Below are 57,671 nucleotides of genomic sequence, written 5' to 3' on the forward strand. Positions count from 1 at the left end.
GCGGCAAGCCCATGAGCCGTATGGGTGCCTGGAAGATTGTGCAGCAACATACCCTGCACCTGACAAAGCAGGTTTCGCCCCATACCTTCCGCCATAGTTTCGCCACCCACTGCCTGGAAGCAGGCATGGACCTTCGCGTACTGCAGGAACTGCTTGGCCACGCCGACATCAGCACCACCCAGATCTACACCCACGTAGACAAGGAATTTATCAAGCAGGAACACCGCCAATTCCATCCTCGAGAACTAGGCGGAAAGAAATAATTTTACTATTTTTACGCCGTTCAAATTTAAACAAAGGACTCAATAATGAGCAAGAATTACAAGATTGCAGTTCTCCCGGGCGACGGTATCGGTCCGGAAGTGATGAAGGAAGCTGTCCGCGTTCTGGACGTTGTTTCCAAGAAGTTCGGTTTCGACGTGAACGCAGAATGGGCCAACGTTGGTGGCGCTGCTTACGACGAAAGCGGTTCTCCGCTGCCGGAATCCACCCTCAAGCTGGGTGAAGCTTCTGACTGTATTCTTTTCGGTTCTGTGGGCGGCCCCAAGTGGGAACACCTGCCTCCTAACCTGCAGCCGGAACGTGGTGCTCTACTCCCCCTCCGTAAGCACTTCAAGCTTTTCTGCAACCTCCGCCCGGCTCGCGTCTATAAGGAACTTGCTGGCGCTTGCCCGCTCCGTTCTGACATCGTCGGTGACGGCTTCAACATCCTTACCGTTCGTGAACTGACTGGTGACGTTTACTTCGGTCAGCCCAAGGGCCGCGAAGGCGTTCCTGGCTCCAAGGAAGAAATCGGTTTCGACACCATGAAGTACAGCCGCTACGAAGTGGAACGTATCGCTCGCTTCGCTTTCGACGCAGCAATGCTCCGCAACAAGAAGGTTGCTTCCATCGATAAGGCTAACGTTCTGACCACTTCCGTTCTGTGGCGCGAAGTTGTGAACGAAGTCATCAAGGACTATCCGGAACTGACTCTCGAACACCTCTACGTTGACAACGCTGCTATGCAGCTCCTGAAGCGCCCCCGCGACTTCGACGTGATGCTCTGCCCGAACCTGTTCGGCGACATCCTGACCGACGAATGCGCAATGCTCACCGGTTCCATGGGTCTCCTCCCCTCCGCTTCTATCGCTGAAGGTTCCTTCGGTCTGTACGAACCGGCAGGTGGTTCCGCTCCGGACATCGCTGGCAAGGGCATCGCTAACCCGCTGGCCCAGATCCTCTCCACCGCTTTGATGCTGCGCTACACCTTCAAGGAAGAAGAAGCTGCACGCGCTATCGAAGCTGCTTGCGAAAAGGTGATTTCTCAGGGCTACCGCACTGGCGATATCTACCAGGAAGGCTGCACCAAGGTCGGTACCACCGGCATGGGCGACGCTATTATTGCTGCTTTGAAGTAATGCTGGATCCTCGATCAAGTCGAGGATGACAACGGCACTTTGTTGTGCATGACAATGCAAGAAAAAGACCAGTCCTCAAAAGGGCTGGTCTTTTTTTCACCAAACAAATTCTGAATTAATATGCGGCGACTACGCTTGTGTAGTTGGCGATTCTTTTCTGCAGCCAGCTCTTGAGACTTGCAATGTCCGTAGTGTAGCTGCGCTTGGGCTGCCAGCGGGCGGCATCATTGTCCAGAGCATTTTTGCAAAGAGCCACATAGCCATCCAGTTCGCCAGTAGCGTAATTGTAGAGGACGTCCTTCAGTTCGTTCCAGCGGGCCTTATAGGCGGCAAGAAATTCTTCGTTTGCAAAGAGGTTGGTGAAGAAACCGCTTTCGCTGTAGCCGTCCCAAGAGGAAGCTGAACCACCAGGGAAACCTCCGCCAGCACCACCGAAGTTGTTCATTCCGCCGCGGCCACCCGCACTTCCACCAGAATTCCCGCTAGTGGTATTGCAGGTTCCCCAGTCGTTCATATTGGCGGCGACGCAGTTGTAAGGGCTCTTGCTGGGATTGCCACTGCTGAGAATCCAGGAATCCTCGCTGAAATACTGGAACGTATCTTCGTTCCAGCTGTAGCCGAAACCGCCGTCGTAATCCCAGATGGGACCGAAAGCATACTTGCCATCGGCACTTTCCTTGTACAGATAAGTACTGCGGGGTGCTTCAATTTCCACGTTGCGGGTCACTTCCTGAATAATCAGGTAATCGATGAAGGTTGCCACATCCATGAGGGACGAGAAGGTCGCGAAGTCGCTATCGGCAATAGCCTGTTCCACCTTGGCGAAGTCCGCCTGGATGGATTGCAAATCGTCGGACGTCACGTTCTTCGGGTACTTCACCGCCATAGGCAACTTATAGACGCTGCTCCAGAAATTGTTATTGTCCCAGGTATTCAATTCCGGACCGTCATCCTTGTCCATATTGAACAGCACGCCGGTGGTCTTGTCAATGTTGACGCGGTTTGCAGCCTGTTCGATCGGTTCTGTCAGCTGGTAAATCCCCTTGTAGTCGCCGTTCACTTCAACTTCTACAAAACGGTTGGCATTGACAAACTTGAAATTGCCCATGTTGCGGGCCATGTCGAAAACCACTGCGTTCATGAACTTGCTTTGATCGCGGTAATTGGCCAGCAGAACCCAGTCCTTATTTGCAGCCAAGCCCAGCACTTCCGTCTTTTCGCTGAACTTAATTCGATAGGGCTTCTTGGGATACCAAAGGCGAGTGGAATTTCCGCGGTAGCGCACCTTCCCCGCCGAGGCCGGCACATCATTATACAGGCCGTTGCCCGCAATTTCGATGACAGCCTCACTATAAATAGATTCTCCATTTGCATCCGTATCGTTCAGGGCCGCGCTATCGGGAACCGTAATGCGGATGTATGGAATGCCGTTGTTGGGCATGGGATCGGTGGACGGCGCGACCACTGTTTCCGAGGAACTTGACACAACCAGAAAGCCCGAGGAACTTGACGTGGTCAGGAGCACAGAAGAACTAGATTCTACATGAAATGAGGGACTTGATTCCGCAAGAGAAGATGAGCTTGTGATATGAAATTCCGCTGATGAACTCATCTCATTTTGCAAGATGGAACTGCTGGAATGAAGAATTGTTTCAGCCCTATTGTTTTCAGAATCACTTGATGCAACAATTTCGGAACTTTCGGAATATCCAGGTGTAACAGGAGACTCCATTGGGGAAGTCGTCCCATCATCACCACAAGCAACCAGTCCTCCGCACACGGCAACAGCGGCCACCAAACGCAAAAACATCCTAGTCATATTACACCTCAACGGGTAATATAGACCAATGGAATTTGCGGGAAAAGGGGCGCGAAAAAAGTTCCGTGTTAAGGGTGTGTAAAAAAGAAAATAATAATCGTGAAAAAAGCGAGGTGGGAAATTACTTCCCGTTATTTTTCAAGATTTCTTCAATGTCCTCGCGGGTCAGGCAGGTGCGCTGCACCAATTCTTCCGCAATAGTCAGCAAGGTTTTCTGGCAGGCCATAAGGATATTGTAGCACTGTTCCACCACGTTCACTTCGGACATCTGGAAGTAATAGCAGGCAGCCTGAAAACTCTGGTAGTCCGCATCGCTCTTGTACAGTTCCGCAGGCAGCTCACGCATTAACGTGTCCAGATCGCAGGCGAAATTTTTGCGGATGAGAAACTCGGAAATATGGCCCGCAATCGCGATATGGGCAGAGCCATCCAGCTCACTTCCCGTAATGCGGGTAATGCCCGAACGTTCCTTGGAGTTTGTCATCTTCACATATTCCAGAGGACGCTTAAACAAGAACGCAACTAGGGCATGGCCAGCTTCGTGGCGGCATAGACGAGTGTATTCTTCAGCACCGAAGAATTCCACCAAAGAATCACGAGTTAATTGTTCAGACATTTTTCACCAATCATTCGAACAAGAAATGCCGCGAAACGCGGCACCTCTAACTTAATCAGATCTAGGCTTTACTTCTTCTTTTTGGACTTAGCCTTAGACTTCTTGGATGACTTTTTTGCCTTGGACTTCTTAGCAGCCTTTTTCTTGGAGGCCTTCTTAGCGGCAGGCTTCTTTTCCGGAGCAGGAGCTACGGTAGGCTCGGGTTCCGGTTCAGGTTCTGCTACAGTTTCTTCGGCAGGAGTTTCTTCCGCAACGGATTCCTCTGCAGCATCTTCAGCAGGAGATGCGTCTTCGGATGCGGGTTCTTCGGAAGCTACTTCAGACTCTTCAGAAGCCTGTTCATCAGAGCCTGCATAAGGTTCTTCAGATACAGGAGTCTGTTCACCTGCGGATTCTTCCGTCACGGATTCTTCTGCCGGCTGATCTGCAGCAGGTTCACCATAGTAATCGGAATAAGACGGTTCTTCAGTAGGCAAAGATTCCGTTGCACTTTCGTCAGAAGAATATCCGTAGGAATTTTCTTCGGCAGCAGGTTCTGCAACCGGTTCTGCGGCAACATCGTCCTTTACAGCAGAAGCAGCGTTCGATTCGTCATCGCTCTTGAACAGATCAAAATGAACCGTAATAGAACCGCCAAACTTCATGGAATTGAAGCGATAGTCAGCATCACTTTTCTTAAAGTTCTTTTCCATGGTCAAGTAAGACCAGTTGAGTTCAACACCCATATGGTAAGGCAGTTGCACGCCAACGTTTGCACTTGCATAAAAATTCAAGGGTTTGTTCCACCAAGTCATGAACTTAGAAGCAGGAATCGGGTAACCGAATCGGGCTTCAAAGTAAGGACGAGCATCCCATCTTTCGGGGCCGATTACGCCAACGGAAGCAAACAGGGGTACTGCGGGCATCACAACGTTATTGTCGCCATCCTTCTGCACACTAACAAAGCCAAGACCGCCACCCACCATGAGGGGACCAGCAGGGAATACCAGGAACTCGCCACCCAAGCTATAGGCAATGTCGGAATGAAGGTCGTAATTAGATTCAACACCATTAACAGTCTGCTTCACCTTAACATCGCCAGGTGCATATCCAGAAACAAAACCCTGAATTTGAGCAGCGGAAGCTAATGTTGCAAATGCGCCCAGAGCGAGGGCGAGCGTAGTAGAAACTCTTTTCATGTCAAAACCCTTTTTGATGGCACAAATATAGCTTTGTATAGTGCCCATCACTAGTAAAATTTGACAAACATAGTGGAAGCCGATGGAGCACAAGGGTCAGTGAGTGACAAAGACGCATAAAAAGAACATCCGCCCCTGCGGTGAGGCAGGAAGCGGATGTTTTTGAATGCTAGATCCTTCGACTACGTGCTACGCACTTCGCTCAGGATGACAATCGGGTGGGGTTAGCCTACGAAAATACGGCCGTTGCGGAACAGCTGCATCCACGGACCGTCTTCGCCCCATTCAGCCGGATGCCAGGAGTACTGGCAAGTACGGAACACGCGTTCCGGATGCGGCATCATGACGAGAGCGCGACCGTCTTCAGAGCAGAGGCCGTTGATTGCAAACGGAGAACCGTTGGGGTTCAGCGGGTAGCGTTCGGTGTATTCGTGCTTGCCGTCCACGTAGCGGAGAGCCACGAGGCCAGTCTTCAAGCAGGCTTCTGCAGCTTCGCGGGAAGCGAATTCTGCGCGGCCTTCACCGTGAGCCACAGCGATCGGCAGAACAGAGCCAGCCATACCCTTCAGGAGCACAGCCGGAGTATCTTCAACCTTCAGAGAGCAGTAACGAGCCTCGAAGCGTTCAGAGAGGTTCTGAACGAAGCGGGGCCAGTGCTTTGCGCCCGGAATCAAGTCCTTCAGGTTAGAAACCATCTGGCAGCCATTGCAGACGCCCAGAGTGAAGGTGTCCTTACGGTTGAAGTAGGCTTCGAATTCTGCGCGAGCCTTGGGGTTGAACAAGATGCTCTTTGCCCAGCCTTCGCCAGCGCCAAGAACGTCACCGTAGCTAAAGCCACCGCAAGCCACCAGACCGTTGAAGTCCTTCAGGCTTACGCGACCGCTCAAGATATCGGTCATATGGACGTCGATGGATTCGAAACCGGCCTTAGCAAATGCGGCAGCCATTTCCAGTTCGCCGTTAACGCCCTGTTCACGGAGGATTGCCATCTTCGGGCGGCTGGAGTAATCCTTGATGATCTTTGCGCTTGCAGCCAGGTCAAAGGTGACCTTGGGGGTGATACCCGGATCATCCTGTTCCAGCTTGAGGGTGTATTCGCTTTCAGCGCAAGCCGGATTGTCGCGGAGGGCGGCGATGCGGCGAGTGGTATCGGACCAGATGGCGCGAAGGTCAGAGAGGCCTTCGGCGTAGTCACCAATCACGATGTTGTAAGTGTTGTTCAGCTTACCGATTTCAGAAACGGTATCAGCCAGGCCAGCAGCAGCGAAGGCAGCCTTAACAGCAGCAACGTCTGCGTTTGCAACCTGAATCACAGCGCCCAGTTCTTCGTTGAAGAGAGCGTCGATGACATTGCCCTGGAGAGCGTTCACATCCAAAGTAACACCAACGTGACCTGCGAAAGCCATTTCGGTAACGGTGGTATAGAGACCGCCATCAGACTTATCGTGGTAAGCCATGATCTTGCCATCGGCATTGAGCTTCTGGATGGTTTCGAAGAAGGCGCGGAGTTCCTTAGCGGAATCAACGTCCGGAGCCTTGTCGCCAAGCATATTGTAAACCTGAGCGGCAATGGATGCACCCATACGGTTCTTACCGCGAGCCAGGTCAACCAACATCAAGGTAGTATCGTTGTTCTGGATGAGCTGCGGGGTCATGGTCTTGCGAACGTCGGCGCAGGGAGAGAAGGCGCTGATGACCAGAGAAATCGGAGCAGTAACGCGGTGGCTACCCTTTTCGTCGGCCCAAACAGTGCTCATGGACATGGAGTCCTTACCCACCGGAATGGTAATGCCAAGTTCCGGGCAGAGTTCCATACCGATAGCCTTTACAGCTTCGTACAGGTCAGCACCGTCACCTTCGTAGTTAGGAGTTGCCATCCAGTTAGCGGACAGGTTTACGCGGCCCATATCCGGAACGTAAGCGGCAGCCATGTTGGTGAGAGATTCAGCAACAGTCATGCGAGCTGCGGCAGCCGGAGAAATCAAGGCGATGGGAGCGCGTTCGCCCATGGACATCACTTCACCTTCGTAGGTGTCGAGAGTTGCAGAGGTAACAGCGCAGTCAGCTACAGGAACCTGCCAGGGGCCAACCATCTGGTCGCGGCAGATCATACCGGTCACGGAACGGTCACCGATGGAGATCAAGAAGGTCTTGTCTGCAACAGTGGGGTTAGCGAGAACGCGGTGTGCGATATCCTTGATGGAAGCGTCAGCAGGAACAACCTGAGAAGTGAGCGGGCGCTTCTGGCTGGTTTCGTTACGGATCATGCGAGGCGGCTTGCCCAGCAGAACTTCCAGCGGCATATCGATGGGAGTAGAACCGAAGTGCTTATCAGTCAGAGTCAAATGCTTTTCGGGAATAGCTTCGCCAACCACTGCGTACGGGCAACGTTCACGCTTACAGATTGCGTCGAAGATGTCCAGCTTGTTGCCAGCCACAGCGATCACATAGCGTTCCTGGGATTCGTTACTCCAGATTTCGAACGGGCTCATACCCGGTTCGTCGTTGGGAACGTTACGGAGTTCGAACTTACCGCCCAGACCGCCATCGTTCACCAGTTCCGGGAAGGCATTGGAAAGTCCACCTGCACCCACGTCGTGGATGAAGGTAATGGGGTTTTCTTCATCCATTGCCCAGCAACGGTCGATCACTTCCTGGCAACGACGTTCCATTTCGGGGTTTTCACGCTGCACAGAAGCAAAGTCCAGAGATTCATTACCAGCACCGTTAGCCACAGAGCTTGCTGCACCGCCACCAAGGCCGATAAGCATAGCAGGACCGCCAAGCACAACCAGGTGGTCACCCGGATCAATGTGGCCCTTTTCGATGTGGTCGTGCTTGATGTTGCCGAGACCACCAGCCAGCATAATGGGCTTGTGGTAACCGCGAACTTCGTTGCCCTTTTCTGCAGAAACTTCCTGTTCGAAAGTACGGAAGTAACCGAGGATATTGGGACGGCCGTATTCGTTGTTAAAGGCAGCACCGCCAAGAGGACCTTCGATCATGATGTCCAGAGCGGAAGCAATACGGCTGGGGCTGCCGAAATCCTTTTCCCAGGGCTGAACGGCGCCAGGGAGTTTCAGGTTAGAAACGCTAAAGCCAGTGAGGCCTGCCTTAGGCTTGGAGCCCTTACCAGTAGCACCTTCGTCACGGATTTCACCACCACTACCGGTTGCAGCACCGGGGAACGGAGAAATTGCTGTGGGGTGGTTATGGGTTTCCACCTTCATCAAGATGTCCACTTCTTCGTTGTGGAAGTCATACTTGTTGGTGCGGGGGTCAGCGTAGAAACGACCGGCAGTTGCACCCTTCATCACGGCAGCGTTATCCTTATAGGCGCTGAAGATGTTGGTGTTGTGCAGAGCGTAGGTGTTCTTGATCATCTGGAACAGGGACTTGTCCTGCTTGACACCGTCGATGGTCCATTCAGCACCGAATACCTTGTGGCGGCAATGTTCGGAGTTGGCCTGAGCGAACATGTACAGTTCCACGTCGGTGGGATTGCGCTTGAGAGCGGTAAAGTTGTTGACCAGGTAGTCGATTTCGTCGGCGGAGAGAGCAAGACCCATGGACTTGTCTGCCTTGACGAGAGCTTCGCGGCCTTCGGTAAGGACCGGAATAATGTTCAGGGGGCGCGGTTCTTCCTTGCTGAAGAGGACGCCCAGAGCGGCGGTGTCTGCGAACACGGCCTGAGTCATGCGGTCGTGGATCTTGGCTTCGATAACCTTGCGGGCATCGGCAGAAGCAGCGCCTTCAAACTTTACGTAGTAGGCAATGGCGCGTTCGATACGCTTGATAGCGGGCAGGCCGCAGATGTGAGCGATATCGGTAGCCTTGGAGCTCCAGGGGCTGATGGTACCCGGACGGGGGCAAACCACGAACAGTTCACCTTCCAGAGCCTTGGCTTCGCGCATGGGGCCGTAGTGGAGCACCTTTTCCAGAGTTTCCTTTTCGGAAGCGCTGAGGTCGGCGGACAGATCCACCACATGGAGGAATTCAGCGTAAACGCTTGCGACGTTCAGGTTTTCTTTCTTGAAGTCAGCCAGAAGTTTCTGGAGACGGAAGTCCGACAGAGCCGGAGTACCACGAAGAATGAGCATTTTTACCTCTTGCCGGGGGTTAGCCGGCGCCTTGTGTTATTTAAAATTTTACGAGGTAAAGATAGCTTTTGACAATCACTCTTTAAAGTTCAAAAATGCCGAAAAAAGCTTAAAAACAGCTAGATTCCTCGACTTCGCTCGGAATGACAGCTGTGGGCGCACACCCTAAAAACAACAAAAAAATCCCGACCGAGAGGCCGAGATTTTTCGAGAAATTTGTAACTCGTTGAGAGTCAAAGAGTTAGGATTTCAAAGCGAATTACTTCTTCTTACCCTTCTTGCCCTTCTTAGCCTTAGCAGCCTTCTTGGGAGCGGGAGCAGGAGCTTCTTCAACAGCTTCTTCGCCTTCTTCTTCATCTTCGTCCAGTTCTTCATCAGCAGCTGCTGCAGAAGGATTGCCCTGGAGAGCGGAGATGTTCAAGCCAGCGTAACCAGCGAGAGTCTTCAAGTTGGTCTTCTTGTCTTCAGAAACGCTCTTGAAGGAGGCTTCGATGAAGTAACTGGGAGCCAGTTCGAAACGATGAACCAGAGTCTTGAAGTTGTCGGAACCCTTCACGGAAGGAGCAACGGCACGTTCAATAGCCTTGATGTCGCTGGAAGTCTTGACGCCCTTTTCGGCAATGCCGCAAGCCACAGCCCAAACCTGCTTGGAAAGCATGATGTTGGTGCCGACATATTCCAGAGTGCTGGAACCATACTTCTGGTAGGCAGTGCTGCTCTTACCATAAGCTTCATTTGCCTGGGAGGCATAGCCATTCTTCTGGACAAGGATCATCACCAGGAGGAGTGCGGCTACGCAAGTAAATACGATGGAAAATACTTTAACGTTCATTGTGCAATCTCCTACTCAAAGTGGAAGGGGGCCGGTTCACCCACCTTAAAGGTTTCGGTCATGTTGATCTTCTTGAGAGCTTCGTAGTCCACGGACTTGAGCTTCTTGCCATCAAAGTTGAAGGTCACCACGCAACCCTTACCGCAAGCCACTTCCTTCACGCTTGCTTCATCCTTCACCAGGAAGGTTTCAGCAAGACCACGTTCACCGTATTCAGCCAAAGCCTTGTTGATGATGGTTTCGGAGTTATACATGTTCAGGAGAGCGTTTCTATAGATGTAAGTCAGCTGAGTCAGACGAGCGTCCTTGTTTTCTTCTACAGCCTTCACATTTGCCTGGAAGGATGCCAGGGACTTGTCGCTGTTCAGAGTGGCATAGACCAGGTTCCAAGCCATGTTGTACTGGTCCACGGACTTCCACAAATCAAAACGAACTTCATCCACGGAGGACTTGTAAGCAGTCATCTGGGTGTCATAGGAAGACTTAGCCTGTTCCTCGTAAGAGCTCTTCATGCACATCATCAAGATGAACAGACCGATAATCAGAACGATATCGACAATGAGCAGAATCTTAAACTTCTTCATGTTAGCGGGAGCCTTTGCTGCAGTTTCGGCTGCATCGGTCTCCGTTGCCACGGTTTCAAGTTCTTCGTTATTCATAGGTTTCCTTTTTTAAAGATTTCTGCATAGAATATAATTCCTTACAACAAAACTGCAAGTTAAGATTTGAAAAAATTGGGTAAATTAATGTTTTTAGGGACTAGGGGCTAGGGGTTAGGGGCTAGTACTGCGGAATACTTCGTCTTTTTCTATATTGTGGCGCATGAGTGAAAACGCAAGTAAACAAAAACTTCCTTCCCAGATTATCTTCGAGAACTTGAAAGAACTCCTGCGAGCAAAAAACACAGCCCACGAGTCCATGTTCAAGTTTCACTGGAAGAAAATGTGGCCTTTCTGCCTAATCTGGCCCCAGGTAGATTTTGAACGAATTGTTCGACTCATGAGCGAACTGCGCAAGAACGTCATTAACCAGAAGAACCTCCTGGCACAGGCCAAGGGCAAGTCCAAGGATTTCGAGAAGACCTTCCTCAACGCAGTTCCTGCCTATCTTGACGCGCTGGACGTTTCCTGCAAATTCCTGGGTGAAGCCGCCCAATGGAAGCAGGACATGCTCTTGAAGCGTATCCATAAGGACGTGAAGTTTAAGCGAGATGTTGCCGAATGGAGCCGCATCCTGAAGGATTACGAAACCGCCCAAGGGAACCTGACTCGAGCAGGCGCATTTGTCCAGATGGGCTGGCAAGAATTTGTCAATGCAGGAGGCTTCGTAGCAGATCAAGCCGCCACTTAAGGCGCTGCACGAAACCACGAGATTTGCCGCCCACCAGCTGGGTGGCATTTTTTTTATGAATGCGATATTGGATCAGAGGCTTCTGGATAGCAGCCACCTTAAAATGACGTTCCGCCATCAGTCCTAACCACTGGTCATGCATAGGTAAATTCTTCGGGAAGGGCAACGCCTTTTCCAGCAGTTCCCGACGAAACGCCATGCAGCAACCTGTATAAGTATTCTTGAGCCAGTTGCAGAACAGTCCCGACTTGTAAGGACGATCCTCCCACATGCGACTGACGGAACCACCCGACGTAGAAACGGTCAAGGGACGTCCTTCCCCATCCATGAAACTTGCATCATGAACCGCCAGGATTGCCATACCTGCGGGAGCTGTGGAGACATCACCGCCCAAGGCATCCAGCATGGACTGCACTTTTCCCGACATCCAAACGTCGTCTTGATCCGCCAGGAAAATCACATCGCCCTTGGCTTCCTGCAGGGCACGTTCAAAATTGTACGTAGGCCCAAGATGGCTGGACGCGGGCAGCAACCGGATGCGGGCATCCTGAAGGGAGGCTATCACCTCCAGAGTTCCGTCTGTGGAACCATCATCGGCAATGACCACTTCAGCATTCTGGGGCAGCTGGGAAAGGATACTCTCCAGCTGTAGCCTTACATAAGAGGCGCCATTGTAGGTTGCGACACAGACGGTAATCATGAGCTAGTGTTTTAAAAGGAAAGACGGAATAAAAAGCTTAGGAAAGCGTTTCAAAAATTCAGGAGAAGTACTGGCCAGTTTCGGCAGATGTTTCAGGGCGTTCCACTTCTGGCCATAAGCCAATGCAGAAAACCATCGAGCCTTCCAGACTTTAACAGCCCTACGATAAAGCTCGTGATCCTTGTACAGTTCAATAATATTCAAGATTTCCCCGTACATGCGGTCATGATTAGCGTGCATGTTACTCCCGTGATCCTCTCGATAATAACAGCACACAATATCCGGAGAAACCGGCTGGGGACCAAACTCATAAAGCACTCGCAAGTACAGCGGGTAATCCTCGAAGAAGAATCGGGTATCATAACCACCCAGCCCAAGAATCGTTTCCGTGCGGAACATTTCAGCACAGCCATGAAGAGCCTTCTTTCCCAGGAAAAATTCATCAAAGTGAATTTCAGGAACCGCTTCCAGAAACTGCGGGTCCATCTTCTGTCCCACCACGCCACTTTCGGACATGGGGATAACCTGCCCAAAGCAGGCCACAGCCTCCGGATGACTTTCCAGGAATCGCACCTGTCGAGCCAGGCGATCGGGCGGCATCACGTCGTCAGAAGAGAACGTGCAGTAGTATTTCCCACGGGCATAGGTCAGCAATTCATTGAGGGTGCCGATCAGTCCCTTGTTAGGACGGTGAATCAGTCTAAAGCCAAGTTCGTCGGACAGTCGCTTTAACAGCTGGGGCGATCCATCGGGACTGCCGTCATCCACCACGATCAACTCGAAGGAAACACCCTTCTGTTCCATAACGGAACGTACGGCGGCCTCCACATACTTCTCATGGTTGTAGCTTGCCAGCAGGACAGATACTAGGGGTTGTTCCACTTGAGCCTCCGAACCATGACAAACAAGACAACAAAATACAGCAGATTTTCCAGGGCGTAGCCTACCATGGGGCCGTTAAATTCAAACATGGGCAATCTCATGCAGACTACCGCAGAAGTTGCCAGGAACACTTCGGAAATAATCTCTACCGTCAAGAACTTCTTGGTTTCGCAACGGGCGATCAGGACCAGCGCAAGAGCAAAACCACCAGCCCTAAAGAAGTCTCCTACCAGCTGGTAGAACAGATGGTCGGCAGCTCCCATATAGGCCTTGGAGAACAAGACCTGCACCAGAATTCCCCTACCAAAATAAAGAGCACAGACTGCCACTAGGGAGATACCCATGACCCGCAACAGCAAGGGGTTAAACAGCCTAAAAAATTCCTGGCGAGTCTGTTTCGCGGACACCTTGGGTAGAATAATCACCGTCAGGATGGCTGACATCATCATGAATAAAAAGTCGGAAACTTTCCAGACGCTCTGCCAAATGCCAGCGGCGTCATTGCCAAAATTAGAAGCCACAGAAGTTCGAATGATGGTCAACACCACAGGGCTCAAGATCATGGGAACCAGTCCCATCAAGGCATAGGACAGCCAGGGGCCGCGAACATCAGCCGCCGTAGACCAGACTCGTTTAATGCTAAAGCCTGCCTGACTTGCAACGCGAATGGCAAAAAAGGCTGCCACCACCGACTGGGTCGCAATAATGGAAAGTACGGAAAGGCGCCCCGTATAGAGGAAAAACGCAACCCAAATCACCTGCCACATGGAGGCTATCATATTGATGAGAGCCCATTTCTTATTCTCTCCCAGACCGTTCATTACGGCGGCCGTGATGGTAATAATATTGGAGGACAGAATGCCAGGCAAGGCAAACAGGATGGCAGCTTGCACCAGGCGGGTATTCATTCCCGGAAACAGACTTTCCAGAGGCGCCATAAAGCAGAACAGTACCGCCGCAATGCAGGTAAACAAGGTTGCGAAGGTGGTCAGTCTAAAACCGCCATGCCAAATCCCCAGCAATTCCTTATCATTGTCCTTATTCTGGGCAGTCAAGCTGGTCCACCCGTTTTGCAGAGCCAAGCTGGATGTGGCCTGCCCGATAGAGAGCAAGTTCATAAACTGCCCCACGCAGGCAAAGGCCGCCGGCGGCAGGAAAATTGCCAGCAACTTATTGATGGCAAAAGCCCGCAGAGCGTTAAATGCGGTTACTGCACCAGAGCCAAGAAAACTCTTCGCAAACATTAACGAGCCTCAAAACTATTGACGGCATCGATGACCGCCTGGATTTCCACTTCCGTCATAAAGGGATGAAGTGGCAAGCTCAATTCTTCCCTGGCCAGCTTTTCCGCGATGGGATAGCCCACTACCCCATAGGCATCCACGAAAGCCTTCTGCAAATGAGGCGGGGTCGGATAATGAATCAAGGTTTCAATGCCATGATATGCCAAATGAAGCTGGAGGGCGTCGCGGCAGCTGGTCCCATCGGGATATCCACAGTGCACCGGGAAAATATGCCACACGCAATTGCAGTGGAATCTTAAATCGTCGTCAGTGGCAACCACCCCACACATGCAGTTGGGCCTCAAGTGTCCCGAAGGCAAAACAGTTGCTTCCAGAGGCAATTTTACCAGAGGATTCCTAATTTCAGAGAGGTAACGCCCCGCAATTTCGTTGCGTCTAGCGTTTTCTTCATCCAGTTCCGGAAGCTTTACAGAAAGAACGGCAGCCTGGATTTCATCTAAGCGAGAGTTTTCGCCCACACATTCATGAACGTACTTCTTTTCGGAGCCGTAATTAGCGATCTTTCGGACCATCTGGGCTAGCGGTTCATCGTTGGTGACTACAGCGCCAGCATCCCCAAGAGCCCCCAGGTTCTTGCCCGGATAAAAGCTAAAGCCTGCAGCATCGCCCAGATTACCGGCACGACGGGAATCGGATGAATTATTCCAATCCATGGTGGCGCCATGAGCCTGGGCAGCATCTTCCAGCAAAAGAATTTCACGATCTTCCGCAAAAGCCTTCAGTCGATCCATAGGGCAAAGGCGGCCATACAGATGTACCGCAAGAATCGCCTTGACGCGAATATTGCTATAGGTTGCGTTCAAGAAAGCCTGCTCCACAGAACCCAAGGTCAACACGCATGTATCAGCATCCGGTTCAGCAGGCACAGGCACAAGCCCCGCAGCCTTTACCGCAAGCCAGGTGGCAATAAAAGTATTGGACGGCACAATGACGCCATCGCCCGGTTCCAGGCGACCAAGCTCAATATAACCCTTCAAGATTAGGGAAAGTGCCTCCAGACCGTTCCCTACCCCAACGCAATATTTGGCACCGCAATACTCCGCAAAGTTTGCCTCAAATTTGCGGCATTCCTCGCCACGAATATACCAGCCGGATTCCACCACGCGGCTTGCAGCCTTCTGCAGACGACCGCTATAAGAATCCACCACACGCTTTAAGGGATAATAGGGAACTTGAATCATGTAGCCCAAAGTAGTAAATATCCCTTTTCAGGAAACCGCCAAATTCTTACAAAACCGACAAAACCGCTGTTTTGCTGGACGAATCTTTTTCTAACTTATGGACATGTACGAAATTTTGCCCTACACCAAGGAACTGGACCAGCGACTGGACCGTTTTGTAGACCAGGAATCCGTCAACGGAACCTTCCTGCAAAGCAGACGTTTCCTGAACTACCATCCCGAGGGAAGATTCGTAGAAAAAAGCTTTATCCTGCACAAGGGTGGCGTTATCGTGGCCTACTTCCCGGGCGCAGAAATTGATGGGGAATTTGTCTCCCATCCCGGATCCACCTTTGGCGGCCCCGTGATTGCCAAGACCTGCTATAACGCAAGCCAGCTCAAGGAAATTCTGACCCAGGCCGACCAGCATCTTGCATCCCAATTCAAGAGTGCCCGCCTGAAGGTTACCCCAGCCTTGTTCGCCGAAGAGAGTCCCGACTTGCTGGACTACATGCTGGAACATCTGGGCTACAGCCGCTATACGGAACTGAGCAGCAGAAACCCGCTGTGCAAGGACATGGACATTGTGGCGCAATGCAACCGTAACCAGCGTAGGCTCTGGAAAGAATTCAACAAGTTCGCCGAAACCGTCCCCCAGGGAAGCATCCAGTATCGCGACCTCACCAGCGAAGAAGACATCGCCACCTTCTATAAATTTCTGGTCATCTCCAAGGAAAAACACCATACCAAGCCCATCCACACCCTGGAAGACTTGATGGACTTGAAGCAGAGATTACCCGAGAACATCCGCTTTAAGGGACTGTTCTACAATGGCCGATACGTCTGCGGGATGTTGCAGTTCGTATTCCCCAAAACGAAGGTGATTCACGACCAGAACATCTCCCCCGATGAAAGCTTCGAGCAGTTCCACCACACCACGCCCATGAACATCATGGCATTGCAGGAAGCGGCACAGCAGGGCTACACCAGCTTCTCCTGGGGCATTTCAACAGAAGATCGAGGAAACATCCTCAACGAGGACCTGTTCCATTATAAGGAATCTTTTGGAGCCACGGGGACTGTAAACGCTAGCTATACCAAAAAATTCTAGCATCCACATCCAGCGGAAAATCTAAATCGAAGTCTATTTCACTTCCTTCAGGAAGTCTTCGTACTCATATATATAGTCGGACTCGTCATAGTGCTCGGAAGCCAAGACCATGCACACCGCACCGCTACTGAAATTTTCAATCTCACGCCAAGTCATGGTAGGGATATACAAGCCCTTGTAGGAACGATTCAGGGAGAACTTCTGTCGAGTTTTCCCGTTATCCAGCACCACGTCAAAACTGCCACTAGCGGCGATAATCAGCTGGCGGAGCTTACGATGGGCATGTCCCCCGCGGGTTGCACCACCCGGAACGTCATACAAGTAATACAGGCGTTTGATGTCAAAGGGGATCAACTGACCGCCTTCCACCACGCTCAGGTTACCGCGCTGGTCATGGGCAATAGGGATATCAATTAGCTGGGGTTCGTTCCAATTCATGACGTAAATATAGTGAAAACCCGTACTTCGGGGGGTAGTTCGCCCTATTTTCACTTGAAACCCACCGCGAGTTTTTCTATATATGGGTCACACTTAGCGTATGTCGTGTTAAGCTCTACCAGCATACGTGTTAACCAAAGAGCTTCCTTTTACGAGGTTAATATGTCCTCTTTCCGTGGACCTAAGGGCAAGGTTGCCCGTTCCCTGGACCTTGCTGTTTCTCAGAAGACTCAGAAGGCTCTCGACCGTCGTCATTTTGCACCTGGCCAGCATGGTCAGAACCGCAAGAAGTCCGCTTCTGTGTACAAGCAGCAGTTGGTCGAAAAGCAGCGTCTTCGCTTCACCTACAACATTTCCGAAGCACAGCTTTCTAAGGCTTATGCCGAAGCAAACCGTCGCGCCGGTTCTGCAGGTGACAACCTGATGATCTTGCTCGAAACCCGTCTGGACGCAGCAGTGCTCCGCATGGGCTTCGCTCGCACCATCTTCGCAGCACGTCAGTACGTTGCACACGGTCACTTCACCGTGAACGGCGTTCGTAGCTTCTCTCCCGCTCGTCAGCTCAAGGCCGGCGACGTGATCGCAGTTCGCGAACAGTCTAAGGAACACGTTCAGATCAAGGAAGCACTGGCCGCTGGCGCAGCTGTTCCCGAATATCTGACTGTTGATGCATCTAAGATGACCGGTTCTCTCGTGAAGCTCCCGCTCCGCGATCAGATCCCCGTTCAGCTGCAGGAACAGCTGGTTGTGGAATACTACTCTCGCTAACGCTAGAGTTGATCCAACGACAACTGGAACATTTGGAAACACTCGCAGAAATGCGGGTGTTTCTTTTTTTGCAAAATGGTCGATCGTGCCTAGAATGGCTTTTGGCAGTTACGTCTAGCAGGGCTTTTGGCAAAATCCTAGTGCAAAAGTTCTTTTTCTAAGCAACCTGCACTAGGGTTTTTGAACAAATTAATACAATTTACCATACCCAGCCCCACAAAGCTAGTGCAAAACATCGCCAGCCACCCTTTTCGCACTAGTCCAGCCACTAAATATTCCCCAAAACAGGCCTTACTACCACATACAAACTAAAAATCCTAGTGTAAAACATCGCTAATCACCCTTTTCGCACTAGCAAATCACTAAAACACCACTCCGCGACAGCCTGTGGCACCCTCGCGGCCCCCGCCGTTTCACATTTTTTACTTAAATAGAACCCGAGCGCCAAGCCCGAGTTTTTTTTTAAAATTTGGGTTATGAACAAACTTTGCGCACTGATACCTTTCGCTAGTCTGCTATTGTTGGTGGGATGTCCTTATGTAGATCACGGAACATCTTACGCACAGAACCGCCTTCCCACCTTGGCAGAAGCCAGCGGCTGCTACTACCACGAAGGGCAGGAAACATACGGCGATTATTCGACCGGAGTTTATGTTTGTTCAGAACTATGCATCGACACCCTCCATGCATACATCCACGAAATAAAGTATCGCCAAAGCGAACCAGAGCTTTCCGACAAATACGAGGACACCACCACCGTGTGGGATGTTCGGGAAAACCGTCCTGATACAGACGGAACCATAAAAGACGGTCATTTCTTATTCGAGACAAATGATGGGGAGTTCGGTCGCAAGGCGGTCGGAATCTATAACGGCGGCCCTGTTCGGGAAATTAAATTCGGTCTGGATATTTATTCTGCTGAAAAGGGAGAAAGCAAATGCGAATTCTAGTTCTTTGCCTTTTCCTTCTGGCTACCTACGCCAACGCATTCTTCGCGTTTGGCAATCTAGGCGACAACCGTTTACAGAGCGAGAATAACGTCTATCGTCCGGCAGGTATCGTGAACTGGTCCCTGGGCGTAGGCGTCTTTGACGAACCGCAAAACCTCATTGACTACAAGATGTCCTTCGGGCTCACCCGCATTGGATATTCCTTCGACGACGGAAACGAAAGCGTTTCGCTATACGTCATGGATTTCAATCTGGTTTCCTGGTCGGCCACCTACAAGAACGTTTATTTCGAGATCTATGGAGGCTTCTCCTATCTGCTATTCGCAAACAATTTCTCCGACTACATGCAGGAGAAAGTCGGTGACGAATTCATCGACCAGGAACGGGTTTACCCCAGATACGGATATCGTCTAGGTTACTACGTCATGGACAACCTGATGGTTTCGCTAACCGCCAACTATAACATCGTGTGGTGGCGTTACGGCCATGGCAGCTGGAATAGCAACAACAATGAAACCCTACTTATCGGCGGCATCGGCCTGTCGGTTCAGTACAATCTGTTTTAGACAAGAACTTTTTGATAAGACGTTTTTCCCACGGCCTCCCCTCAGATTCTGACGGAGGTCTTTTTGCTGTATAATACAATGCGTATAATAAACAACAAGTAAACTCCACTAAAAACCAAAAATTTCAATATTTTTATTCGTTTTCTGTGTTTTTGTATAACAAAACGCCTCACCAGCACATTCAAAACCTATATTGAAAGCAAGGGTTAAACAACAATGCTAAGGAGATTTGGTAACATGAAACACATCGTCAGTTACACAAATTTCCGCCAATACATGCTGGACTTTTACGAGGAAAAGAAGCGCACCTCCGCATTTTCCTGGAGGGAGTTCAACAAGCTGGCAGGGTTCACCTCCCCCAACTACCTGAAGTTGGTTTGCGACGGAAAAAGCAAGCTGAGCAAGACGAAGGTGTCGGCGGTGGCCCAGGCCATGAACTTGGCGGGTTACGAGGAAACTTATTTTGAATTGATGGTCTCTTTTGACAACGCAAAAGAGGAACGCAGGCAAAGGGAAATCCTGCTGGAAATGGACCGCATGGCGCGGGAACACAAGGCCCGCCTAGTTGACGGAGACGCCTTCGAGTTTTACCAGTCCTGGGAATATCCGGTGCTTCGGGAACTGGCGCCCATGATGCCTGGGGCAAATCCCAGCGAAATGGCGGCCGCCTGCAACGAAGATGTTTCCGCCGAGGACGTGAGCCGCATTTTAAAGTTCCTGGTGAAGCGAGGCTTCCTGAAGTCTGAAGGAGACAAGGTCTACACCCAGACCGAAAAGACGGTAATCGCCTCCAAGGAAGCGCTACCGCTGGCCATCCGTTCCATGCACAAGGAAATGGCAGGCTACGCCCAGAAGGCCGTGGACAAGTATCCTGCGGGAGAACGTCACTTTCTGGGGATTACCATGGGCGTCAACGAAGAGCTTTACGGTAAAGTGGTGGAAGAGCTGGAAAATTGCTGCCGACGCATCAACGCCCTTACTGCTAACAGCGAAAACCTGGATCAGGTCTATCGCATGAACATTCAATTTTTCCCATTTACAAAAAAGGTTTAGGAGGCAATCATGAAAAAGTCAATCATCGCAGCAGGGGCTTTGAGCCTGCTTACTCTCGTGGGCTGTTCCGAAAACGCCACTGCCGGCAACGAAATCGAGCCAAACGCAGTCGCCAACAACAGTTCCTCCAGCGGAACCACACCGGACGAAGGTTCCTCCAGTTCCAACAGCAACACGGAATACACCATCAACTTTGACGAAATCTATACGTTCTCTACGGATGTCACCGGTAAGGAAAAAGTGGGACTGGCATTGATTTCCACTTATAAGGAAGAAAATGCGGCATCCGCAAGTTGCACCGTAAAGAAGCAGGAATTGACCGGCATCGTAAAGATTCACGACGGTCTCATCACCCGAGCCTACTCCGGAAAGAACCTATGCGCGACAGATGTAGATGAATTCGTCTATATGTTCAAGAAGACCTGCGCCAACTCCTTAACAGATGCAAACAAGACTATCGATTCCCTCGTCACTGGAGACAACAGCTTTGACTTCGCCTGCGTTTCCGGTACAGACTACATGTCCATCGATGAAGCTCTGGGAATGTTCGAAAGCATCATGAGCGACAACTGCAAGCAACTGGAAATTCGCGCTACCCTGGACTCTTTGGACAGTGCTAGTGCCGCAAACACACCTGCAAAAATTGTCTTTACCGACGACAATCCCGATGAGATTATCACCATCAATACTGCGGAAAGGACATTGGCGAATTACACCCTGCAATACGCTAAGCCCGAGGAACTGTCCTTCGATTCCCACGTACTGGCATACAGCAGCAACTTGAGTACGGACTGCTTTAAGGCCATGGACAAATACGAGGAAAACGAGAATGGCATTACCCTCTACAACGCCCCCATCATGTCCATCGAAAAAGATGTACTCCCCACCTGCTTCCCGAAGACCGAGTCCGTGGCGGATTTTTCCAGAAGAAGCGGCTCCTGCAAGTACTATCTAGTAAGTAGCGATGACGGAGCCCAGCCCACAGGCCACGTGCTGAGCAAGGTTTCAAAGGATACCGTCGAAACCATCAGCATCGCTCCCGGCGGGACCTGTATGCAAAGCTTCGGATTCTTTACGGTCTACTTCCTTGTGGAAGACTGCGACGGCATCATTAGCGAAAACACAAACATCATCCGCCGCGGAGCAACAAGCAAGCGGTGGGCCTGCGAAGAAGGCAATTACAGTCCCTCCCTAGACGCAATTTCCTACGGAGAATGGTATAGCGAAAGCCTGCTAGAACACTAAAGCACGAACGCCCCGCGAAAGCGAGGCGTTTCTTTTTCATGCAGGGCATTTCTTTTAAAATAAGGCAATCTTGCAAAAATCTTACCAATCCATCATTAGCACTTGGAATAGACCAAACGTTACCTGAAGGCCTCATTTTTTACTATTTTACGGTGAAATTAACAATTAACTAAAGGTGGTTTCTATGGGCAAAGTTCTCGGAAGACTCGCTTTACTCTCTGCGATTATTTTTGCAATTTACCACATCTATATTTCCAGCAAGCTGGACAAGGAAAATTTTAACGGGTAGGTCACTATGGAAATGAATAAAGACATCGCAGACCTCCAGGCTGCCGAATTGAAGCGCCACAAGGATAAGAAGTATATCCTGTGCTACCACAACCTGACCGTGAAGAACTGCAAGAAGGCCGTGGTGGAAATCCGCAAGATTGCAGAAGCTGCAGGCTCCCCCATTTCTATCGCCGTGGTTCCCTCCGTCGGTGGTGTTCCTGAATCTGAAATCGAATACTTCCACGAAGAACTGGAAAAGTTCGTAAACGAAGGCTACGAAATCCTTCTCCATGGTGCCCGCCACCGCGCAGACCTGTTCATCAACAGAAACTTTGTTGGCCGTGCCGCCCTGTGGCTCTCTAACAATGGTGCCGAATTTGCAGGTCTTAACGAACGTTTCTCCCAGGCACTGCTGAACCGCAGTCTGGCTCTGTGGAACGCCAACGGTTCCGGCCAGCCTACCGGCTTTATCCCCCCGGTCTGGTTCGCCAACAAGCACCTGAAGGCCCAGGCTCTTGAAAAGTTCGACTATTACGAAGATCTGTGCCGTATTTACAAGAAGACCGACATCAGCTTCACTTCCCTGAAGTCCCGCGTGCTGACCTTCTCCGTAATTCCTCAGCCCCTGCTGAACATCGCCCAGAGTTTCGCATGCCTCACCATGCTCCTGCCCGGTGGCATTCCCCGTCTGGTCATCCACAACAGTGATTTCCAGACCATCGGTGAAAAGCGTCTGCTGAACATGGTTCGCTACGCAAGTTCTCTTCGTGAAAAAATTATGTATAGGGATCTCTAATAATGATTCTCAATAAGTTCCTCTCCCGAGTCGATTACAACTCCTACGAAGATCTCCACGAGAACTTCAAGATTACGATTCCTGACAATTTCAACTTTGCCTACGACGTTGTTGACGAATACGCCAAGAACGAGCCCAAACGTGAAGCCCTGGTTTGGTGTGACGACAGTGACGAAAGCCATATCTTTACCTTCAAGGATATTTCTGTTGCATCCCAGCGTACAGCAAACTTCCTGGTAGATAACGGCATCAAGAAGGGTGACCGCGTGATGCTCATTCTCCGTCGCCGTTATGAATTCTGGTTCTTTATCCTGGCATTGCATCGTATTGGCGCTATCGTCATTCCTGCAACCAACATGCTTTCCGCTCACGATCTGGAATACCGCTTTAACGCCGCCGACGTGAAGATGGTGGTTTCCTATGATGAACCGACCCTCCAGAAGGAAGTAGAAACAGCAAAGGCAAAGAGCCCCTCTGTAGAAAAACTGGTCACTGTAGGTTCCGCCCGTCAGAACTGGATCAGCTTCTACGACGAATACGAAATGATGCCTCGTGAATTCAAGCGTCCCACTGGCGACGCCGGTACCAAGAACGACGACATCATGCTGGTGTACTTTACCAGCGGCACTTCCAGCAACCCCAAGATGGTGGCACACACCTTTACCTACCCTCTGGGCCACATCAACACCGCACGTTTCTGGCAGCACGTCATCGATGGCGGTCGCCACCTGAGTATTGCAGAAACCGGTTGGGCCAAGGCCATGTGGGGCAAGATCTACGGTCAGTGGATTGCAGGTACCGCCGTATTCGTGTACGACATGAAGGTATTCATCCCCGGCAAGATGCTGGAAAAGATGGCCGAATTCAAGATTACCACCTTCTGCGCACCTCCCACCGCCTATCGCTATTTGCTCCAGCAGGATTTGAGCAAGTTTGACCTGTCCAGCCTCACCTACTGCGTCACTGCAGGTGAAGCCCTCAGTTCCGACATTTTCAACAAGTGGTTCGAGAAGACTGGCCACAAACTCCGCGAAGGTTACGGCCAGACGGAATCTACCCTCATTACTGGTAACTACGAATGGATGGAAGCTAAGCCCGGTTCCATGGGTAAGCCCTCCCCCGGTTACAACCTGGACATCATCAACGCTGACGGAACCTCCTGCGGCGTGGAAGAAGTGGGTGAAATCATTATCCGTATCGATGGTGGCAAGCCCTTTGGTCTGTTTGGCGGTTACTACCGCGATCCGGAACGTACCGAAAAGGTTTTCGAAGGTGGCGTCTACCATACAGGCGATACCGCCTGGAAGGATAAGGATGGCTACTACTGGTTTGTGGGCCGTACCGACGACCTGATCAAGACCTCCGGCTATCGCGTGAGCCCCTTCGAAGTGGAAGAAGTCCTCCATCAGCATCCCGCCGTTATGGAAGTGGCGGTGACTGGCGTGGAAGACGCTGCCCGCGGTCAGGCCGTGAAGGCAACCATCGTGCTCCACAAGGGTTACGAAGCCTCCAAGGAACTGGCTAAGGAAATTCAGCTGTTCACAAAGAAGGTAGCTGCCGCTTACAAGAGCCCCCGCTACATTGACTTCGTCACGGAACTTCCCAAGACCATCAGCGGCAAGATTCGTCGTGCCACCATTCGTGACAACGACAAGGCTCAGGCAGAATCTGCAGAGAAGCCCGCTGAAGCCACTGAAGAAAAGAATTCAACAGAAGAACAATCCTAATCCCTATCAAAGAATAGAGACAAAAGAATGACAAGAAGACGTATTGTAATTACCGGCATGGGTGCTGTGACACCCCTTGGCAAGAATGTTAAGGAACTGTGGGACGGCATCCAGCACGAAAAGTGCGGCATTGGCCCCATCACCCTGTTCGATGCAACCGACTGCCCGGTAAAGATTGCCGCCGAAGTGAAAGACTTCAAGCCCGAAGAACATGGCATCGATCCTAAGGAAGCCCGCCGTATGGCTCGTTTCACCCAGTTCCTGCTGGCAGCCTCCAAGGAAGCCGTTGCAGATGCTGGCCTCACGGAAGATGATCTTCACGCTGACACTACCGGCATTATCGCTGGTACCGGTTTCGGTGGTATGGACATTATCGACAACACCTTCAACCAGTACGTCGCTGGTGGCAAGCGTCGCGTCTCCCCGCTGGCCATGGCTGAACTGATTCCTAACGAAGGTGCAGCAAACGTTTCTATCGCACTGGGCATCACCGGTTGCGCATGGGCCATCGGTACCGCTTGCGCTTCTGGCACAGACGCTCTGGGCGTTGCTCTGGATGCAGTCCGTTCCGGCCGTCTGGACATCTGCCTTGCAGGTGGTTCCGAAAGCGGTATTACCGACTACTCCATCAAGGCTTTCGCAGGTATGCACGCCCTCACTGACAAGTTCAACGACGCTCCCGAAAAGGCAAGCCGTCCCTTCGATAAGGACCGTTCCGGCTTTATCATGGGTGAAGGCGGCGCAGTGATGATTCTTGAAGAATTGGAACATGCAAAGGCTCGTGGCGCCAAGATCTACGCAGAACTTGCTGGCTACGGTGCAGCAGCTGACGCCTACCACATCACCAGCCCCAAGCCCGATGGAAGCGGTTGTGCTATGGCTATGAAGCGTGCCATGAAGGATGCAGGCGTTGAACCTACCGACATTGACTACTACAATGCCCACGGTACTTCCACCCATCTGAACGATGTTACCGAAACTGCCATGCTGAAGATTGCATTGGGCGAACATGCCCGCAAGATTAAGGTTTCCAGCACCAAGAGCATGACCGGTCACTGCGTAGGCGCCGCTGGCGTTTGCGAAGCGATCATCAGCACTCTGGCTATTCGCGATTCCTTCGTTCCCGCAACCATCAACCTGGAAAACCAGGATCCGGAATGCGACTTGGATTATACCCCGAACAAGGGCGTATCCATGAACATCGACGTTGCCGCTTCTGCTTCTCTGGGCTTTGGCGGTCATGACGGCATCGTCATCATCAAGAAATATAACGGCTAAAATTTGAGGGGCGCTAAAGCGCCTCCTCAAAGATTGTCGAGTATTCATTTATGCGAAAGGACCTTCCGTCGGGAAGGTCCTTTTTAATACTTGATTCGAGATCCGGCGGATTAATCGTCGGCGGCGGAAGCGCCAACTGCCTGTTCCAGAGTGGTAATGCCCTGGAGGGCCTTGGAGATACCGTCCATTCGAAGGGTAATCATTTCGCATTCCTGCATAGCGGCACGTTTGATAACGTCACCGGAAGAACGCTTAATAATCAGGTTACGCACGGATTCGTTGGGCACCAGGAATTCGTAAATACCGGCACGGCCCTTGTAACCGGAGCCATCGCACTTTTCACAGCCACGGCCGTGGAAGAACTGCATGTCCGGGGACAGGTGAAGTTCGTTGCGCATTTCTTCGGAAATTTCGAAAGGTTCCTTACAGAACTTACAGATACGGCGGACCAGTCGCTGAGCCAACACGCCCTTGATAGCGGTAGACACAAGGAAGGGTTCCAAGCCCATTTCCAGAAGACGGGGGAATGCACCAGCAGCATCGTTGGTATGGAGGGTACTGAAGACCAAGTGACCCGTCAAAGCAGCTTCGATAGCCATTGAAGAGGTTTCCTGGTCACGCATTTCACCGATCATGATCACGTCAGGGTCCTGACGGAGCAAGGCACGAATGCCCGCGGCAAACGTAAACCCGGCCGCATTGTTGATCTGTCCCTGGTTGACGCCGTCGATATTCAATTCCACAGGGTCTTCCATGGTAGAAATGTTAATAGTACTATCAAGAATTTCACCAATAGATGCGTAAAGCGTAGTAGACTTACCGGAACCCGTAGGACCGGTCACCAGCACGATGCCGTTAGGAGCGTTAATGGCGTCGATGAACTGCTTGAGAACTCGGGGGTCGAAGCCCATGTCCTTCAGGGGGAACTGACCGGAGTTCGGGTTCAAGATACGCATAACGATCTTTTCGCAGACGCCGCGCTTACGGAGAGAGATGGGGAAAGAAGACACACGAAGGTCAACTTCGGAACCCTTGTATCGCACCGTAAAACGACCATCCAAGGGCTTACGCTTTTCAGCAATATCCATCTTGGAAAGGAGCTTAATACGGGACAAGATCTGCGGCATCAGACGTGCCGGAATAGGAGACATGACCTGCAGGTCACCATCAATACGATAACGGAGCTTCAGGTAAGTTTCCTGAGGTTCCAGATGAATATCGGAAGCCTTACGGGCAATTGCTTCGTGAATCAGGGTGGTCACGATCTTAACGACCTGACGACCTTCTTCGTCAGAAAGTTCTTCTTCCTGGTTGCCCTGACCGCGTTCCACGGTCTCAAGTTCTTCGTTATCCTTAGAGTCGCTGATCAAATCAGCAAGAGATTCTTCTGCAGCACCGTGACCCGCAAAGATACGTTCGATTGCCTTCTTCACGTCATCGTCGGAGGCCATGACCACATCCACTTCCATCTTCACCTTGAATCGGACAGCGGTAATGGTACGCATATTGGTGGGGTCCGTCATGGCAATAGTCATCACCTGGCGTGACTGGTGGCGCTCGTCCTCAGATTTCTGGATAAACAGCGGTACCACCTTGTACTGCTTACACAAGTCTTCGGGCAGATAGTTATAGGCCTCGGGGTCAATGTGGAAGGTATCCAGCTTGACGTAGGGAACTTCGAACTGTCTGGAAAGAATTTCAATCAGACGTTCTTCCGGCATGAATCCCAAGTCCACCAAGGTACGTCCAAGACGCTTGCCTGTGGTTTTCTGGGTTTCCAGAGCCTTGTTCAACTGTTCATCCGTGATGTAGCCCTGAGCAATGAGCATCTCACCAATACGCATCTTGGTGGTGGACTGCATCTGGACGCCCAGGATGCTAGTCAGCGTATCTTCGCTGACCATGCCCAGGCGGACGAGAATCTTACTAAGCATAATGCCGGTACGTTTGTGTTCCGACATTGCATGAGCCAGCTGGTCTTCGTCAAGAACGCCCTGACGCAGCAGCAACTGACCTAAGTTCATCTTCATGTTGTTTATCATAAATGCGACCATGCCCGAGGTTCAACGGGCACCTTTTCTCCACTTCGGCAAAGCATGGAGACCTGGGCGTCGGCGGAATTTACCGTGGCCGTCCCAATCTTACACACCTTACCCAAAAGCACATTTTCCTTATCAAATATACTATCTGGCAGAGAATTGGCAAACAGGAGTTGATATTCCTCACCCCCATTTAAGGCAAATTCCAGCGGTGAAATGCCATAATATTCACTCATTTTGACCACTTCGGGGTCAATTGGCAAACTTTTTTCGTCAATTTCAATGGAAACACCGGACGAAACAGCCAAATGATTCAATTCCGAAGACAATCCATCGCTAATATCCATACAGGCGCCATACGCCTTAAGACGAGCCAGTTCTTCACCGCTATGTTCCGGAATTTTCGGAGCCAGATGGTATTCCACCAAGTCCGGAAAAAGATGACGATCTTCGGGATGGTTCATCAGCAACCAGAGTCCGGCACCGGACTTCCCCAAAGTGCCGTTTACATATAAATTATCATTCGGTTTGAGAGAGGAACGAACCAGCGGGAATTCCCCAGCCAGTTCTCCCAACAAGGTTGTAGAAAGAACGCCTTCCTCGCCGGATACAGTATCGCCACCAATGAGGGTAATACCGCGCTTGGCAAAGCCCTGGGACAGGGCATTACGGATGCGGGCCTTGATATCCTCGGACCAGTGACGGTTCACGCACAACCCCAGAAGGGCAATACGAGGACGAGCCCCCATGGAACAGATATCGGAGACGTTCGAGACAATATGCTTTTCCACCGCCTGTTCGGGAGTGGACCAGTCCAGGCGGAAATGGGTATTTTCCACGGAAAGATCCTTGGTTACCACCCAGCCGTCAAAAATGGCAGCGTCATCCCCCACCCCGAGCCAAGTCCTTACTTTCGGAGATTTTTCCACCAAAGGAGCCGCATTCTGGAGCAGAGATTCAATAAACTGAAATTCACCAAGTTTAATCATGACAATGAAAAATTAAAAAAACAGCCATAATCTCTAGTCCCTAGACCCTATACCCTATACCCTATACCCTAATCTTTTTTAAATTTGACATATATGGGACACATCTTCTTTATATCCCCTTCCGCACCGGGCAGTTTGGACCGGTTGTGCCAATGGACATTCCGTTGGCTTTTGGAGCATGGGGACATGGCAGAAGATTCCACACTCTATACATGCAACTCTATCGAGGATGCCACCAACCTGCTGGAAAGCGCCCTGATTATCGGGCAGTCCCCCGCATTGATTATCCTGGACCATTCAGACAAGCCTAGAGAAGAAAACCTGAAGTTCAGCAAGCTTCTCCATGACGGTATTCCTGAATCCTGGATTGTGGAACTGGTTCCCGAGGACATGCCCCTGCCCAAGGACGAAAGCGGAATCTTCTGGATCCGTCGTCCATTAAGTGAAGAAGAATGGGCAGCAACCCTGCAGCAAGTTCTTTTACGTAACGGCTCCCCCCAATGGGCCGCCGGCAACGAAATTTAATTAGCCCAAGAGCTCTCCTATGGCAAAAGTGAAAATTCGAGGCGTAAGCTATTTTGGCGTACGCAACCCCAAGCACGTTCTTTCCGACATGGCGAAAATTGAGGAAAAAGGTTTTAACGCCGTATTGCACACCTGGAGTGAAGAAGACCAGCAATACTACTACGGCACCATGAAGGACATCGTGGACGGTTCCGCCGCTCTTGGCTTAAAGGTGTACGTCAATCCCTGGGGCGTTGGACGCGTATTCGGCGGAGAGGCCTACTCGGAACTTACCGCCCGTGATCATGACATGTGCCAGATTGGCGTGGACGGAAACCCCAAGGTGGCCGCCTGCCCCAACCATCCTCGCTTTCGCGAATACATGCACAAGTGGATTGAGACCGTCTGCAACACCGCAGTTGACACCATCTTCTGGGACGAGCCCCACTTCTACTTCGAGAAGGGCGGTTTGGAAAAATGGAGCTGTCGCTGCGAAACCTGCAAGAAGAAATTCCAGGAACGTTTCAACAACGAGATGCCTTCCCTGCTGACCGACGACGTGAAGGAATTCCGCGAGGACAGTCTCATCGACTTCCTGAAGGAAATGACGGAAAACGTCCACGCCCGTGGCAAACGCAACTGCGTCTGCATGCTTCCCCCTTGGTTCCCCGCAGGACTGGACGACTGGGAAAAGATTGCCCGTCTGGAAAGTGTGGATGAAATTGCCAGCGACCCCTACTGGGAACGTGGCGCAACAGAAGAATGGGTCCGCGAAAAATATGCAGAAACCGCAGTGAAGTTGACGGAAGCGGCCGCCAGATACGGTAAGGCAGTCCAGATGTGGATCAAGGCCTACCAGATTGAAGCAGGCCGAGAGAAGGATCTGACCGTCGCTACCGAAGAAAGCATCAAGGCGGGCATCGACAACATCTTCGCCTGGAGTTACAAAGGTACGGAAACCTTGACCTGGCTGAAGTCCGACGATCCCATCACCACCCAGATGGCGTTTGAATCCGCCCTCGGATTATAGACCGTAGATTTCGCCGTACTTGGCTTCCAGATAATCCAGGAAGTCCTTGGGAGTGAAATCCCGGCCCGTAATGTTCTTGATCCAGGTCTTGGGGGCTTCACGATCTGCACGAGCCCACACATTCTTTTTCATCCAGCCATTGATGGTAGCGAAATCACCGGAGCGCACAGCAGCCTTCAGGTCAAACTCGCTGGCCATCTTATTGTAATACATGGCATTGTACATGTTACCCAAGGCGTATGTGGGAAAATACCCGAAGCCGCTGGTCCAGTGAATATCCTGTAGGATACCTTCCGCATCATGAGCGGGTGTAATTCCCAGATATTCGGAATACTTTTCATTCCACAGCTTGGGAAGTGAAGCAATGTCACATCCGGAACCATTCACGATCATCTTTTCAATTTCATAACGAATGATAATGTGGAAGGTATAGGTAAACTCATCCGCTTCCGTACGAATCAGGCTCGGTGTTACCGTATTCATGGATTCGTAGAATTCCTGTTCAGATACACCTTCAAACACATTGGGGAACAACTCGCAGCACTTTGGATAAATTAAGGCGATGAATTCGCGACTGCGGCCAATGCGGTTCTCGTAGAAACGGCTTGTACTTTCGTGCATGCCCATCGTCTTGTTGAATTCAATATAATGGCTGTAGTTTTCCGCCGGCTGGTTCTGTTCGAAAAGGGCGTGGCCCCCTTCGTGAATAATGCTGAACATGCTGGAATAGAACGCGTCGGGATAGTAATGAGTGGTCACGCGGGTATCATTCTTTCCCATCTCGATGGTAAAGGGATGTTCCGTGGTAGCGAAAGCCCCGCGATTGAAATCGAAGCCCATGGTATCCAGCAGGTACTGGGCGCAAGCTTTTTGAGATTCATCGGAAACAGGACGGCTGAGAAAATCCGTACGGATTTTCTTCTTGCTGGACATGATCTTCTTTAAGAGCGGAACCAGGCGTTCCTTACATTCGTTAAAGGTATCGTCCAGATCCTGGCTGGTCAATTCACGTTCATAGCCGTCAAAGATGGTATCATAGGGTGTAGCCTTGCGATTCTCGTGAAGGTTGGCTTCGCGGATTTGCACATCACGAACCTCCCCCAGGCTTTTGGAGAAAATACTGAAGTCCTTCTTGGATTTGGCCTCTCGCCAATTCACGTACGCCCGATTGTACACCAGGGAACGTTCATGCTGCATTTCGGGAGTGATATTCTTTTCCTTGGCGAAATCACGATGGAGGGATTCAGCCAGAGCCACATCAAATTCATCAGTCAGTTCATCCTTGTGGTCGTAAATATACAGGCAGGCTTCCATATAGGCAGGATCTTTCTGGAGGATAAAGGCCTTGTTGCTGAGGAAGGCATCCACTTCTCCCTGGGCTTCTACGCCCCCCCTTAGGGCAAACCGTCTGTTGGTCAAAATTAAGGACAGAAGATGCATGATTGTACATGCGGACTTCGGAAAGGGTCTTCTTTACAAGATCAAGAGAATCAGAAAGCTTAGACATTAAAAAACCTTTTGTAACAAGGAATGTAAATCAAACCTTTAGAATTTATAAAAACGACAAAAAATGAAAAGCCCAGGCGGAGTCTGGGACATCTCAAAACTTGTTTTGCAAATTGTATGCCAATGAATTTGCCCCTCGGCTGCTACGCTCGGGGACCTTATTGTTTTTCTTCTTCGGCAGCCACCTTTTCAGCAGCTTTCTTGGCTTGTTCCTGGAGTTCCTTCAGTTCCTGCCAGGTAGACTTGGTCTCCCCTTCCGTTTCCTTGGTATTGAACAGCACACAGAGGAGAGCAAACACAGCCATATAGAAACCGATGGCAGCAAGGGCTCCCAGCAGGTCATGACCGGAATAAGCAGCCACCTTCTGGTATACTACAACAGAGAAACCGGTAGAAATCAGGAACAGAATTGCAGGGAGTTTCTTTTTCATAGCACAATAATACAAAATTATCGTGGGCCCGCATTTTTCTTGATACGACCAGCCAAACCTGCATCCGGTTCTTCCGCCACGTATTCATAAGAGGGCTTGTATCCGTTAGCTTCGCCTATCAGGTCCTTGCCTCCCGCCGTATACCAGTTGCCCGTCATTTTCACGAAGCCAACGGTAGTATCCACAGGAGAATCATCTTCCCACAGGCGATAGAGGGAAACAACCTCATCCTTATTGAAGATATTCTTTTCAATGAAACAGCGGGCTGAATCCGTACATTCCACGCCATAATGGCCTACATCATTAAAGTAGTTGTTATAGGCATGAAGCATACCACCACGAGCAAATACACCAGAAACGGTCATATTGCTAAAATAGTTGTGATGCATGGTCATAGTCTGGAAAGTTTCCTTGAACAAGTCCGGTTCAATGCCAAAGAGAATTCCCGTTTCCGCATTTTCAAATCGAGACCAGGAGACGGTCACGTCATAGGAACCGCGCTTCATATCCAGCTGGTAAATGGGATATTCGTCAAAGGTACAATGGTCAATCCAGATGGTATTGGTAATGTTATGAAGGGAAACTGCACGACGGCTAGAAGAATCCTTCTCATATATGGACGGTGCAGAGAACGTGATATTTTCAAAAATCACATTTTCCGTTACATCCGTCATGATGCCGGTACCAGTAAGGCGAACATCACGACCACGGCCATCAAAAGTCTTATTGGACTTGATACGGAGCGGGCTACTCAGATGGTAAACGCCACTCTTTTCAAAAAGAATCCATGCGGCAGTATCCCGGGAAGCACAGTCACGGAGAGATCCTTCAGCGATTACGGCCTTGGTTGCCACGTTTCCTAAGGAATCCACATTCGTAGAATCATCCACAATGATGAAATCATCCATAGTGGTCACACGGCAAATCACACCGCCCTTACCACCTGTGACATTTGCAGCATAACCATCAGCCTGAGCCAGCAACGCCTCATGTTCGGACCAGTCTTCGGGATAAGTGGTGTACTCAGAATTACCGGTTGCCACATCCTTCAGGGTCTTTTCAGTGATTCCGCCCAGGAATACATCATCCAGGAACAGGGTATCACCGTCGCTCACCTGGAAATCAATGCGGGTAACCCTGAAATTTTTCTTGTCAGCCTTACCGAAGGTTTTCATATCCGCAAGGGCAATGGCGTAGCCCTTCCAGACCTTGCTCAATTCAACGTCAATGGCCAAGCCGCTTTCGGATTCATCATCCACCTTTCCATAGGCCAGAGCTACATGAAGCTTGCCTGTACCGCGGGCAGAGAACATCAAGGTGTCCAGAGAAGGCAGGGCGTAAGCGGAGTCATAAAGGCCCAGCAAGAATCCTAGACGATCCGTAGTGCGGGCGCAACCACCAGAGGCGCAGCCCTTCTTACCCGCATAGGCACTGGCAAGAGTCTTATCCCAGAGTGGCAGAATATTCTTTCCATCCTTATCCAGAGCATACCACCAGCCATCGCCAAGAATTTCACCCGTTGCAGAAATTCCGCTAAAGCTTTCGAAGTCTTCTACAGCGAATCCACGAGGTTCACCCAGGCTGACTGCGGGAACCGTAGAACCTGCAGATGCGGAAACTTCAATCACACCGCGGTTGGAAAGACTTTCGATACGCAGGCCAAAATCACCTGCGGGGAGCGAGTCAATAACGAAATGACCGGCGCTATCGGGAACCACATAGCGATCCACGCCAGCAATACGGACTACAGAAGGTCCCTGACCCGCAGAGACATAGCCTTCAATGGTCGTCAATTCCGTTAGCTCCATGGATTGATCCACAGCACCAGCGGAGTCCTTCGTCACATAGGCGATGGCACCTACAGCCTCTTCATCTCGAGTGCGACGAGCTTCCACCACATAGGAACCTGCAGCCACATCCTTAAATTCTACACGGCCGTCATCGTCAGCCAAAGTCCACTCTACGTCCTTTTCGCCATCAGACAGATAGCTGTCGGCAAGCATACGGACTCGAGCCAGAGAAGCGGGGGTTCCATCAGCCAAATGAACCTGCAGGGCAATGGTAGATTCCGCCTCGGTACCACCGGCAACATCCTTCTTGTCGGCGCAGGACGTAAGGCCCAGAAGTGCGGCTACAGAAACGGGCAACGCACGATACAGAAAGAAACGCAAACTAGTCATTGGATTCCTCCTGAACATCATCCTGTATTACTTCGGCAGAACCTTCCCCACTGCGCATTTCTTCCCCACGAATCTTGCGCTTGCGTCCACGCCTTACAGGAGGTGGATAAGGATCGCTTAAGGGAAACAGTTGCATACCCAGCTGGAAAACACGGTTCGGTTTTTGACATTGATCTACTTTTGCAAGAACCTCCCTACGGAACCTACGGACCATTTCCACAAGTTCATTGTAGGTACCTTCGTCACATGCAAAAGCCAGAGTAGATAAGTTACGTTCTTCTCTAGAAAAGCGATCCATTGCGGAAGTGGCCACATCCAGATTCTGCTGGATGTATGCATTTACTGCCGTACTGTAAGATTCGCTACCGCTAGAAATCAGCCCCTGGGTCTGTTCATAAAATCCAGTCTCTGGATTCTTGCGGATCATGGAAAGTCGTTCAAGAAGTGCGATGGAGGATTTCACCTGGCTAGCCGTAATTGCAGGTCGCACCATCAAGCCAAGCGCTGCGTCATCGCCTACGTAGGGGTAAAAAGTCACCAGTTCACGAACAACCGCATGATACCAGTGATCGAAATATTCAAATTGGTCGCGGGCAACTTCTTCGACCTTACATTCCTTGGTAGCCACCAGTTTTTCCAGATACTGACGGCTTTCGGAATGGTTCTTCGCCTGATTGAAAGCAACCATGTCAGCGAAGTACTGTTTTTCGCGATCGTCACGGCAGAAAATGTCTGCAAAGACCGAAACCAGACGGGCAGTCAAATTGCGTTTGCCCTGAAGAATCTTATTGAACATGGAGGCATCGAACTCAGCCTTTTCCGCAATGTAGCGATGGCTAAAACGCCAGTCACTGGCATGGCGTTCTTCGTATGCGTCCTTTAAAAATTCGCGATAGTTCAAATATTCAAAAAGATTAATCATTAATGAAAATATAGCTTATTTCAGCCGTGAGAGTCTACAGTTGTCCAAATAAAAAAGTCCACACTTCAGTGGACTTTCCTATTTGTGATTTGCTTCACGGAACTTTACTTCACGTTTCTTTCGAAGTATACTCCGCGAGACGCTTTCTGATTTACAGTACGTCCCAGCAAGTTCACCTGCTTAGTGCGTCCATTCATCTGCACGTCGCGAACGACGGGTTTGCGGCCAATCCCATCCGGGCCTTCAACGGAACTGGAGCTATTCACCACAGGTTCCTTAGGTTCCGCGCCAATGCGATAAACGTCCTTGATGTCAAAGCCAACCACGTCAATATTGGGGCCACCATCAGAGGTGAGTGCGGTAAACTTCAAGTCAAAATCGCAAGCATCCAGCCAAACGTCATCCACATAGACCGTATCCCAGCTATCCCAGGAAGCGCTAGGCGGAAACTCCACATCGTAAGTTTTGGCATCCACCTGAACAGTCATCTTGCTTGTGGTAGTCTTGCCGTTACAATAGCGGATAAACATTCTAGCATTGGAAGCAGACTGATAAGAGGTCATCTTGTAAGTAGCATAAGAACCGACCTTGTTATCAAAGTTATAGAAGCCCTTTCCCGTAAAGCCTACGTGATTCGCTTCCGTCCAGCCAACGTCCACCTCGTTGGGGTAAGACAAATCGCTGAGACTAGGCCAATCCTTCGTGCCATCCAGAATATCAAACATCACCAGTTCGCTACTGCTAGAAGAAGATACTGCACCTTGGCTTGCACTGGATCCAGGCACCGGCGTATTTTCGTCACCATGATTGGTTGTAACGCAATTTGCGCCGCCTTCGAAGATTGCTGTATAGGTGATATCGCGGTAAGGCATTTTCACCTTGTAGTAGTTGGAGTCCGCAGTCACCTTCTTGCAATCATCGTCAGCCCAGTACTGGAATTTCTTTCCGAAACTTCCCGGAGAAACGTGCAAATTCAAGGCTGCTCCACCAGGCAAATTCTGGTTATGAGTAATCAAGCCGCTTCCAGAAATATTAGCCTTTACCGTCAACTTATAAGTAGGAGCAATAGCGCCCACCAACGTAGTTAACGCCGCCTTTTCAGAAGCATTTACCGTAGAGCTATTCAAGTTTTCCTGAAGGCCAGCAGTAATCAGCTGGGCATGAACAACAGAGCCCGATTCCTGGAAATGAGTGGTACCGTCATTGGTCACACCATTAGGATAGTTGGGATATTCCCCCGCCAGGAACATCTTGTAGACGTAGCGGGAAATATAGGCGGAGCTCAACTGAGTGTACAGATTATAAGTCTTGGTGGTAAGATCAATAAAGGGAACGCCATTCTTTGCGGCAACATCCTTGATCTTATCCTTCACAGGATATTCCTTATTCTTGTGAGCAGCATCCGTAAGCTCGTTGTCGAATACGTTTCGAGGATATGTGTTCAACATCAACGGGCTCATCAGCACAATGTGCGCACCCTTGCTCTTGGCGCCATCCACATATTTCTGGAACCAGTAAGCACTGGAGTCAATGGGTACGTAACGATCAGCCTTGGAATAGTCGCGGTCGTTTGTTCCCATCTGTACGAAGATATAATCACCCGGCTGAGTCGCCTTCAAGACAGCATCCAAACGACCATCGTTAATAAAGGACTTGGAACTGCGACCACCAATAGCATAGTTAATCACCTTCACTCGAGACTGGTCAAAGAAGGGAGCTAAGACCTGACCCCAACCTGTTTGGGGGTATGCATTATCCTTGTAATCGCAAACAGTGGAGTCGCCAATCACATGGATGGTAAAGCTTGTAGTGTCACTTACCGCAACACTTGTAAAGAGTGCGGCAGCAACAAAATACTTCAAGAAAGTTTTCACGGATCCCCCCCCCTACTTTCTCACCATGGTCTGGCGAATCATCTGGAGACCCTTACGGATAACTACATGGTAGAGACCATTGGACTTAACCATCTGATTCAATTCCTGATTGGAAAGGCCACTGCCAATCATCATCTGACGACGAGCAATCAACTGGCCCTGCATATTGAAGATGCTGACATCAGCATTTTCCATTCCAGAAAGGTTGATATTCTTGGTCAAAGCATCTGTTCCGCTTGTATCCTTAGCAGTAGTGTCCTTAACTGTAGTGTCTGCAGGAACGACCTTGTTGGTATCCGGACGGGTAGCGCCCTTATACACAACACCCTTCATCTCAAAACCGAACATATCGATATTGGGGGCTCCATCAGAAGTCATGGAAATAATCTGAAGAGTTCCTTCACCCTTTGGAGTCATAATCTCAGTATAAACGGTATCCCAAGTATCCCAGCCATTAGGAGGACAGGACACATAATAATCATGGTCCAAATACACGTTGATCAATCGATCTGTCTTACCACCATTAGCATAGACAATAGCAAGAGTTGTTGTTGCCGCTTCGGGGAAATCTAGATCGTAGCTAGCAAAAGACTGGTTGTTATTAGCAAGATTAACAAAGCCTGTTCCCGTAAAGCCCAAATGATTTGCCTCAATAAAGCCTTCATTCATCGTTACGGAATCTTCTGCCTGGAACAAGCTATTAAACTCAATAGGGCCAAGCACCTTTTCATCTTCGGCAGGCTGACTTGTATAGCCTTCGGGCTGGAAAGGCAAGCCATTCAATTTCCTAGGAACATCAACGCTGAACTGTGTTACAGCGCCGCCATTTCCCGTATATTTCTGGGCGCTACCACCTGCATAGACTGCAGTATACTGGGTAGACTTATTCCCCATCTTGAAGGTATAAATGTAAGGGGATTTTACTTCGGACCTTGCATTTCCAGAAACCTTGTTAGCGTTACCATCATACCAGCCCACAAAAGTGTAGCCAGCCTTGGGCGTAGTCTTCAAGGTTACCATCATGCCTTCCGGATAGTAACCGCTAGCAGTTGCTGCAGTTGCAGCACCTTCCGGGCTAACCTTCACATCCACCTGATACATGGGCTTCAAAGCTTTGGACAGTTCCTTTACCTTGGCATCGCTATGGAATCGAAGCTGTTCAGTCACAATTCGTCCAAAGGCGTTAGCACCCATCTGCTGCAAATGCTGATTATCCGTCTGCACACCACTCGTCGAATATTCACCTTCGTCAATGAACATATTCAAGTAGTGATTTGAATAGTACTGACCAAGGCTCAGCAAGTAATTTCTAGACAGAGTATCTAAATCAATAAACGGAACCTTCAAAGAACCAGCCAATTCGCGCATATAAATCGGATAGGCATGATAACCTTCGTAAACAGAGTCTACGCTGGTAAAATTAGAGCGACGGATGGGAGAAATCAAAATGGGATAAGCACCCTTCTGCTGAGTTTCCTTGACCATGGCAGTCACCTTGGTCTTGAAATTTTCTTCACCAGTCTTATAACCATTATCGTTGGCGCCGATCATGATCATCACATAGTCGCCAGTCTGCACCATGTCTCTAATAGCCTTGTCAAAGACATACTTTCCGTTACGGTCCGTACCGCGAACAGACCAGAAGCCGTCATAGTAACTTACTGACGTTGTACCACCACGACCAGCATTGAAAACCCTGGCTAAACCAGAATCAAAGAAGTAGCCAAAATCCTGACCCATCCCCTGCTTTGGATAATAACCAGAAGCCCAGTCCTGCATGGTGGAATCGCCTACCAGGTAAATTGTAACAACAGCATTTGCTGCGGTAGCGAAAACCATGGAAGCGACTACAACGCCCTGCCAAATTTTGCTAAAAAATCCTTTTCTCATATACCCAAACTCTTTTTAAAAATCCCAATTACTTATTAAGAAAAGTTCCCTTAGAAACCATCACTCCATCAACATCAACCTTCACAAAGTACTTACCCTGAGGCAGCATTTCGCGATCGATGACCACCATGTTCAAGCCCTCGTTCACATGGGTGTATACGCTTCCCACCACATGGCCGCGCATATCGTACACAACAACCTGTGCGCTGCCGGAACGATTGGAGCGGAGCACGCCTGTATTCGGATTATATGCATTTACTCCGGGAACGCCTGCAATGGAAATTCCATCAGGAATGGTATCCTTACCCAGTTCAGGAAGTTTCTGGTTATTATAGAGTTCAATGCCGTCCATACCAAAAGTAAAGGTATCCACATTGGGGCCACCATCAGAAGATGCAGAAACCAATTTTAGAGTATTCTTACCGGCCTTAAGAGCAACATTTACAGTCACATCCTTGTAAGTGGTCCAGCCGGTAGCAGCGAATTCCACCGTACCTGCAGACTTGTCATTTATGTACAGAGTCATGTTGCGGTTTGCAGTTCCGCCGTTGGCGAAGCGAATCGTCAGAGTAGTCTTCACATCCTGGGGAGAGAAGATTTCCCACACACCGTAGCTACCCATGCTATTGTCAAAATTGTAGAAACCATCCTGTTCATAGCCAGCATTGTTCGTTTCGCAGGCAAAGCCTTTACCTTCAACAGGCTTGCAGATTTCCATAGAAGACTTACCATCCTTAATGACGGGATAATCTTCAGTAGGATCCGGAACGGAAACAATAGGATCCCCCACAATCTGGATTTCGGGAGCGGCCAATTTCTTCACAGCATCCGGCAGGTAGTAACCGAGGTGCGGCGGCTGGTTGTAAGCAGTGTTCTGCCATGCGATTGCAGTACGGTAAACAGCATCATGCATCAAGGTATAGACGCGATAGGGAGAAGTTACCGGAGTAGACACAATGTAAAGTACGGTCGGATCGTTTGCATTACGAACCACCAGTTCTTCGCGCCAGTCGCCGAAGAGATCTGCAACAAGGCTCGGAGTATTCTTGGTGCCGTTACAACCGGTTGCGCCAAGTGCGGTAGGACCATCGAAATAAACCTCAGACTTACCCGCAGAAGAATTGAACTTGGTCACATAGGCGCCATCCAAAAGTTCATCCTGAAGGTCCCCGTCAAAGTATATACGGAAGTTGGTGGAAACCGCCGGAGAGCCCATGGACTTGCCCTTGATATCGTGCATGCCGCCACTCTTGCTGGACCAAACTTCAAAACCACGATGCGTAGAATCAATGTCAGCAGCCATACCACGGCCATTGTCTACACCAGGATTGGGCTGCGGCGTACCCCAAATAATTTTTCCATCGGGGCCACGAACTTCATCGGTATACTTGGCATCGGTATGCTCATGCACATCGAAAAATTCCAGGCCCGGAAGATCCGGATCCAAGTCAGACAAATGACCTGCATCCCCATGGCCCAACTGAGTAGAATAACGAAGAGTACCGTCATGGTTTAACGCAGCACCGCCAAACACGATTTCATCATAGCCATCGCCATCAATATCACCAGTTACAATGTTATGGTTGCCCTGAGCATAAAGACCTGCACCCGGATCTTCGGACTTATGGTACCAACGCTGCTTCAGAGTCTTGCCATCAAAATCATAGGCAACAACGTAAGAGGAGGAATAGTAGCCACGAATAAAGATTGCACTTGGATGGATACCATCCAAGTAGGCAGTTGCAGCAATATAGCGTTCGCAGCGGTTACCATAGTTATCGCCCCAATAGCCCTTCTTATCAACACCCTTTACATGCTGATTGATATTACGGCTGGGAACAAAGTCAATGGAAGTAATCGCAGCACCATCAGCACCACGGAAAACGGTCAGGTATTCGGGACCGTCAAGAACTGTTCCACCAGAATTGCGGTAATCCTTGGACTTGTCACCAATAGCCTTGCCCGTACCATCAATAGTACCGTCGGCGGTCTTCACGATCATTTCGGCCTTGCCGTCACCATCGTAGTCATAAACCTGGAACTGGGTATAGTGAGCACCGGCACGGATATTCTTGCCCAAGTCAATGCGCCACATACGGGTGCCATCCAGCTTGTAGGCGTCAATAAATACGGTACCCGTATAACCTGACTGGGAGTTGTCGTGAGCGTTGGACGGATCCCACTTCAGGATCAGTTCCAGTTCGCCATCCCCATCGAGATCGGCGGCGCTCATATCGTTAGGCGTATAAGTGCAGGTAGAGCCGTCCGGCATGGTCTGCTTCGCAGGAACTTCAAGCTTGATAGTCTTGTACGGGAAGGAATTTCCGGTATTTGCAACAGTCTTGTCCAATACAACGGAAAGTCCGGCCTTTGCGCCTTCCTTGCCACCAATTACAGCGGAAACCTGATATTTGGAAGAGGCCTTGCCATCCTTATCCAAATAGTTGGTACCCTCGGTTCCCTTGATAGAGGCAATTTTATCGCCATCGCGGTAAAGGTTGAATTCCGTAGCCGGGTCGTCGGTACCCAGCAAACGCCAGCTCACCAGCATTCCCTTCCCTACGTTAGAGGCAACTAGACCTCGAGTCAGATTTTCCATCTGCTTCGGAGCAGCAAAAGCCAAGCCATTCATGCTCAAAAGAGCAGACCCAATCAGTAATGCCTTAGAAATTTTACGCATACACATCCCACACGTTATAACTGTTGACAATTAAAAGTCTAAACTGTAGACAAATATATACTAAAAAAGTCTACATTTCACATTGTAAGGGTAAAATATTTTTGATAGATAATCCACAGCACCGCTATAAGCCTATTTTTCTCACATTTATTTTACCGATACGTGACAAAAAGTTTACATTTTAATAAAAAGAGCCTAAATCGAAGCGGTTTTCAATCATTCTGGATTTTTATGATACCCGAACTCGTATCGTCAGTATTTGCCGTATTTCTTCTAGTCCTTCTTATAAGGGTCCTTTACCGCGTATGGCCCAATCGAAAGGATTCCCCCTCCCAAGGGATATACGCAAACTTTGTACTTGCGGCACTCATTCTGGAAGCAGAAACAATTCCCGACTTATTACTTCTATGCGGGATTTTCCAATTAAATAAGATTGCCGCCTCCATTTTCTATACGACAGAATTTACTCTTATCGCCTTGGTCGCATACCAGTGGTTCAAATATTTCGTCACCATCCAAAACGAAAAAAAAGTTTTCACCCGAAAATGGAACATCCTTTTTGCGATTCCGACAATTATCGTCTTCATCGCAGCAGCTTCCTCCTACTGGACTAACGCCCTGTTTATAACAGAGTTCACCGATGGCCAATACTATTACCTGAACGGAACCCTACCTTGGATCCAGTACATCCCCTACATTTACATACTTGCAGGAATGGGGCTCATCTTTAAGCAAGCGGTAAAGGACAACCGGGAAAAAACAAGAAAAAATTTATGGTTCATATTCACATTTACATTTCCTTGCGCTATTGCAGTGGCCTTCCAGGCTTTAGCGGGAATTGACTACGGTTTTACACAAGCGGGAATTTGTCTTGCAGTGTACCTGTCCTACGTGGAATTATACATCGAAGAGATCAAGGAAGCGAAACGTCTAAAAGATATAGACGAAATCAACGCCAAACTGAAAGACGCGAATCAGGCCAAGACAAGATTCCTCTTTAACATGAGCCACGACATTCGCACTCCCATGAATGCCATTATCGGCTACACAAGCCTTATAAGCAAAAATATGAGTCATCCGGAAAAATGCCTGGACTACATTTCCAAAATTGACAAGTCCAGCCAGTACTTGCTCTCCCTCATCAACAATGTTCTGGAAATGGCAAGCATCGAAAGCGGGGCCATCGTGAATGACACTCGCATTTGCAACATCTACGCCATCAAGCAATCTCTGGAATCCATTTTTGGCGAACAGATGAAACAGAAAGGACTAGAATTCAACGTCAATGTGGACATCCAACATACAAACATCATTATCGACGAAGTCAAAGTCCGAAGCATTTTGCTGAACCTTATTTCCAACGCCTATAGGTACACCTTACCTGGAGGCACGATCGTCGTCACAGTTCGAGAATTCCACTCCGAAAAACCCGATTGCGGAATGTACCAGGTGATTATCTCCGACACAGGCGTTGGTATTTCCAAGGAATTCCGATCACATCTGTTTGACGAGTTCTCCAGAGAGAAAAATTCTTCTGGTAACAAGATCGCAGGAGCAGGTCTCGGCATGTCCATCGTCAAGAATTATGTGGAACAGCTGGGCGCAACTATATCCGTAGACAGCGAAGTCGGGGAAGGCACGACCTTTACCATCACCCATCCCGCAATTCCTCTCGCACAAAGCGATGAACAGGCAGCCCCAGTCGAAACATCCAACGTCATCCCCCGCTTCGAAGGCAAGAAAGTTCTGCTAGTAGAAGACAACGATCTAAACGCAGAGATTGCCTATGAAATTCTAAAGGGCATGGGCATCCAGGTGGACCGAGCCGAAGATGGCATCCAGTGCATCCACAAGATGAGCCAGTCCGAAGAAGGCTATTACGACTTGATCCTCATGGATATCCAGATGCCCAACCTGAATGGGTACGAAGCCACAAGAGCCATCAGAACCACCATGACAGGAAAGAAAGCCGACATTCCAATTCTTGCTATGACAGCGAATGCCTTCAAGGAAGACAGACTGGAATCTCTAAAGGCTGGCATGAATGGGCACTTGGCAAAGCCCATTAACGTAATTGAACTGACTCAGGAACTCTCAAGGATTCTTGGATAACGGTTAGCCTATGAAAAAGATTGTATTTGTATTTGCGTTATTTTTTCTAGCGATCGTCGCATTTGCACCCGCTCAAGAGAGCACGGGTAAGACCGTCAAGGTGGGTTGGTTCCAGAGCAACACTTTCCAGGAAGGTATGGATGACGAATCCCCCAAGGGAGGATTCTCCTACGAATACCTAATGAAAGTTGCCGATTACAATGGTTGGCAATACAAGTATGTTTACGGTGAATGGCCAGACTTATTTGAAAAACTACGCAAAGGGGAAATTGACGTTCTAGCCGGAGTATCCTCCACAGAAGAACGAAAGAAAACAATATCCTTTCCCAGCTATACCATGGGAAACGACCTTTACTATCTCTACCAGCACTCTGATACCCATGTGATGGATATTTTCGACTTGAACACCCTTCAGGGAAAGAAAATTGGATGCGTCAAGGAAAATCGAATGACCACTTTTTTACTGGAGTGGGCAAAGGAAAATGGTGTTCAATTCGAGATCGTCTATTATGATGGATTTACAAAACGAGACGAAGAATTCAAGAAAAGAAAAATTGACGGAATCGTCGCAACCGACAATAATATTCTATCCATTTCGGGTTACTCCGCTGTGGTTAAAATCGGTGAAGAACCCTTCTATCTTGCAGTCACAAAACAACGCAAGGATCTTTTAAAAGACTTGAATCGCTCCCTGGAAATTATTCAGGAAATGAACCCCTATTTCTTGCACGATTTGCAACATTCCAATCAAGGCGTATCCAACAACAACAACAGGCTTTCCCCAGAGGAAAATAACTGGTTAGCCCACCATCACGTACTGAACGTGGGCTACATGAACAATTACACGCCCTTCTGCGGAACAAGCAAGGATAACCAGGCCACCGGTCTTATTACAGACGTTATGGACGCCATTGTTGAGCGGTTAAATCTCAAGGGAACCCTGTTCGTTCGATACAAGCCCTATGACAACTACAACGACATGGTGCAATCCCTTCATGATGGAACCAACGATGTAGTATTTCCCATTAGCGGAAGCACATGGGACATTGACCGCGACGGAATTAACGTAACATCACCTGTAGTCACTGTAGGTATGAACCTTGTTTACGAAGGAACCTTCAGCGAAGAAAAATTGAGAAAAATCGCTGTCAACAGCAATAACAAAAATCAGCAATACTACATCAATGAAACTTACCCTAAGGCAGAGCTCATTTACAAGTCCTCCATTGAAGAATGCTTGAAGGCGGTAAAAGAAGGAGAAGCAACAGCCACCATCATCAATGGCCTCCGAATTGATCTGGTCCGCAAAAATAGCGATTATAAGGATTTGACCATACTCCAGCTAGGAAAGAGCAGTTCCCGTTTTATGGGTGTCAGGAAGGGCGAAACAGGAATCCTACTACAGCTTAATCGCGGACTGAAGCTCATTGGCCGTGACTTTGGAATTAATGCTTCCTACAAGTACATGGATGAATTCTACACCTACACCGCAAAGGATTTTATCAAGAAAAACTTCATGACCATCGGCCCTGCACTCATCATCCTGATGCTTCTGGTGGGAATCATTCTAGGCTTTGACGCAAGACGGGCAAAGAAGCTGGCAAGGCGAATGGATGCTTTAAACAAGAACCTGGAAAAGGCCCGCGAGGACGCAGAATCTGCCAGTAAAGCAAAAACAAATTTTTTCTTCAATATGAGCCATGACATCCGTACGCCCATGAATGCCATCATGGGATTCACGGAGCTTTTGGACAAATATCAGGAAGACCCTCTTAAGCGCAGCAATTACTTAAAGAAAATCAATGATTCCAGCAATGTTCTCCTCTCCATTATCAACAACGTTCTGGAAATGGCACGAATCGAAAGAGGTACGGTCAATATTGAAGAATCTGTCTGGAGCGTGGAGCAGTTTAACGACACTCTCTATTCAGTATTCCAGGAGATGATGTTAAATAAGAACATCAAGTTCACCCGAACAATCAAGGTCGAACACCATCAGGTTTATTGCGATACCATCAAGGTTCGCGAAGTGTTCCTGAACATTCTCTCCAATGCCTACAAGTACACTCAGGAAGGCGGCCATGTGGATATGGTCCTTAGGGAAATTCCCTGCAAGAAGATGGGATATGCCACATTCGAAACCACCATATCCGACACTGGCATTGGCATCTCGGAAGAATTCCTTCCTTACGTCTTTGACGAGTTCGCACGAGAAAATAATTCCGCCGGAAACCGCATCGAAGGAACAGGCCTTGGTCTTTCCATCGTAAAGAGCCTTGTGGAACTCATGAACGGAACCATCACCGTTCGGAGCAAGAAAGGCCTTGGCACCACATTTGTCGTGATCCTCACTCATAAGATTGCAAAACAGGAAGAAATCGTCCATCATGCATTCCAGAAACAACCTCCTCTCTCCTTCAGAGACAAGCGGATCCTACTTGCAGAAGACAACGACTTGAATGCCGAGATTACCAGCGCAATTCTAACCGAAGTCGGATTCATCGTGGATCGTGCCACCGACGGAAACGTCTGTCTAGACATGCTGAAAAATGCAGACGACAATACCTACGATCTCATCCTGATGGACATCCAGATGCCCAACATGAACGGCTACGAAGCCGCTGCAGCCATTCGAAATCTAGAGGACAAGAAGAAATCCAGCATTCCTATTTTGGCTCTTACCGCCAATGCCTTCGAAGAAGACAAGCAGGCAGCCCTGGCCGCAGGAATGAACGGACACTTATCCAAGCCTATCAACATTCAAGAACTGATGGATACTTTGGAGAAAACTCTATAACCTTTTGTTGTGTATATTGCCATGAGTACGAAGCAGAAATCACATAAAAAGTTCGAGCTTGACCAGCTAAAAACAGGGATGTTCATCCTTGCCATAGGTGTCGTGTTGGAAGCTGTTTTCCTTTTCTCAACCTATAGAAGTACAGAAAAGCAGCTAAAAACTGAATATAGGGCTCATGCCGAGGAAATTGCCGGCAGTATTACTAGAGAACTCAACAATGCGTACGAAACTACGGAACTTCTCAGGGACTTGTATAACGTCTATGACGAACTATTCCTGAACGACTTCAATAAAATCTGTGCAGAACTGACCAAGGACAATCTTGCCATTGGCAGTATGTATTTCGCGCCCAATGGAATCATCAAGTATTCCTACCCCAGTACTGTAGATTCCGCAACCTCCAACTTTGAAATGTTAAAGGACTCCATCCAGGGGCCTAAGGCACTAAAAGCAATCCAGGACCAAAAGCCCACCATTGCAGGACCTCATCACCTGGTGGAAGGAGGCGAAGGATTCATCGTTCGTACTCCTATATTCAAGAGAGATCGCTTTGAGGCATTCTCCATCATTGTCATTGATAAGGAAACCTTGATTACCCAAATCAAGAATAACCCTAAATTTCACCATTACAAATTCGCCATCTGGAAAGACGAAGATCCAACAGCAATTCTTGACGCAAATGGCTTTATCTTAACCAGCAATGAAAACGATAAAGTTTCCAGGGACAATTTCGTTTCCTTCGAAGTATTAAACGACATTTGGCACATTTCCGTTGAGCCCGTCGAAGGACTAAAGGTCTGGGGATCCATGAAGTATTCCCTGATAGCCTCCATCACTCTTCTTTTCGTTCTCGCAGCCCTATTCTATATACAGTCCATTGCTATGGGGCGTAAACGTCAGTTGCAAATGGAACGTATGTCCAACAAGGCAAAGAGTCAGTTCCTATTCAGCATGAGCCACGACATTAGAACACCCATGAATGCAATTCTTGGTTTTGCGGACTTGATGAAGAAGAATCTGGATGATAAGGAAAAACTAAAAGACTATCTAGAAAAGATTAACTCCTCCAGTACATTCCTGCTATCCTTAATCAACAATGTTCTAGAAATGGCCCGAATCGAAAGTGGCAAGGTTACTCTAGACGAAAACATAATCAACACCCAAAAATTTGAAGACGTTACAGACGCGGTCTTTACAGACTTGGCTCACAGCAAGGGGTTGGAATTCCGTAACGATTATCATCTCATCCATGAGTATGTCATTGGCGATGAAATGAAGTTAAGGGAACTTACCCTGAACATTGTCAGCAACGCAATCAAGTATACCCCTGTAGGCGGTTACGTCAAGCTTAGCCTTATAGAATCAGAAAATAAGACTCCCGGCTACACCACCTTTACCGCGATTTGCGAGGATTCCGGCATCGGGATCAGCAAGGAATATCTACCCCATATCTTTGACGAATTCTCCCGAGAAAGGAATTCCACCGACAGCAAGATTTCCGGTACTGGTCTAGGCATGCCCATTGTCAAAAGGCTTCTCAACCTGATGAACGGAACCATCGACATTGAAAGCGAGGTTGGAAAGGGCACGAAGATAACCATTGTCCTCCCCCTCCGCCTCCCCACGGAAGAACAGATGGCCGCAGCAAGACAGGCAGAAACCCAGTCACACGGCAACACCATTCATACGGAAATGTTGAACCGCGCACCAGTCAGCGATAAAATTTTCAATGGGCATCGTATCCTTCTCGCCGAGGATAATGACCTCAATGCGGAAATTGCCACAGCCATCCTGGAAGAAATGAGCCTCTCTGTAGAACGAGTTCCCGACGGTATCCAGTGCATTCAGACCTTAAGCAAACATGCTAACGGATATTTCGACGTGATTCTTATGGACATTCAGATGCCCAATATGAATGGCTATGACGCCACTCGAGCCATCCGATCCCTGAATATGCCAGAAAAGGCAAACATTCCCATCATCGCCATGACTGCCAACGCCTTTGACGAAGACCGACAGAAAGCATTTGAATCCGGCATGAACGACCATGTGGCAAAGCCTATTGACGCCTACAAGCTGGCAAAATCTATAGAAAAAGCACTGAATTTAAGGAAAACCTAAAAAAAATGGAAGTTTTTTGTATGTTTTCCTCCATTTTCTCCCACAATAACTTATCTTAATCTCATCATAGATTGTAAAAATACGTAAACGGATCTTTTATAATGCTAAAGAGTGAAATTCTTATTGTAGATGACTCTGAAATCAATCGCAGTATGCTGCGCTTGATGTTGCAGGAAGAATACGAAGTTACGGAAGCGGAAAACGGCGCAGAAGCACTGGCCTTAATCGAAAAAGGCGATCACATTTTCCGTTTAATTCTGCTGGATCTGGTAATGCCTGTTATGGATGGATTTACCTTCCTTACAGAACTGCAGAAGCAGAAACAACTGCAAATTCCTGTCATTATTATCTCTGGAGACAGCTCCGAAGAGTCTCTTGACAAGTCCTACGGCCTCGGGGCAGTAGACTTCTTTACCAAGCCTTTTAACCCCAGCATCGTAAACCATCGAGTACAGAACGTTATTTCCCTGTACTCCCATGGCTATCGGGATGTACTGACCGGCTGCTATACCCGTAATGGATTTATCCAGGTCTGCGAGAACTTCATCCAGAAGGTGGAGGATCCCTCCATCTACTCCATCATCTTTTACGACCTGAAGAACTTCAAGGCAATCAACTCTATTTTTGGAACAGCAGGCGGAGACTTGGCACTTAAATATACTAGCCAGGGCATTCAGAAAAGCAATCTAGCCCCTCTATTCGTAGCCCGTCTAGAAGCAGACCACTTCGTATGCCTAGCCGAAACCAATAGAATCGACATCGCCGCCATGATGGAAGAAAACGGGGCCGTAGTTGAATTCAACGGACGTCCCATGCAGATTCGTTTCCGCATGGGTGTTGCCCATATTGACTCCAAGGCTCCTATCGCAGGCTATATGGACAGGGCAAAGCTAGCCCTGAGCTATATCGAAGATGAATATCTGAAGCCTTATGCAATCTTTGACGAAAAGATGTCCGAAAACTACGTCAACGCAGCTGTCGTTGCCACAGACTTTGAAACCAGCCTGGAAAAGAACGAGTTTAAGGTATACTACCAGCCTGTGATGGAAGCATCCACCGGTAAGATTGCCTCAGCAGAAGCTTTGATCCGCTGGATCCATCCCGAGCGCGGTTTCGTACGTCCGGACTTGTTCATTCCTGTTCTGGAAAAGGACGGCTACATTTCCAAGTTGGACCTGTTTGTAGACTTGAAGGTCCATTCCGTCATGAATGACTGGAAAAATCAAGGCCTCCCAACAGTGCCAGTTTCTGTCAATCTTTCCTGGATGGATTTCTACGACGCCGACATGATTCGCTTTATCCTGGACCGTCTGGAAACGAACCAGGCAGCCCCGGGACAGGTCCGTTATGAAATTACGGAATCTTCCTTCGCAGCCCTCAAGGAAAATCGCGACGGAGTCCTTAAGGAAATGCAGAGTCTTGGCGCATGGCTACTGATGGATGACTTCGGAAGTGGCTACTCTTCTCTTGCAATGCTCATGAACTACAAGTTCAACATCCTGAAAATTGACATGAGTATTGTACGCAAACTGGAAGAAAAGCCTGAAGTGCCCCATATCGTGGAACTAATCATCAATATGTGTCACCATCTGGGAATGAAGGTTGTAGCCGAAGGCGTGGAAACCGAAAGCCAGCTCAACTTCCTCAAAAATGCTGGATGTGACTACATTCAGGGTTATTACTTTAGTAAGCCTCTGCCCGAAGCGGATTTCAAGGAATTCCTCGCAAAGTGCAGGGCCGAAGGAAACATCGTAGAGAACTAGAAGGAATTTTTATGGATATCAAAGAACTTTATGTTAAGATTGGCGGAAATTACGAAGACGTCCTGGGACGCCTGATGAAGGACTCCCTTGTGGAAAAATTCGCCCTCATGTACCTGAAGGACACCTCTTTCGAGACCCTCATGGCTGCAATCACCGCAGGAAATATCCCTGACAGTTTCCGTGCGGCACACTCCCTGAAAGGCGTATCTGCCAACCTGGGTTTCGAGGAACTGCGTAAGGCAGCCTCCAACCTGACCGAACAGCTCCGCCCTCAGACTACCCCGGCAAACGCAGAAATGGTAGAAGCAGTAAAGGCTGCTCACGAAAAAGTTGTTGGCGGCCTCAAGGATTACCAACCGGCCTAAAAACATCGTTTTTTTGCGTTTTTCATAAAAACAGCTCCAAAAGGGCTGTTTTTTTTGTTTTTACGTTTTTTGAGAAAACCAATTCCCGCTTAATTTTTAAATTTGCCCTATGCCCGAATGGTTTAAAAATTTCTCCTGGGAAAGGATCTTCGACGCCCTGGCCGAAAAGTCACCCGTGCCCATCAAAGTTGCGGTAACCGCCGGCAAGTCCTTTCTGTATTACCACGGTCTCACCCGTGCAGCCGCCCTGACTTATACGACCTTCCTTGCAATGGTTCCCCTGCTCATTATGCTCACCTCTATCACTATTGCGGTTGGCATGGGCAGCTTTATGTCCGACTACATTCCCCACATCATCGACATGCTTCCCCTGGACTGGCCTACAGAACCACTGGTGGAATTGATCAAGAATGCGGAGACCATTCCCATCGGACGTCTAGGAATTATTGGTGCAGTCGGTCTTTTCGTTACCTTTATCCTGGCATTTGGAAGTCTTGAATCCAACTTCAACGTGGTGTGGGAAAACAAGATTTCCAGAACCCTCATTCGCCAGATCGAGATTTACACCCCTTTCTTCCTGCTGGTGGCCATTACCATCGGACTTTATGCAGGATTTGTAAATCACGTACAGGGTGTTCTTAACGAAATCGTAGTGGATGGACTGCACTTCACTCCGGAAGTTACCAAGACCATGATCAACGCCTTCTGGTCCATCACCTTCCATGCAGCAGCCCTGTTGTTCATCTTCCTGATGTTATTCGCCCTGCCCTCCAGACCTAAAATGAAAGGGCCGAGACCTTATACAAATCGCAAGCTCATGGTTTCGTCCATCGGTGTCACTGCCCTGGCCTGGGTTTGCATTATTGTTTACGTAAAGATTCTAGTGCTCATTCAGACTACCCTGGTCATCAGGATGTCCATTTTCTACGGTTCTCTGGCATTCATCCCCCTTTTGTTGCTCCTGGTGTTCGGTGTGTGGACCATTATCCTTTGCGGAAACAGCTTGGTATGGACCATCTGTTTCTGGCCGGAAGCAGGAAGACGAATCTGGAACTGGAGAGGAGGTTCAAGCAATCTATGAGAAAGATCAACCTGGTAAAAGCAGCTGCAATGGCCTTGTGCCTTGCTACAGCATCCAATGCAGAACTTCGTTCCGCATCCTTCACCCCCGACGAACCCGAAAAGAAGGCCTGGTCTGCATTCCTGGGCGTGGATGGCGGTAACGCTCTGATTGCCCGAGATGGCACCATCTTTACCAACCTCCGTATCGGAATTGAATGGAATTCCATGATTTCCACAGGTCTATTCGCCACATTGTTCGTGGATAACGTGCTCAATCATCACGTGAGCCCCGCCCAGATGGTGAACTACAAGGCCTATGGTGCTGTTATCGAAGTAACGCCCTTCCGTAAGGACCTGTTCTCCATCTCTATCCCGGTTAAGGTTGCCGGTGGCGTGGTCAACGCCATGGATCGTGGCGAAGGCGCTTTCTCTCCTGAAGATTACTTCTTTACGGCAGATGCAGCCCTGCACTTCAACTACCGCATTACCAAGATGCTGGAAGTATCCATCGGTGGTGGCTATCGCGCCTTCGCTGGTATTGAAGAAAACAACCTGGAAAATTCTGACTTTAACACACCCTTTGGCGAACTCCGCTTCACCATCAAAGAATAATATGCCTCGAGGGGACACCCCTCGAGCTCCCCAAAAAAAGAACTGCGCTATCACAGGCTACGCCTGTTCGGCTTGTTCTTTTTTGATTTGAGGGGAAGCGAAGCTTCCTCCTCAAATGTTTGAGCCAGGAAGTTCTCCTCAAAAGGGATGCGGGGTTTATCCTCAAAAGAATCTTAGGTTTTATCGGGTCGCTTTATGGATATGATTTCTCTTCGCGGATGTAGGCTCCACAACTTGAAGAATGTGGATGCGCAGTTCCCGTTGGGAAAGATTACTGTGGTTTGCGGCCCCTCCGGCTGCGGAAAATCAACTCTAGTTTTGGACACCCTTCACGGGGAAAGTAAGCGTCGCTATCTGGAGACGCTTTCTCCTTTTGCATGCGAACTGCTGGGTGGTCGCAGGAATATTCCGCTGGACAGCGCCGAAGGTTTGAGCGCTAGTTTGGCCATCGGCCCTAGCCACGGGGAATCGCCCGCGAAGGCTTATGCTTTAAGTATTTCGGAATGCGATAGCGCCTTGCGGACACTGTTTGCGGCGTTTGCGAAACCGGCCTGCCCTGTTTGCGGCAGCCCTATGGAAAGTACCAGCCGTGAAGAAATCATCAGGCAGATTGCAAGCAGGCCGGAAGGGACGAAGTTGCAGTTTTTCGCCAGGATGGACACAGGCTGCGAGGGCGCCGCTGACGGCAGCGCAAGGGGTAAGCGCGGACAGTCGCTGGACAAGTTGTCCGCGGTTTTCTTGGCGCAAGGTTACACCCGCGCCATGGCTGATGGAGTCGCTTACTCTCTCGCCGATTTAACCGACGCAGAGCGGGAAATTTGCCCTAAGGAATTCTTTATTGTGGTGGACCGCGTCATTGTTCGCGAGAACACCCGCACTCGTATTGCAGAAGCTGTAGATGGCGTTTTGAAGCTGACCCACAGCGAACTGACTCTGGACGAAAACGGCTCGCGCACCGTGTTTAGCACGGTTCCCTGTTGTAAGGAACACGGTGCAGCAGAAATCAAGGCACTGGAAGCCGCAGACTTTACGCCCTACAACCGCAAGAACGCCTGCCCTTGCTGTGGCGGAACAGGATTTAAGGAAAGTGCGGGCAACGATGCGACGGAAGAAGTCAACGAAGAATGCCCGGAGTGCGGCGGCCTGCGATTGAAGAAGGCCTTCTTGAACGCAACCATCGGGGGCGTTACCTGGGCCGAAGTTTTAAGTACGCCCTTCTCCCTGCTGGAGAAAAAAGTCCGCGGGCTCTTCGAAGAACGCATTAAGCAGAATTTGGTTCCTACGCTGAACAGCCTGCTGGACCGCATCGAAGCCATTAACGAACTGGACATCGGCTACCTGACAGCAGGTCGTTCCGGCGTCACTTTGTCTGGCGGCGAAATGCAGCGTTTGCGTTTGGCCAGTTTGTCTACCGGACATCTGAACGGTCTAACCATCGCCTTGGACGAACCGGCCAGCGGCCTTCACCACACTGATGTGGAAGCCCTTTGGAAGGTGTTGAAGAAAGTTCAGTCCCGCGGCAACACGCTGGTTTTAATTGAACACAATCCCGGCATTATTGCAAAGGCAGACTGGATTATTGAAATGGGTCCTGGCGCTGGCGAAAAAGGCGGCGAAGTTCTGTTCATGGGCCCCGCAAAAGAAGTTTTAGGCAACCCCGCCTCCCCCACAGGAAACTGGATTAAGTATTTGGAAGGATCCCGCAAAGGAGAACGTCATCCCGAGCGGAGCGCAGCGAAGTCGAAGGATCTAGCCATCCCCGTTCGCGATTTCGCCCTTTTCGACATGAAATCCGTTTCCGCAGATTTCCCTCTAAAGAAATTCAGCGTGATTACGGGCCAAAGCGGTAGCGGCAAGTCCACCCTCATGTTCAGGAATCTGGCAGTCCGCGCAAATGCTGGCGAATTCGCCCCCTTTGGAATTGACGCTCTGTCTATTCTCTCCACAGGCGACTTCCACGGAAACCGCCGCAGTACCGTACTTAGTGCCATCGGTATGGGCAACCTCCTGCGAGACCTGTTTGCAAAGCTTCCCGAAAGCAAAGTCCGTGGGTACGCCGCGGGCAAATTCGCAACCCACGCCGCAGGCGGCCGCTGCGAAAACTGCAAGGGCGAAGGCGTCATCTTGGATCCCTCCGGCTACGAGGAAACCGAATGCCCAGTCTGTCTGGGCAAGCGCTTCCGTGATGAGGTTCTTGAAATACGATTCAAAAGTTTAAGCATCGCAGATATTCTGGACATGGAAATCGGCGCCGCCTACAAGCTGTTCGTGAACATGAAACCTTTCGCAGACAAGTTGAAGCCCCTGGTAGACACAGGCTTGGAATACCTGCGTTTAGGCCAATCCACCGCTCACCTTTCCGGCGGCGAACGCGCCCGTTTGCGTCTCTCCATCGCTCTTGCAAGAGCCAAGGCACCCAACACGCTGTTCTTATTTGACGAACCTGCCCGAGGCTTACATCAGGTGGATATCAAACACCTGCTGGAACTGATCCGCGGACTCACAGAAGCAGGTCACACCGTGGTGGCCATTGAACACGCTCAGGACTTTGTGAACGCCGCCGACTACGTGGTGGAATTAAGCCGATAAAATCACGCAGTTAGTCCTGCGCGTCTATTTCTTCTTATAAATCATTCGGGCAAGGCCGAATACATAGCGGCGAAAGCCGGGACGATAGTGGAGCACCTTGTTAAACCAGCCGATTCGTTTGCTCACCTGCTTTACCGCAAAGCCCACATAGAACATAGCGAATAAAGTACCCACGCCAACAATATGCCACTGCCAAGCACCAAAGAAAGCGAAGCAAGCGGCAACACCCAAAATCACAAGGGTCGTATCTACGCAGATTTTTACCTTGGGAAATTCAATTCCAGTCACCTTGCTGATAGCCACCGGGAAACCTTCCCCAGGCATAGTCACAGAGCCGCAACGCACTTCAAAAGCAATGCCAAAACCGAGAATGGTGCAGCCCACAAACTGAGTCAAGATTTGCATCCATAAAGCATCCGGTACAAGCCATGTGGTCAGGAACATATTTAGGTCAATGAGGTAACCGAAGAAAAATCCAATGACCAGCTGAAACAACTGCACCAGTTGGAATTTGCGGCGCAACACAAGAATCTGGCCAAACACCAGGATAAAATTCATAATGCAAGTGTACTGGCCAATGGTCAACGCCGGCACCATCCCCTGCCTACCAGCCTGATCAAACACATAAGGCAAAACGCTAATAACGCAGGAACCCAAGTGCGAACGGACGCAAACCGCCACACCCAAGGTCATAACGTAAAGAGAAATCAACAGCAAGAAATGCTGCCACAAAAATGAAACAACCTTATCCTTTGTCAATCGCAATTTGACCTCGTCACCAAAACGAGGCCAAATATAGAATTTTGCAGTCCGCTTACCTAGCTCCTCCGCCCTGCGGATAACCCGCATACTGGAACAGGCTCAATCCGAATTCAGGAAGGACGGCAATTAAATGATCGAAGATATCTGCCTGGATTCCTTCGTAGGCGATCCACTGGGTCACATTGGCGAAGGCGTAGATTTCCAGCGGCAGGCCCTCGGGAGTGGGCTGCAACTGGCGGGTCATCAAGGTCATATCCTGAGCAACGCTCTTGCTGCTGCGGAGATATGCAGTGCAGTAAGCACGGAACGTCCCGATATTCGTGAGGTGGCGGCTATTCACCATATCCAACTCGCTGGGAGCGGAACCTTCCCCATACTTCTTGACGAATTCGGTAGCAAGTTCACGCCTCTTTTCATCCATGTAGGGCTTTAGAATTTCAATCTTGGACAAGCGCTCTATTTCCTCTTCTGTCAAGAAACGAATGCTATGCTGGTCCAGGAAGAGGGAACGCTTGATGCGGCGACCACCGGATTCCTCCATGCCACGCCAGTTCTTGAAGCTGTTGGTAATGAGGTCATAGGCGGGAATCACAGAGATGGTCTTATCCCAGTTACGAACCTTCACAGAAGTAAGAGTAATGTCGATGACCGTTCCATCGGCATGGTGACGGTCAATTTCAATCCAGTCGCCCTTACGCAACAAGTCGGACAAGTTAATCTGAATTCCAGAAACCACCCCCAGGATGGAATCGCGGAAAATCAACATGAGAACCGTAGCGGCAGCGCCCAAGGCTGAGAGAATAAAGATGGGGCTCTTTCCCGAAACCTGGGAGACGATTACGATTGCGCATACACAAAAAATCGCTAGCTTAATTGCCTGGAAAATTCCGTGCAAAGGCTTATTCATAGTCCGCTTGTTGTTATCGTTCAGTGCTTCCACTACATCAAAGATGGAGCAGCCAACAGCACAACCCACAAGAGCAAACCACACATTGGAAACTCGGGTGCAAAGATCAAATACCCAGGACGTCTGATCCAGAACTTCCGGGAGTCCCGTACTAAAAATACCGGCAGGAACTAATTGCAGAACTCGGGAAAAGAAATTCTTTTCCACCAGCAAGTCATCAAACTTATTGGGAGTCTTTTGAGCAATTCGCTTCGCAATGGGATTCACCACAAAAAAGCAGAAAGCCAGCGCCACAAAGGTGGCTATGAGTAAAATGGCAAACTTGATATCCATAGCCTAAAAATAAAAAAATTGCTAGATTTTGGGCCATGAAGAAATCAGTACCTATTACAGTGCTCACCGGTTACTTAGGAGCCGGTAAAACTACTCTCCTCAACTACGTTCTTAACAACCAGGAAGGCTACCACGTAGCTGTTATCGTCAACGACATTGGCGAAGTAAATATTGACCAGACCCTTATTGAAAAGGGCGGAAACATCACGAAGGCCGACGACGGCACCGTGGTCCCCCTGTCCAATGGCTGTATCTGCTGCTCCCTGAAGCAGGACATGCTGGAACAGATTGCAGAAATTCTGGAAACCGGCAAGTTTGACTACATCCTGATCGAAGCAAGTGGCATCTGCGAACCGGAACCCATCGCACAGACCATCTGCATGGCCGGCGCCCAGCTGAGAGGCAAGAACGGTGAACCGCTCCCCTGCCATCTGGACAATATCGTAGCCGTAGTGGACGTGCTGCGTCTTGCCGACGAATTTGGCGGTGGCGAAAAGCTCCTCCAGAAGGATCTGGAAGAAGAAGATATTGCAAACCTGCTGATCCAGCAGATCGAATTCTGCAACACCATCATCATGAACAAGGTGGATTGCCTTTCCAAGAACGATCTTGAAAAGGTGAAGGCCGTGGTGAAGGCTCTGCAGCCCACCGCCAAGATGA

Annotated in this window: 45 protein-coding genes (2 of these 45 only partly in view); 23 read left to right on the forward strand and 22 right to left on the reverse strand. The window is 49.5% G+C overall.

The window, feature by feature from the left end:
* Positions 1 to 263, forward strand: the 3' portion of a protein-coding gene (locus BUB59_RS02415; protein ID WP_073225278.1) for a tyrosine recombinase. Its footprint begins 679 nt before the window's first position; the window shows 263 of its 942 coding nt (coding positions 680–942); its start codon lies beyond the left edge, outside the window; its stop codon occupies positions 261 to 263.
* 45 nt (positions 264 to 308) lie between these two features.
* The gene (leuB, locus tag BUB59_RS02420; RefSeq protein ID WP_073160566.1) at positions 309 to 1,400 is read left to right on the forward strand and encodes a 3-isopropylmalate dehydrogenase; all 1,092 of its coding nucleotides are present in this window, start codon (positions 309 to 311) and stop codon (positions 1,398 to 1,400) included.
* Between the two features lie 115 nt (positions 1,401 to 1,515).
* Here the strand turns inward: leuB and BUB59_RS02425 are convergent, their stop codons facing one another.
* From BUB59_RS02425 to BUB59_RS02450, 6 genes are all read right to left on the reverse strand, one after another.
* The gene (locus tag BUB59_RS02425; RefSeq protein ID WP_234979901.1) at positions 1,516 to 3,219 is read right to left on the reverse strand and encodes a CotH kinase family protein; all 1,704 of its coding nucleotides are present in this window, start codon (positions 3,217 to 3,219) and stop codon (positions 1,516 to 1,518) included.
* Between the two features lie 121 nt (positions 3,220 to 3,340).
* Positions 3,341 to 3,835, reverse strand: coding sequence for a hypothetical protein (locus tag BUB59_RS02430; protein WP_073225282.1), 495 nt, complete (start codon positions 3,833 to 3,835; stop codon positions 3,341 to 3,343).
* 68 nt (positions 3,836 to 3,903) lie between these two features.
* Positions 3,904 to 5,013 carry a hypothetical protein gene (locus BUB59_RS02435; protein ID WP_073225284.1) on the reverse strand — a complete coding sequence of 370 codons (1,110 nt, stop codon included), beginning with the start codon at positions 5,011 to 5,013 and terminating at the stop codon, positions 3,904 to 3,906.
* Between the two features lie 224 nt (positions 5,014 to 5,237).
* The gene (purL, locus tag BUB59_RS02440) at positions 5,238 to 9,113 is read right to left on the reverse strand and encodes a phosphoribosylformylglycinamidine synthase (protein WP_073225285.1); all 3,876 of its coding nucleotides are present in this window, start codon (positions 9,111 to 9,113) and stop codon (positions 5,238 to 5,240) included.
* Positions 9,114 to 9,372: 259 nt separating this feature from the next.
* A complete protein-coding gene (locus BUB59_RS02445) occupies positions 9,373 to 9,945 on the reverse strand; it encodes a hypothetical protein (protein WP_073225287.1) in 573 nt (190 codons plus the stop codon).
* 11 nt (positions 9,946 to 9,956) lie between these two features.
* Positions 9,957 to 10,604 (reverse strand): hypothetical protein, encoded by a 648-nt coding sequence (locus BUB59_RS02450; RefSeq protein ID WP_083540134.1) that lies wholly within the window; start codon positions 10,602 to 10,604, stop codon positions 9,957 to 9,959.
* 163 nt (positions 10,605 to 10,767) lie between these two features.
* Between BUB59_RS02450 and BUB59_RS02455 the strand changes: the two genes are divergently transcribed.
* Positions 10,768 to 11,295: a hypothetical protein gene (locus tag BUB59_RS02455; RefSeq protein ID WP_073225289.1), complete on the forward strand. Its 528-nt coding sequence runs from the start codon at positions 10,768 to 10,770 to the stop codon at positions 11,293 to 11,295.
* Here the strand turns inward: BUB59_RS02455 and BUB59_RS02460 are convergent.
* Genes BUB59_RS02460 through BUB59_RS02475 form a run of 4 tightly spaced genes read right to left on the reverse strand, consistent with a single transcriptional unit; the run spans position 11,255 to position 15,362 of the window.
* Positions 11,255 to 11,995 carry a glycosyltransferase family 2 protein gene (locus tag BUB59_RS02460; RefSeq protein ID WP_073225290.1) on the reverse strand — a complete coding sequence of 247 codons (741 nt, stop codon included), beginning with the start codon at positions 11,993 to 11,995 and terminating at the stop codon, positions 11,255 to 11,257. The genes BUB59_RS02455 and BUB59_RS02460 overlap by 41 nt on opposite strands.
* Before the next feature lie 3 nt (positions 11,996 to 11,998).
* The gene (locus tag BUB59_RS02465) at positions 11,999 to 12,877 is read right to left on the reverse strand and encodes a glycosyltransferase family 2 protein (protein WP_073225292.1); all 879 of its coding nucleotides are present in this window, start codon (positions 12,875 to 12,877) and stop codon (positions 11,999 to 12,001) included.
* Entirely contained in the window at positions 12,862 to 14,121 is a 1,260-nt protein-coding gene (locus tag BUB59_RS02470; RefSeq protein WP_073225294.1) for an O-antigen translocase, read from the reverse strand. The genes BUB59_RS02465 and BUB59_RS02470 overlap by 16 nt, the downstream gene beginning before the upstream one ends.
* Positions 14,121 to 15,362 carry a DegT/DnrJ/EryC1/StrS family aminotransferase gene (locus BUB59_RS02475; RefSeq protein WP_073225296.1) on the reverse strand — a complete coding sequence of 414 codons (1,242 nt, stop codon included), beginning with the start codon at positions 15,360 to 15,362 and terminating at the stop codon, positions 14,121 to 14,123. The genes BUB59_RS02470 and BUB59_RS02475 overlap by 1 nt, the downstream gene beginning before the upstream one ends.
* A gap of 103 nt (positions 15,363 to 15,465) precedes the next feature.
* On the opposite strand from BUB59_RS02475, the gene BUB59_RS02480 reads away from it, so the two are divergent.
* Positions 15,466 to 16,452: a GNAT family N-acetyltransferase gene (locus BUB59_RS02480; RefSeq protein WP_073225416.1), complete on the forward strand. Its 987-nt coding sequence runs from the start codon at positions 15,466 to 15,468 to the stop codon at positions 16,450 to 16,452.
* A gap of 33 nt (positions 16,453 to 16,485) precedes the next feature.
* Here BUB59_RS02480 and BUB59_RS02485 read toward each other — a convergent pair whose 3' ends face one another.
* Entirely contained in the window at positions 16,486 to 16,890 is a 405-nt protein-coding gene (locus tag BUB59_RS02485) for a sugar 3,4-ketoisomerase (RefSeq protein ID WP_073225298.1), read from the reverse strand.
* A gap of 162 nt (positions 16,891 to 17,052) precedes the next feature.
* Here BUB59_RS02485 and rpsD point away from each other — a divergent pair, with 162 nt between their 5' ends.
* The 8 genes from rpsD to fabF all read left to right on the forward strand — a co-directional run bounded on the left by rpsD (position 17,053) and on the right by fabF (position 25,543).
* Complete coding sequence (rpsD, locus tag BUB59_RS02490; RefSeq protein WP_073225300.1) at positions 17,053 to 17,658, forward strand: 30S ribosomal protein S4; 606 nt, start codon at positions 17,053 to 17,055, stop codon at positions 17,656 to 17,658.
* 524 nt (positions 17,659 to 18,182) lie between these two features.
* Positions 18,183 to 18,608 (forward strand): hypothetical protein, encoded by a 426-nt coding sequence (locus BUB59_RS02495; RefSeq protein WP_143160188.1) that lies wholly within the window; start codon positions 18,183 to 18,185, stop codon positions 18,606 to 18,608.
* Complete coding sequence (locus BUB59_RS02500; protein ID WP_073225303.1) at positions 18,596 to 19,174, forward strand: hypothetical protein; 579 nt, start codon at positions 18,596 to 18,598, stop codon at positions 19,172 to 19,174. Before BUB59_RS02495 ends, BUB59_RS02500 begins: the two co-directional genes overlap by 13 nt.
* A gap of 237 nt (positions 19,175 to 19,411) precedes the next feature.
* Positions 19,412 to 20,227, forward strand: coding sequence for a TIGR02147 family protein (locus BUB59_RS02505; protein WP_073225304.1), 816 nt, complete (start codon positions 19,412 to 19,414; stop codon positions 20,225 to 20,227).
* A gap of 9 nt (positions 20,228 to 20,236) precedes the next feature.
* Complete coding sequence (locus BUB59_RS02510) at positions 20,237 to 21,472, forward strand: hypothetical protein (RefSeq protein WP_073225306.1); 1,236 nt, start codon at positions 20,237 to 20,239, stop codon at positions 21,470 to 21,472.
* Positions 21,473 to 21,767: 295 nt separating this feature from the next.
* Positions 21,768 to 22,538 (forward strand): DUF2334 domain-containing protein, encoded by a 771-nt coding sequence (locus BUB59_RS02515; protein WP_073225308.1) that lies wholly within the window; start codon positions 21,768 to 21,770, stop codon positions 22,536 to 22,538.
* A gap of 2 nt (positions 22,539 to 22,540) precedes the next feature.
* Positions 22,541 to 24,265 carry an AMP-binding protein gene (locus BUB59_RS02520; RefSeq protein WP_073225310.1) on the forward strand — a complete coding sequence of 575 codons (1,725 nt, stop codon included), beginning with the start codon at positions 22,541 to 22,543 and terminating at the stop codon, positions 24,263 to 24,265.
* 27 nt (positions 24,266 to 24,292) lie between these two features.
* Entirely contained in the window at positions 24,293 to 25,543 is a 1,251-nt protein-coding gene (fabF, locus tag BUB59_RS02525) for a beta-ketoacyl-ACP synthase II (protein ID WP_073225312.1), read from the forward strand.
* A gap of 110 nt (positions 25,544 to 25,653) precedes the next feature.
* Here fabF and BUB59_RS02530 read toward each other — a convergent pair whose 3' ends face one another.
* Together BUB59_RS02530 and thiL are read right to left on the reverse strand one after the other, a co-directional pair.
* A complete protein-coding gene (locus BUB59_RS02530) occupies positions 25,654 to 27,573 on the reverse strand; it encodes a GspE/PulE family protein (protein WP_083540141.1) in 1,920 nt (639 codons plus the stop codon).
* 8 nt (positions 27,574 to 27,581) lie between these two features.
* Positions 27,582 to 28,571 (reverse strand): thiamine-phosphate kinase, encoded by a 990-nt coding sequence (gene thiL / locus BUB59_RS02535; RefSeq protein ID WP_073225314.1) that lies wholly within the window; start codon positions 28,569 to 28,571, stop codon positions 27,582 to 27,584.
* Positions 28,572 to 28,757: 186 nt separating this feature from the next.
* Between thiL and BUB59_RS02540 the strand changes: the two genes are divergently transcribed.
* Complete coding sequence (locus BUB59_RS02540; protein ID WP_073225316.1) at positions 28,758 to 29,096, forward strand: hypothetical protein; 339 nt, start codon at positions 28,758 to 28,760, stop codon at positions 29,094 to 29,096.
* 19 nt (positions 29,097 to 29,115) lie between these two features.
* On the forward strand, positions 29,116 to 30,105 hold the full coding sequence (locus BUB59_RS02545; RefSeq protein ID WP_073225318.1) for a hypothetical protein: 990 nt from the start codon (positions 29,116 to 29,118) through the stop codon (positions 30,103 to 30,105).
* Here BUB59_RS02545 and BUB59_RS02550 read toward each other — a convergent pair.
* The 7 genes from BUB59_RS02550 to BUB59_RS02580 form a co-directional block, all read right to left on the reverse strand.
* The gene (locus BUB59_RS02550; RefSeq protein WP_073225320.1) at positions 30,100 to 31,545 is read right to left on the reverse strand and encodes a carboxypeptidase M32; all 1,446 of its coding nucleotides are present in this window, start codon (positions 31,543 to 31,545) and stop codon (positions 30,100 to 30,102) included. The genes BUB59_RS02545 and BUB59_RS02550 overlap by 6 nt on opposite strands.
* A 224-nt stretch (positions 31,546 to 31,769) precedes the next feature.
* Positions 31,770 to 32,042 carry a hypothetical protein gene (locus BUB59_RS02555; protein ID WP_073225322.1) on the reverse strand — a complete coding sequence of 91 codons (273 nt, stop codon included), beginning with the start codon at positions 32,040 to 32,042 and terminating at the stop codon, positions 31,770 to 31,772.
* 17 nt (positions 32,043 to 32,059) lie between these two features.
* Positions 32,060 to 34,222 (reverse strand): pectate lyase family protein, encoded by a 2,163-nt coding sequence (locus BUB59_RS02560; protein ID WP_073225324.1) that lies wholly within the window; start codon positions 34,220 to 34,222, stop codon positions 32,060 to 32,062.
* Positions 34,215 to 35,144: a TIGR02147 family protein gene (locus BUB59_RS02565; protein WP_073225325.1), complete on the reverse strand. Its 930-nt coding sequence runs from the start codon at positions 35,142 to 35,144 to the stop codon at positions 34,215 to 34,217. The genes BUB59_RS02560 and BUB59_RS02565 overlap by 8 nt, the downstream gene beginning before the upstream one ends.
* 104 nt (positions 35,145 to 35,248) lie before the next feature.
* Positions 35,249 to 37,018: a GDSL-type esterase/lipase family protein gene (locus BUB59_RS02570; protein ID WP_073225327.1), complete on the reverse strand. Its 1,770-nt coding sequence runs from the start codon at positions 37,016 to 37,018 to the stop codon at positions 35,249 to 35,251.
* A gap of 12 nt (positions 37,019 to 37,030) precedes the next feature.
* The gene (locus BUB59_RS02575) at positions 37,031 to 38,908 is read right to left on the reverse strand and encodes a GDSL-type esterase/lipase family protein (RefSeq protein ID WP_073225329.1); all 1,878 of its coding nucleotides are present in this window, start codon (positions 38,906 to 38,908) and stop codon (positions 37,031 to 37,033) included.
* A gap of 28 nt (positions 38,909 to 38,936) precedes the next feature.
* Entirely contained in the window at positions 38,937 to 41,588 is a 2,652-nt protein-coding gene (locus tag BUB59_RS02580) for a rhamnogalacturonan lyase family protein (RefSeq protein ID WP_073225331.1), read from the reverse strand.
* 231 nt (positions 41,589 to 41,819) lie between these two features.
* Here BUB59_RS02580 and BUB59_RS02585 point away from each other — a divergent pair, with 231 nt between their 5' ends.
* The 8 genes from BUB59_RS02585 to BUB59_RS02620 all read left to right on the forward strand — a co-directional run bounded on the left by BUB59_RS02585 (position 41,820) and on the right by BUB59_RS02620 (position 55,009).
* Positions 41,820 to 43,700, forward strand: coding sequence for an ATP-binding protein (locus BUB59_RS02585; RefSeq protein ID WP_073225332.1), 1,881 nt, complete (start codon positions 41,820 to 41,822; stop codon positions 43,698 to 43,700).
* Between the two features lie 10 nt (positions 43,701 to 43,710).
* A complete protein-coding gene (locus tag BUB59_RS02590) occupies positions 43,711 to 46,497 on the forward strand; it encodes a response regulator (protein WP_073225334.1) in 2,787 nt (928 codons plus the stop codon).
* Between the two features lie 21 nt (positions 46,498 to 46,518).
* The gene (locus BUB59_RS02595) at positions 46,519 to 48,618 is read left to right on the forward strand and encodes an ATP-binding protein (RefSeq protein ID WP_083540136.1); all 2,100 of its coding nucleotides are present in this window, start codon (positions 46,519 to 46,521) and stop codon (positions 48,616 to 48,618) included.
* Positions 48,619 to 48,719: 101 nt separating this feature from the next.
* Positions 48,720 to 50,381, forward strand: coding sequence for a two-component system response regulator (locus BUB59_RS02600; protein ID WP_073225338.1), 1,662 nt, complete (start codon positions 48,720 to 48,722; stop codon positions 50,379 to 50,381).
* Between the two features lie 11 nt (positions 50,382 to 50,392).
* The gene (locus tag BUB59_RS02605) at positions 50,393 to 50,746 is read left to right on the forward strand and encodes an Hpt domain-containing protein (protein ID WP_073225341.1); all 354 of its coding nucleotides are present in this window, start codon (positions 50,393 to 50,395) and stop codon (positions 50,744 to 50,746) included.
* Positions 50,747 to 50,855: 109 nt separating this feature from the next.
* Entirely contained in the window at positions 50,856 to 51,827 is a 972-nt protein-coding gene (locus BUB59_RS02610; protein WP_073225343.1) for a YihY/virulence factor BrkB family protein, read from the forward strand.
* Positions 51,824 to 52,420, forward strand: a complete 597-nt coding sequence (locus BUB59_RS02615) for a hypothetical protein (RefSeq protein WP_073225345.1) — start codon at positions 51,824 to 51,826, stop codon at positions 52,418 to 52,420. Before BUB59_RS02610 ends, BUB59_RS02615 begins: the two co-directional genes overlap by 4 nt.
* 195 nt (positions 52,421 to 52,615) lie before the next feature.
* Positions 52,616 to 55,009 carry an excinuclease ABC subunit UvrA gene (locus BUB59_RS02620; protein ID WP_073225346.1) on the forward strand — a complete coding sequence of 798 codons (2,394 nt, stop codon included), beginning with the start codon at positions 52,616 to 52,618 and terminating at the stop codon, positions 55,007 to 55,009.
* Between the two features lie 24 nt (positions 55,010 to 55,033).
* On the opposite strand, the gene BUB59_RS02625 is transcribed toward BUB59_RS02620, so the two are convergent.
* Both BUB59_RS02625 and BUB59_RS02630 read right to left on the reverse strand, forming a co-directional pair.
* Positions 55,034 to 55,774: a YczE/YyaS/YitT family protein gene (locus BUB59_RS02625; RefSeq protein ID WP_073225349.1), complete on the reverse strand. Its 741-nt coding sequence runs from the start codon at positions 55,772 to 55,774 to the stop codon at positions 55,034 to 55,036.
* Positions 55,775 to 55,823: 49 nt separating this feature from the next.
* On the reverse strand, positions 55,824 to 57,011 hold the full coding sequence (locus BUB59_RS02630; protein ID WP_073225351.1) for a mechanosensitive ion channel family protein: 1,188 nt from the start codon (positions 57,009 to 57,011) through the stop codon (positions 55,824 to 55,826).
* Between the two features lie 35 nt (positions 57,012 to 57,046).
* Here BUB59_RS02630 and BUB59_RS02635 point away from each other — a divergent pair, with 35 nt between their 5' ends.
* Positions 57,047 to 57,671, forward strand: partial view of a CobW family GTP-binding protein gene (locus BUB59_RS02635; protein ID WP_073225353.1) — the 5' end (the start) only. 737 nt of this gene lie beyond the right edge of the window; the window shows 625 of its 1,362 coding nt (coding positions 1–625); its start codon is at positions 57,047 to 57,049; its stop codon lies beyond the right edge, outside the window.

Origin of the sequence: Fibrobacter sp. UWEL (genome assembly GCF_900142535.1) — a bacterium.
Classification (GTDB): domain Bacteria; phylum Fibrobacterota; class Fibrobacteria; order Fibrobacterales; family Fibrobacteraceae; genus Fibrobacter.

Excerpts from the sequence above, each read along its gene's own strand:
- leuB (WP_073160566.1), top strand. The coding sequence starts at position 309 with ATGAGCAAGAATTACAAGATTGCAGTTCTCCCGGGCGACGGTATCGGT.
- BUB59_RS02425 (WP_234979901.1), bottom strand. The coding sequence starts at position 3,219 with ATGACTAGGATGTTTTTGCGTTTGGTGGCCGCTGTTGCCGTGTGCGGA.
- BUB59_RS02430 (WP_073225282.1), bottom strand. The coding sequence starts at position 3,835 with ATGTCTGAACAATTAACTCGTGATTCTTTGGTGGAATTCTTCGGTGCT.
- BUB59_RS02435 (WP_073225284.1), bottom strand. The coding sequence starts at position 5,013 with ATGAAAAGAGTTTCTACTACGCTCGCCCTCGCTCTGGGCGCATTTGCA.
- purL (WP_073225285.1), bottom strand. The coding sequence starts at position 9,113 with ATGCTCATTCTTCGTGGTACTCCGGCTCTGTCGGACTTCCGTCTCCAG.
- BUB59_RS02445 (WP_073225287.1), bottom strand. The coding sequence starts at position 9,945 with ATGAACGTTAAAGTATTTTCCATCGTATTTACTTGCGTAGCCGCACTC.
- BUB59_RS02450 (WP_083540134.1), bottom strand. The coding sequence starts at position 10,604 with ATGAATAACGAAGAACTTGAAACCGTGGCAACGGAGACCGATGCAGCC.
- BUB59_RS02455 (WP_073225289.1), top strand. The coding sequence starts at position 10,768 with ATGAGTGAAAACGCAAGTAAACAAAAACTTCCTTCCCAGATTATCTTC.
- BUB59_RS02460 (WP_073225290.1), bottom strand. The coding sequence starts at position 11,995 with ATGATTACCGTCTGTGTCGCAACCTACAATGGCGCCTCTTATGTAAGG.
- BUB59_RS02470 (WP_073225294.1), bottom strand. The coding sequence starts at position 14,121 with ATGTTTGCGAAGAGTTTTCTTGGCTCTGGTGCAGTAACCGCATTTAAC.
- BUB59_RS02475 (WP_073225296.1), bottom strand. The coding sequence starts at position 15,362 with ATGATTCAAGTTCCCTATTATCCCTTAAAGCGTGTGGTGGATTCTTAT.
- BUB59_RS02480 (WP_073225416.1), top strand. The coding sequence starts at position 15,466 with ATGTACGAAATTTTGCCCTACACCAAGGAACTGGACCAGCGACTGGAC.
- BUB59_RS02485 (WP_073225298.1), bottom strand. The coding sequence starts at position 16,890 with ATGAATTGGAACGAACCCCAGCTAATTGATATCCCTATTGCCCATGAC.
- rpsD (WP_073225300.1), top strand. The coding sequence starts at position 17,053 with ATGTCCTCTTTCCGTGGACCTAAGGGCAAGGTTGCCCGTTCCCTGGAC.
- BUB59_RS02500 (WP_073225303.1), top strand. The coding sequence starts at position 18,596 with ATGCGAATTCTAGTTCTTTGCCTTTTCCTTCTGGCTACCTACGCCAAC.
- BUB59_RS02505 (WP_073225304.1), top strand. The coding sequence starts at position 19,412 with ATGAAACACATCGTCAGTTACACAAATTTCCGCCAATACATGCTGGAC.
- BUB59_RS02510 (WP_073225306.1), top strand. The coding sequence starts at position 20,237 with ATGAAAAAGTCAATCATCGCAGCAGGGGCTTTGAGCCTGCTTACTCTC.
- BUB59_RS02515 (WP_073225308.1), top strand. The coding sequence starts at position 21,768 with ATGGAAATGAATAAAGACATCGCAGACCTCCAGGCTGCCGAATTGAAG.
- BUB59_RS02520 (WP_073225310.1), top strand. The coding sequence starts at position 22,541 with ATGATTCTCAATAAGTTCCTCTCCCGAGTCGATTACAACTCCTACGAA.
- fabF (WP_073225312.1), top strand. The coding sequence starts at position 24,293 with ATGACAAGAAGACGTATTGTAATTACCGGCATGGGTGCTGTGACACCC.
- BUB59_RS02530 (WP_083540141.1), bottom strand. The coding sequence starts at position 27,573 with ATGAAGATGAACTTAGGTCAGTTGCTGCTGCGTCAGGGCGTTCTTGAC.
- thiL (WP_073225314.1), bottom strand. The coding sequence starts at position 28,571 with ATGATTAAACTTGGTGAATTTCAGTTTATTGAATCTCTGCTCCAGAAT.
- BUB59_RS02540 (WP_073225316.1), top strand. The coding sequence starts at position 28,758 with ATGGCAGAAGATTCCACACTCTATACATGCAACTCTATCGAGGATGCC.
- BUB59_RS02545 (WP_073225318.1), top strand. The coding sequence starts at position 29,116 with ATGGCAAAAGTGAAAATTCGAGGCGTAAGCTATTTTGGCGTACGCAAC.
- BUB59_RS02550 (WP_073225320.1), bottom strand. The coding sequence starts at position 31,545 with ATGCATCTTCTGTCCTTAATTTTGACCAACAGACGGTTTGCCCTAAGG.
- BUB59_RS02555 (WP_073225322.1), bottom strand. The coding sequence starts at position 32,042 with ATGAAAAAGAAACTCCCTGCAATTCTGTTCCTGATTTCTACCGGTTTC.
- BUB59_RS02560 (WP_073225324.1), bottom strand. The coding sequence starts at position 34,222 with ATGACTAGTTTGCGTTTCTTTCTGTATCGTGCGTTGCCCGTTTCTGTA.
- BUB59_RS02565 (WP_073225325.1), bottom strand. The coding sequence starts at position 35,144 with ATGATTAATCTTTTTGAATATTTGAACTATCGCGAATTTTTAAAGGAC.
- BUB59_RS02575 (WP_073225329.1), bottom strand. The coding sequence starts at position 38,908 with ATGAGAAAAGGATTTTTTAGCAAAATTTGGCAGGGCGTTGTAGTCGCT.
- BUB59_RS02580 (WP_073225331.1), bottom strand. The coding sequence starts at position 41,588 with ATGCGTAAAATTTCTAAGGCATTACTGATTGGGTCTGCTCTTTTGAGC.
- BUB59_RS02585 (WP_073225332.1), top strand. The coding sequence starts at position 41,820 with ATGATACCCGAACTCGTATCGTCAGTATTTGCCGTATTTCTTCTAGTC.
- BUB59_RS02590 (WP_073225334.1), top strand. The coding sequence starts at position 43,711 with ATGAAAAAGATTGTATTTGTATTTGCGTTATTTTTTCTAGCGATCGTC.
- BUB59_RS02595 (WP_083540136.1), top strand. The coding sequence starts at position 46,519 with ATGAGTACGAAGCAGAAATCACATAAAAAGTTCGAGCTTGACCAGCTA.
- BUB59_RS02600 (WP_073225338.1), top strand. The coding sequence starts at position 48,720 with ATGCTAAAGAGTGAAATTCTTATTGTAGATGACTCTGAAATCAATCGC.
- BUB59_RS02605 (WP_073225341.1), top strand. The coding sequence starts at position 50,393 with ATGGATATCAAAGAACTTTATGTTAAGATTGGCGGAAATTACGAAGAC.
- BUB59_RS02610 (WP_073225343.1), top strand. The coding sequence starts at position 50,856 with ATGCCCGAATGGTTTAAAAATTTCTCCTGGGAAAGGATCTTCGACGCC.
- BUB59_RS02615 (WP_073225345.1), top strand. The coding sequence starts at position 51,824 with ATGAGAAAGATCAACCTGGTAAAAGCAGCTGCAATGGCCTTGTGCCTT.
- BUB59_RS02620 (WP_073225346.1), top strand. The coding sequence starts at position 52,616 with ATGGATATGATTTCTCTTCGCGGATGTAGGCTCCACAACTTGAAGAAT.
- BUB59_RS02630 (WP_073225351.1), bottom strand. The coding sequence starts at position 57,011 with ATGGATATCAAGTTTGCCATTTTACTCATAGCCACCTTTGTGGCGCTG.